This is a genomic window from Prevotella sp. tf2-5, assembly GCF_900115435.1.
Lineage (GTDB): Bacteria > Bacteroidota > Bacteroidia > Bacteroidales > Bacteroidaceae > Prevotella.
Genome location: NZ_FOWK01000001.1, coordinates 461371 through 519041, shown reverse-complemented (window position 1 = coordinate 519041; position 57671 = coordinate 461371). Strand labels below are relative to the sequence as shown.

The 57671-nt window shown below is 46.9% G+C and carries 33 protein-coding genes (2 of these 33 only partly in view); 27 read left to right on the top strand and 6 right to left on the bottom strand.

All coding sequences use genetic code 11. The features are described 5' to 3' along the window. The 4 genes in view from BM257_RS01930 to mraZ are tightly spaced (at most 18 nt apart) and all read right to left on the bottom strand, a layout consistent with a single transcriptional unit that may run on beyond the window. Nucleotides 1-25, bottom strand: the start of a protein-coding gene (locus tag BM257_RS01930; RefSeq protein WP_092067678.1) for a penicillin-binding protein. Its footprint begins 2123 nt before the window's first position; only the first 25 of its 2148 coding nucleotides appear in the window; it begins with the start codon at nt 23-25; the stop codon falls past the left edge of the window. Nucleotides 26-35: 10 nt separating this feature from the next. Continuing rightward, nucleotides 36-512 (bottom strand): FtsL-like putative cell division protein, encoded by a 477-nt coding sequence (locus BM257_RS01925; protein ID WP_092067676.1) that lies wholly within the window; start codon nt 510-512, stop codon nt 36-38. Nucleotides 513-519: 7 nt separating this feature from the next. Continuing rightward, nucleotides 520-1434 (bottom strand): 16S rRNA (cytosine(1402)-N(4))-methyltransferase RsmH, encoded by a 915-nt coding sequence (gene rsmH, locus BM257_RS01920; RefSeq protein ID WP_092067674.1) that lies wholly within the window; start codon nt 1432-1434, stop codon nt 520-522. 18 nt (nt 1435-1452) lie between these two features. After that, nucleotides 1453-1899 (bottom strand): division/cell wall cluster transcriptional repressor MraZ, encoded by a 447-nt coding sequence (gene mraZ, locus BM257_RS01915; protein ID WP_092067672.1) that lies wholly within the window; start codon nt 1897-1899, stop codon nt 1453-1455. A gap of 413 nt (nt 1900-2312) precedes the next feature. On the opposite strand from mraZ, the gene BM257_RS01910 reads away from it, so the two are divergent. Further along, nucleotides 2313-3140, top strand: a complete 828-nt coding sequence (locus BM257_RS01910; protein ID WP_092067670.1) for a glycerol acyltransferase — start codon at nt 2313-2315, stop codon at nt 3138-3140. Between the two features lie 14 nt (nt 3141-3154). Then, on the top strand, nt 3155-4147 hold the full coding sequence (locus BM257_RS01905) for a GNAT family N-acetyltransferase (RefSeq protein WP_092067668.1): 993 nt from the start codon (nt 3155-3157) through the stop codon (nt 4145-4147). 3 nt (nt 4148-4150) lie between these two features. Here the strand turns inward: BM257_RS01905 and dgt are convergent, their stop codons facing one another. Beyond that, a complete protein-coding gene (gene dgt / locus BM257_RS01900) occupies nt 4151-5491 on the bottom strand; it encodes a dGTP triphosphohydrolase (protein ID WP_092067751.1) in 1341 nt (446 codons plus the stop codon). 112 nt (nt 5492-5603) lie between these two features. On the opposite strand from dgt, the gene dut reads away from it, so the two are divergent. Genes dut through BM257_RS01880 form a run of 4 tightly spaced genes read left to right on the top strand, consistent with a single transcriptional unit; the run spans nt 5604 to nt 10236 of the window. Beyond that, the gene (dut, locus tag BM257_RS01895) at nt 5604-6041 is read left to right on the top strand and encodes a dUTP diphosphatase (protein WP_092067666.1); all 438 of its coding nucleotides are present in this window, start codon (nt 5604-5606) and stop codon (nt 6039-6041) included. A 14-nt stretch (nt 6042-6055) separates the two neighbouring features. Further along, nucleotides 6056-7786: a tetratricopeptide repeat protein gene (locus BM257_RS01890; protein WP_255405428.1), complete on the top strand. Its 1731-nt coding sequence runs from the start codon at nt 6056-6058 to the stop codon at nt 7784-7786. Beyond that, entirely contained in the window at nt 7783-8631 is an 849-nt protein-coding gene (locus tag BM257_RS01885; protein ID WP_092067662.1) for a lipoprotein insertase outer membrane protein LolB1, read from the top strand. Before BM257_RS01890 ends, BM257_RS01885 begins: the two co-directional genes overlap by 4 nt. Nucleotides 8632-8637: 6 nt before the next feature. Next, on the top strand, nt 8638-10236 hold the full coding sequence (locus BM257_RS01880) for a murein hydrolase activator EnvC family protein (protein WP_092067660.1): 1599 nt from the start codon (nt 8638-8640) through the stop codon (nt 10234-10236). Between the two features lie 30 nt (nt 10237-10266). On the opposite strand, the gene BM257_RS01875 is transcribed toward BM257_RS01880, so the two are convergent. Next, nucleotides 10267-11319 (bottom strand): M20 family metallo-hydrolase, encoded by a 1053-nt coding sequence (locus BM257_RS01875; RefSeq protein WP_092067658.1) that lies wholly within the window; start codon nt 11317-11319, stop codon nt 10267-10269. A gap of 90 nt (nt 11320-11409) precedes the next feature. Here BM257_RS01875 and BM257_RS01870 point away from each other — a divergent pair, with 90 nt between their 5' ends. From BM257_RS01870 to BM257_RS01775, 21 genes are all read left to right on the top strand, one after another. Continuing rightward, nucleotides 11410-13218, top strand: coding sequence for an AMP-dependent synthetase/ligase (locus BM257_RS01870; RefSeq protein WP_092067656.1), 1809 nt, complete (start codon nt 11410-11412; stop codon nt 13216-13218). A gap of 55 nt (nt 13219-13273) precedes the next feature. Further along, nucleotides 13274-14395 carry a peptide chain release factor 2 gene (gene prfB / locus BM257_RS01865; RefSeq protein ID WP_092067654.1) on the top strand — a complete coding sequence of 374 codons (1122 nt, stop codon included), beginning with the start codon at nt 13274-13276 and terminating at the stop codon, nt 14393-14395. A 19-nt stretch (nt 14396-14414) separates the two neighbouring features. Further along, on the top strand, nt 14415-14558 hold the full coding sequence (locus BM257_RS14680) for a hypothetical protein (RefSeq protein WP_177215982.1): 144 nt from the start codon (nt 14415-14417) through the stop codon (nt 14556-14558). Next, entirely contained in the window at nt 14558-15040 is a 483-nt protein-coding gene (locus tag BM257_RS01860; protein ID WP_092067652.1) for a CYTH domain-containing protein, read from the top strand. The genes BM257_RS14680 and BM257_RS01860 overlap by 1 nt, the downstream gene beginning before the upstream one ends. Before the next feature lie 419 nt (nt 15041-15459). Further along, nucleotides 15460-16998, top strand: coding sequence for a helix-turn-helix domain-containing protein (locus BM257_RS01855; RefSeq protein WP_092067650.1), 1539 nt, complete (start codon nt 15460-15462; stop codon nt 16996-16998). Between the two features lie 147 nt (nt 16999-17145). After that, the gene (locus BM257_RS01850) at nt 17146-18435 is read left to right on the top strand and encodes a DUF3575 domain-containing protein (protein WP_177215981.1); all 1290 of its coding nucleotides are present in this window, start codon (nt 17146-17148) and stop codon (nt 18433-18435) included. A 22-nt stretch (nt 18436-18457) separates the two neighbouring features. After that, nucleotides 18458-20740: a hypothetical protein gene (locus BM257_RS01845; RefSeq protein ID WP_143096712.1), complete on the top strand. Its 2283-nt coding sequence runs from the start codon at nt 18458-18460 to the stop codon at nt 20738-20740. Between the two features lie 15 nt (nt 20741-20755). Beyond that, on the top strand, nt 20756-21808 hold the full coding sequence (locus BM257_RS01840) for a hypothetical protein (RefSeq protein WP_092067644.1): 1053 nt from the start codon (nt 20756-20758) through the stop codon (nt 21806-21808). A 6-nt stretch (nt 21809-21814) separates the two neighbouring features. Further along, nucleotides 21815-23575, top strand: a complete 1761-nt coding sequence (locus tag BM257_RS01835) for a hypothetical protein (RefSeq protein ID WP_143096711.1) — start codon at nt 21815-21817, stop codon at nt 23573-23575. Nucleotides 23576-23581: 6 nt separating this feature from the next. Beyond that, nucleotides 23582-24736 carry a hypothetical protein gene (locus tag BM257_RS01830; RefSeq protein WP_143096710.1) on the top strand — a complete coding sequence of 385 codons (1155 nt, stop codon included), beginning with the start codon at nt 23582-23584 and terminating at the stop codon, nt 24734-24736. After that, nucleotides 24717-25772 (top strand): fimbrillin family protein, encoded by a 1056-nt coding sequence (locus BM257_RS01825; RefSeq protein WP_092067638.1) that lies wholly within the window; start codon nt 24717-24719, stop codon nt 25770-25772. The genes BM257_RS01830 and BM257_RS01825 overlap by 20 nt, the downstream gene beginning before the upstream one ends. 38 nt (nt 25773-25810) lie before the next feature. Next, complete coding sequence (locus tag BM257_RS01820) at nt 25811-37885, top strand: hypothetical protein (protein ID WP_143096709.1); 12075 nt, start codon at nt 25811-25813, stop codon at nt 37883-37885. A 776-nt stretch (nt 37886-38661) separates the two neighbouring features. After that, the gene (locus BM257_RS01815) at nt 38662-40938 is read left to right on the top strand and encodes an MBG domain-containing protein (RefSeq protein WP_255405435.1); all 2277 of its coding nucleotides are present in this window, start codon (nt 38662-38664) and stop codon (nt 40936-40938) included. 6 nt (nt 40939-40944) lie between these two features. Beyond that, entirely contained in the window at nt 40945-47532 is a 6588-nt protein-coding gene (locus tag BM257_RS01810; RefSeq protein WP_143096708.1) for a M26 family metallopeptidase, read from the top strand. Between the two features lie 250 nt (nt 47533-47782). Beyond that, nucleotides 47783-48349 carry a DUF3575 domain-containing protein gene (locus tag BM257_RS01805; RefSeq protein ID WP_092067631.1) on the top strand — a complete coding sequence of 189 codons (567 nt, stop codon included), beginning with the start codon at nt 47783-47785 and terminating at the stop codon, nt 48347-48349. A gap of 63 nt (nt 48350-48412) precedes the next feature. Further along, entirely contained in the window at nt 48413-49864 is a 1452-nt protein-coding gene (locus tag BM257_RS01800; RefSeq protein ID WP_092067628.1) for a DUF3868 domain-containing protein, read from the top strand. 43 nt (nt 49865-49907) lie between these two features. Further along, nucleotides 49908-51755, top strand: a complete 1848-nt coding sequence (locus BM257_RS01795; RefSeq protein ID WP_092067626.1) for a fimbria major subunit — start codon at nt 49908-49910, stop codon at nt 51753-51755. A gap of 110 nt (nt 51756-51865) precedes the next feature. Next, complete coding sequence (locus BM257_RS01790) at nt 51866-52951, top strand: FimB/Mfa2 family fimbrial subunit (RefSeq protein WP_177215979.1); 1086 nt, start codon at nt 51866-51868, stop codon at nt 52949-52951. Between the two features lie 60 nt (nt 52952-53011). Continuing rightward, complete coding sequence (locus BM257_RS01785) at nt 53012-54493, top strand: fimbria major subunit (protein WP_177215978.1); 1482 nt, start codon at nt 53012-53014, stop codon at nt 54491-54493. Between the two features lie 9 nt (nt 54494-54502). Beyond that, complete coding sequence (locus tag BM257_RS01780; protein WP_092067620.1) at nt 54503-56356, top strand: hypothetical protein; 1854 nt, start codon at nt 54503-54505, stop codon at nt 56354-56356. A gap of 61 nt (nt 56357-56417) precedes the next feature. Next, on the top strand, nt 56418-57671 hold the beginning of the coding sequence (locus tag BM257_RS01775) for a hypothetical protein (RefSeq protein WP_143096706.1). The gene runs 7473 nt beyond the window's last position; the window shows 1254 of its 8727 coding nt (coding positions 1-1254); it begins with the start codon at nt 56418-56420; the stop codon falls past the right edge of the window.

The window sequence follows — 57671 nt, the reverse complement described above, 5'->3', positions numbered from 1 at the left end:
CTTTATCATTGTCGAATTTACTCATGACGGTTTTCTTATTCTGGTAGTTGTATGATATAAGGAGGCTGGTCGGCGATATGCAACAGCGAGTCCTTGTTTTGTTTCAGTATATCGAGCACATGACTCTCACGACATTTCTCCGTGAGGGTGCTGGAGGCGGCAAGAGCCTTGTTCTTGGCGTCTTTCAGCTGTGTCTCCAACTTGTCAATGGTCTGCATATCCTGCTGGCACTGATAGCGGAAAGCCACGTAGACGATGGTAAAGGCGACGATCAAGACGAACAGCCATATCTGCGAGCGAACCATCTCCGCAGTAAGGATGTCTCCACCAAGTATCGTGCGGAGATTGACTTGCTGGGACGGTCTGGGGTCTTCCTCGCTGGCTGTCTCCTTGATTTTCTTGATGGTTTCCTGCAGCGCCTTCTTGTCGTCCTCCTCTTCTTGGAGGATGTCTTTGTCTATTTCGACAACATCTTCGACATTGTTGAGCTCTTGTTCTTCTTTTTTGTTCATTTGCCTGTTATATCTTTTCAGCGATACGGAGTTTAGCGCTCCTGCTTCGTGGGTTGTTCTGTAGTTCGCTTTCTATAGGGGTGATCACCTTGTTGTTGACGAGACGGAAAGGACTGTATATATGTCCGAAAAAGTCCTGTTCTATCTTCCCCTCCGCATTACCTGCCTTCATGACATTCTTCACGATACGGTCTTCCAGGGAGTGGTAAGTGATGACACTCAGCCGCCCTCCTTTTCTCAGGAGGAGACTTGCTGCGCTCAGCATGTCCCGTAGTGCGTCCATCTCATGGTTGACCTCTATGCGCAAAGCCTGAAACAGTCTGGCGAGGTCTTTCTTCTCTTTCTCTGTACGCATCAGTTTCTCTGTGGCTGCGATAAGGTCAGCGGTGGTCTCCATGCGCTTCTGCTGTCTGTATGTCGTGATGGCATTGGCTATGCGACGTGAGTTCTTCATCTCTCCATAGAGGTAGAAGACGTCAGCCAGCTTTCCTTCATCGTACTCGTTGACGATATCCGCGGCGGTCTTGCCAGCCCGCTTGTTCATACGCATGTCGAGGGGGGCGTCGAACCGGAAGGAGAATCCCCTGGTCTCATCGTCGAAATGATGGGAGGACACCCCGAGGTCTGCCAGCAAACCGTCGATCTGCTCTACCTGATAATACCGCATCCAGTTGCGCAGGTATCTGAAATTGCTGCGTACGAAGGTGAAACGGTTGTCGTTGATGATGTTCTTCTCCGCATCCGCATCTTGATCGAAACTGTAGAGATGTCCTTTGGCACCAAGTCGCGAGAGGATCTCACGACTATGACCGCCACCTCCGAAAGTGACATCCACATAAATACCGCCGGACTTGATGTCAAGTCCGTCGATACTCTCCTGAAGGAGTACTGGTACGTGATATGTCTCTGCTGTTCTGACCATTCTCTTCTCGTTTTTTTCTCATTCGACAGCCATCAGCTCCTCCAAGGCGTTGCTGAAGTCGTCGGCAGACATCTGCTGCTCTTCTGCTTTCTTGAGACCCCATATCTCAATGGTGTCCCCCATGCCTACGAACTTGATATCCTGCTCGATGGCGGCAAGACGCTGGTAACGCTTGGGTATCAGGAAACGACCGTTGCCGTCGAGGGTGATGAGCTCCACCTCACTGACGAACTGACGGAATACTTGCTGCTGTTGCTTGTTCCATCTGTTCAACCGCTGGCGCATGGCGTCCATCTGTTCGTTCCATACGGATTCGGGATAGAGCACCAGACACGATTGGAAGACATCTTTGCGAAGCACAAGTCCTTCTTCTCCACCAGCCTGCAGGATCTTACGGAAAGAGGCTGGTAGGAAGGCACGTCCCTTGGCGTCAATTTTGGCTTCAATATTACCTAAAAATCGCATGCGTACTTCTCTATTATTGATATATCGGTTGCAAAATTAATCATTTTCCTCCACAATCCCCCACAATTCCCCACATTATTTTAGTGAATAATTTTTAAAATTTAATTAAGAAATATTATCTAACTGATAATCAGTAATTTAGCAATTATTATATGTGGTGGGGAATTTTTCTCAAGTCTCCCTCGTTTTGTCCCGATACCTGGAACGACTTTTCCCGATAGCCGGTATGACTTGTCCCCATATCTGGTACAGGTGATTCCAGATACTGGAATACCCCCATGGGAGATATCGGAATGGGGGGATGGGAGCCCTTGGCATAAAATTCGGAAATTATTTGCACATTTTTTCTAAAAAGTGCATTTTTCTCAAACTAAATTGTTACTTTTGCAAACGGTTAGTAGACTTAGAGAGAAATGGAGCAGATCACAGAGAAGACAATCGATATTGATCAGATTCTCAAGAGTAAGATGGGGTCCAAGGCAAAATGGATTCCCGGCTTCCTCGTCTCTTGGCTTAAGCGTACGATCCACCAGGATGAGGTGAATGCCTTCCTTTGGAGAAGTCGTGACAAAAAAGGTACCGAGTGGTTGGAGGCCTGCGTGGAATATCTTCAGATGACCCTCAAGATTGAGGGGAAGGAGAATCTTCCTGACAAGAACGACGGCAGGCACTACACTTTTGTCTCTAACCATCCGTTAGGAGGGGAGGACGGAGTCGCCTTAGGAGCTATTATCGGACGTCATTATGACAGTCGTTTCCGTTACCTCGTCAACGACTTGTTGATGAACCTACCGGGTCTTGCACCGTTATGTATTCCCATCAACAAGACGGGGCACCAGAGTCGTAACTTCCCAGCGATGGTGAAGGCTGGTTTCGAGAGCGACAACCATATGTTGATGTATCCTGCGGGAATCTGTTCCCGTAAGCAGTCTGACGGAACGATACGTGACATCCCCTGGTCAAAGACATTTATCGTTAAAAGCGTTGAATATCAGCGTGATATAGTGCCTATCCACTTTAGTGGTCAGAACTCCAACTTCTTCTATCGTCTTGCTCGTTTCTCTGACAGGTTCCTGCCATTCAACCTGGCGATGCTTTATCTGGTCGACGAGATGTATAAGAATGTGGGAAAAACCTTTGAGGTGAAGATAGGAAAACCCATCCCCTGGCAGACTTTTGATAAAAGCAAGACTCCGTTGGAATGGGCGAAATATGTACAGGACAAAGTCTACGAACTATAAAACAACCAACAACAATGGAACAGGAAATCATCCAGCCGATCGACAAAGAGCTGCTTAAGAGTGAGTTGACACCAGACAAGCAGCTGCGTCTGACCAATAAGAGCAACAACCAGATTTATGTGGTTACAGCGCATAATGCCCCCAATGTCCTCAAGGAGATTGGGCGTCTTCGTGAGATCGTCTTCCGTGAGGCAGGGGGTGGTACTGGTAAGGATATGGATCTCGATGAATTCGATCTTTGTGAGAATTGCTATAAACAATTGATCGTATGGAATCCGGAGGCTGAGGAGATTATCGGAGGCTATCGCTACCTGTTGGGAACAGACTGGGAATATGACGACAAAGGTCAGCCCATTCTCGCCACCAGTCATATGTTCCATTTCTCGGAGAAGTTCATCAAGGAATATGCTCCCTATACGGCAGAGCTGGGTCGTTCCTTCGTGTCATTGCCCTATCAGTCATCCAGGATGGGTGCCAAGAGCCTGTTTGCCCTTGATAATTTATGGGATGGACTGGGTGCTATCACGGTCATCCGTCCTAATGTACGTTACTACTTTGGTAAGATGACGATGTACCCTTCCTATATCCGTAAGGGTCGTGATATGATTCTTTATTTCCTCAAGAAATATTTTGACGACAAGGAAAAGTTGATTATTCCGATGAAACCGTTGAAAATAGAGACTGACGAAGCGGTTTTGGAACAACTTTTCTGTATGAATTCTTTCAAGGAGGACTATCGTATCCTGAATCGTGAGATTCGTAAGCTAGGTTATAATATCCCCCCGTTGGTGAACGCCTATATGGGTCTCTCTCCTACCATGAAACTCTTCGGGACAGCGATTAATTATGGTTTCGGCGACGTCGAGGAGACGGGTATCCTGATAGCTATCGATGAGATCTTCGAGGAGAAGCGCAAACGTCATATTGACTCCTATATCCACGAGCATCGTGATGAGTTGGAGATCACTTCCGGAGCCAATAAGGTGATTTATAAGGAGAAAGACTGATCTTTATACGATAGGCAGCGAGATACCGTTCATCTTTTGGTAAACATCCAGCGCATAGACATCTGTCATACCTGCGATATAGTCTATCACAGCCATGATACGTGTCTCCAGGTCCTTGGCATGGATATCATACTGACCAGAGACTCGTCCGATCAGTTGCTGGGAGTAAAAACGTCCGGGATGGGTCACCGCTTCTATCATCTGTTCCAGCAGGGTGTCCATAATCTTATAACCAGACAATTCCACGTCTAACACAGGACGACTGCGATAGATGCGCTCTAGGGAGACCTCCGCACAATGCTGATAGGCACGAGCCTGAGTGTCGCTGACATGCTCGATAAGACTACCTTCGAAAGTCCCTGCCAAGATGTCCTCCTCATGTTCTATAAAGGCGTTGACACACTCGTTTTCTAGTTTTCCGATGACACATGCTCGCATATAGACCACCATTTCGTTGGGGTCAAGGACACCCTCCTCTTGGATGCGTCCTTTGATGCTGGCTTTTTCCTCATCACTGAAAAAACTGAGTAACAGTCTTTCCGTCTCTTCATATGACAGGATCTTCAGCTTGTGAGCATCCTCAATGTCCATGATCTCGTAACAGATATCATCCGCTGCCTCTACCAGATAGACTAATGGATGGCGCACATAACGTAGGGGCTCTCCTTCTTTGGAGATGCGAATAATTCCCATTTCATCGGCAATTCTCTGATAGTATTCCTGTTCGGAGCAGAAGAACCCGAACTTTCCTTTCTTGCTGGGAGCGGATGATGCGAAAGGATATTTTACAATGCTTGCCAAGGTACTGTAGGTCATCACAAAACCACCGGGCCGCCTGCCCTTGAACTGATGGGTGAGCAAGCGGAAAGCATTGGCGTTGCCCTCAAAATGAGTGATGTCGTCCCAGAAGGCAGGACTGACCTCCTCTTTCAAGAAACTGCCAGGTCCTTCTGTGAAGAAAGTCTGTATGGCTTTCTCACCACTGTGTCCGAAAGGAGGATTCCCTAAGTCATGGGCAAGACAAGCCGTACTCACGATCTGTCCGATCTGCTCAAACATCGTGTCCTTCAATGCCGGCCGTCTCTCCTTGATGATACGTTGCATCACGTCATTACCCAACGACATACCCACACTGGCAACCTCCAGGGAGTGCGTCAGTCTGTTGTGTACAAAGATACTGCCGGGCAGGGGGAACACCTGTGTCTTATTTTGCAGCCGGCGAAAGGGAGCCGAGAAAATCAACCGGTCATAGTCACGCTTGAACTCCGTACGGTCGTCATGTGGTTTCGAGTGCCGGAATTCTTGTCCTAGTCGTTTGTTTGATATGAGTTTATTCCAATCCATCATCGTGCAAAAGTAGTGTTTTTTTATTAAAAACCGATATTTTTTATATAAAAATATGGCTATTTGGAGAGAAATGACTAATTTTGCACCTTATAATAAGCAACATTTTGAAATGATTCAGGTAAAAGTTGTCAATAAAGGGCACCAGCAATTGCCCGCTTATGCCACTCCACAGAGTGCTGGCATGGACCTTCGTGCGAATATTGAGGCTCCCATTACCCTCCGTCCCATGGAGCGCCGTCTGATACCAACTGGTTTGCATATCGCTCTGCCAGAGGGGTATGAGGCACAGGTCCGCCCTCGTAGCGGTCTCGCCTTGAAGCATGGACTGACGGTATTGAACTCTCCTGGAACGATTGACGCGGATTATCGTGGTGAGGTGGGGGTGTTGCTGATCAACCTCTCGCAAGAGGACTTTGTCATCAACGATGGAGAAAGAATCGCACAAATGGTGATAGCCCGTCATGAGCAAGCTGATTTTGTCGTGGTCGAGGAACTGGACCAGACAGAGCGTGGTGAGGGTGGTTATGGACATACTGGTGTTAAATAAATACAGCATTTGAAGTGAAAAGAGCAGGTGTCATATTCCTCTTGGTATTGACGACAGGTCTGTCTGGGGTCGCACAGACCGTCAGTCAGAGCCGTCGCTATGACGCCTTCTTCCTGGAGGCGATCTGTGAGCGTGCCAAAGGAAATAATGATGCTGCCTTTGACTTGCTGCGCCGATGTGTGGAGATTGACTCCATGAAATCGGAAGCCTACTATTATTTAAGCCAGTACTATGGCGCCTTGAAACAGAAAGAGCGTGCTATGGCATGTATAGAGAAAGCTGCCGCTTTGGAGCCGATGAACTCCACTTATCAGGAGACGCTGGCGAACGCTTATATCAACCTTCGTCAATATGACCAGGCGGTACAGGTCCTGGAACGTCTCTATGACCAGCATCGTGACAGGGATGACGTGTTGGGCATTCTCGTCCAGCTTTATGAGGAGCAGCATGAATATGAGGCTGCCATCAAGACCCTTGCTAAATTAGAGACGATAGAAGGGAAGAGTGAGCGGCTCTCTTATGCGAAAAGTAATTTCTATACTCAACTTGGCAACAAGAAAGCTGCCATTGCGGAAATGAAAAATCTTGCCGACCAGTATCCTAACGACCAGAACTATCGCGGACTATATGCCAACACACTGTTCGTCAACGGTCAGAAGAAGAAAGCGCTGGAGATTTATGACGATATCCTTAGGATAGAACCGGAGAACCGTAATGCACTCATGGCATTACTTGCCTATGAGAAAGACGAGGGTGATCCCGACAAGGCTGATGCCTTGACAGAGAAGGTGCTGCTGAGTAAGAATATCACCTCGCAAGACCGGATCCTGCTCATGCGTCAGGAAATCGGACAGAGCGAGCAGGAGGGTGGTGACTCTACCAGAGTCCTCTATCTCTTCCGCAGGATGTTGGAGCAGCCGCAGATGGACGCGGATGTCGCTATCCTCTGTGCGACCTATATGAACCTCAAGAAGATGCCTAACGATTCTATCAGCAGGGTCTTGGAACAGGTGTTGCAAGTGGCTCCTGATAATGCCGCAGCCCGTCTGCAACTAGTCAGCTACGCTTGGCAGGCAGAGAATATGGACCGTATCATCTCCCTTTGTAAAGATGCCCGCCAGTATAACCCTGATGAAATGGCTTTTTATTACTATCAAGGTATCGCATATTACAAACAGGAGCAGTTGGATGATGCGCTGGACGCCTTCCAAAATGGTATCAGCGTCATCAACCAGCAGAGTGATACGGAGATTGTCAGCGATTTCTATGCGGTGATGGGTGATATCCTCCACCAGAAAGGACTTGACAAGGAGGCTTTCGCCGCCTATGACTCTTGTCTGACATGGAAAGACGACAATTATGGTTGTCTGAACAATTATGCGTATTACCTTAGTGAGAAAGAGCTTCATCTGGATAAAGCGGAGCAGATGTCATACCGTGCCATCAAGGCAGAACCGAAGAATGCCACCTATCTCGACACCTATGCCTGGATACTCTTCAAGGAAGGACGCTATGCGGAGGCGAAGATCTATATCGACCAGACCCTGCAGTGTGACTCTGACTCGTCAGCGGTCTTGCTGGAGCATGCGGGAGATATTTACTACCATACTGGTGACCATGAACGGGCACTCGCCTATTGGCAGCAGGCACTTGCCAAAGCTTCACCCAAACCGGAGCCGGGTAGTGAGGACAGACGACAGATATTAACACGAAAGATAAAACTCAAAAAATACTTAAAAGAATGAAACCATCTCGTATTTTGAAAATTGCCGCCTTGGCACTTCCACTGATGCTGGTAGCTTGCGGCACACAGAAAAAAGCTGTGAAAGAGACTAAGACTACGACGCCTACGACCATGAAGGCTCAGCAGTTCTTGCAGAAAGTTAATGACAATGCTCAGTATGCTAAATTCATCACTTCTAAGGTGAAGTTCTCCGTAGAGGTGGGTAATCAGCAGTTGACACTGACAGGTAACCTGAAGATGAAGCGTGATGACGTGATCCGTCTGCAGCTGATGGCTTTCGGCTTCGTAGAGGCTGGACGCCTGGAGTTCACAAAGGATTACGTCCTGATCATGGACCGTATCAACAAACAGTTCATCAAGGCAAACTATAACCAGCTGGACTTCATGCGTAATAGCGGCTTGAATTTCTATTCCCTCCAGTCCTTGTTCTGGAACGAGCTCTTCCAGCCAGGAAAGTCGAAGGTGACAGATGAGTTGCTGAATAACTATGAGACAGACCTCATCGGTGAGGACGCTATCATCTCCATGGAGAACGGTAAGCTCTCCTATCGTTGGCTGGCTGACAAAGACGGTGCGCTCATCAAGATGGCGAACATCATGTATGAGGATAAGATCCGTGGTGACTATCAGTTGAACTGGGACTATGAGGACTTCCGTGCCAATGGTAAAAAGCAGTTCCCCTTCACCCATAACATCCTGTTCAATACTCCAGGAAAGGCTGTCAAGATGGGTATGACCCTCAACTACCTGGGTAATGATGAGGAGTGGGAGCCCCGTACAGAGATTTCTGGCAAATATCGTGAAGTATCTGTAGACGAGATCCTTCGTCGCTTTATGGCACTGTAAATATAGATGAGGCGAATAGGTATCATTTTGCTGCTTTTAGGCTTTGCCTTGAGTCCGTATGCCCAGCAGAAGCGTACGACGGCAAAGAGTAAGGGCAAGACGACTGTTGTCAAGAAGACGACAAAGAAGACTACTACGAAAAAGACGACTGGGAAGAAGACGACAAAGAAATCGTCTTCCCAGCCTGTCTCCGTGCAGAGTCTTCAGGACCAGCGGCAGAAGCTACAGCAGCAGATCAAGGAGCAGGAGCAGAAGTTACGTTCCAATGAGCGTGACGTCAAGAAGCGTCTGGAGAACTTGCTGATGCTCAATACGGAGATCGCCAACAAGCGCCGCACGATAGATACCATTCGTAAAGACCTCTCTTCGTTAGATGTTGAGATAGAACTCCTCAATACCGAGCTGGATGTCCTGAGGAAAGAGCTGGAGGACTGTAAGCAGAGATATGTCAAGTCGATGCGTTATATGCATCGTAACCAGTCGCTACAGAGTAAACTGATGTTTGTCTTCAGTGCCAGCAGTTTCACCCAGATGTTCCGCCGTATACGCTTTATGAGAGAGTATGCCTCCTATCAGCGTTCCCAGGGTGAGGATGTGAAGGTGAAACAGGCTGAGGTCAATGCCAAGCAGGTGGAGCTTCTCGCTGCCCGTGATAACAAGAACCAGCTCTTGAGACGTGGTGAGAGTGAGCGTCGTTCGCTGGAAGGTAAGCAGACGGAACAGAAGAATGTGGTGTCTGGCTTGCAGAAACAACAGAAGGAGATTCAGAATGTCATTGCTCAGCAGAAGAAGAAAGATGCCGCTTTAAACGCACAAATCGACCGTTTGATCGCTGAGGAGGTGGCACGTCAGAAAGCCCGTGCTGCAGCAGAGGCGAAGCGGAAAGCGGAGGCAGAGGCTGCTAAGAAGCGTGCTGCTGAGCTTGCCCGTAAGAAAGCAGCGGCAGAAGCAGCGGCAAGGGAGAATGCCCGTCGTATCGCGGAAGCCAAGGCTCGTGAGGAGAAGGCGAAAGCTGAGGCACGTGCCGCCCGTAATAAGAAAGCCCGTGAGGAGGCAGAGCGTCAGGCGAAGGAGGCTGAGGCTGCCCGTCTTGCTGCAGAACGTCGTGCGGAGACAGAGGCTCGTGAGCATGCCAAGGAGGTTGCTGAGGCTAAGAAGAACACGGAGACACTTGATTATTCGATGAGTTCGGAGGATCGTCGTCTCAGTGGTAATTTTGAGAGCAACCGCGGTCGATTGCCGATGCCGATAACTGGTCCCTATCGTATCGTCAGTCATTTCGGTCAGTATAACGTGGAGGGATTGCATAATGTCACTCTTGACAACAAGGGTATTAACATCAAGGGACAGGCAGGTGCACAGGCTCGTTCCATCTTCGATGGTGAGGTGAGTGCGGTATTCAGTTTCGGAGGTACCATGGTGGTGATGGTTCGCCATGGCAGTTATATCTCCGTCTATTGTAACCTTGCCTCTGTCAATGTACATCGTGGACAGAAAGTCAGTACCCGTCAGGCATTAGGACGGGTAGGACAGGATGACATCCTCCAGTTCCAGTTACGCAGGGAGACGGCAAAACTCAATCCAGAGTCCTGGTTGGGAAGGTGATGCAAAGCATCTCGGCATTTCGGAATCCCGTTATCCCGAAATCAACTTCACATAACAATTGATTGCCTGATGAATCTCGTCAATACAGATGAATTCATCGGCAGAGTGACTGCGACTAGACTCCCCTGGTCCCAATTTGAAAGAGGGGAAAGGCATCAGAGCCTGGTCTGACAAAGTGGGTGAGCCGAACGGTTTCATCCTCATCCGTTTGCATTTCCTGATCAGAGGATGGTCCTCTGGAATGGATGATGAATGCAGTCGGAAAGAGCGTGCCTTCAACTCACTCTTCATGTGTTTCTGCAGGAAAGCAAACAGGTACTCGTTCTGATAATACTCATTGGTGCGGACATCAATGACAAACTCCACCTTGTCGGGGATGACATTATGCTGGGTACCGGCATGTATCACAGTGACGGTAGCCTTCGTCTCTCCCAACAGCGGACTGATCTTACGGAACTTGTAGTCACGTAGCCATTGCAGGTCGTCCAACACCTCATTGATGGCATTGACACCCTCGTTACGGGCGGCATGTCCGCTTATCCCGTGCGCTGTGCCGTCAATCACCATCAATCCTTTCTCGGCAATGGCAGGCTGCATACCAGTGGGTTCTCCCACAATGGCGACATCAATTGCCGGCAGGTGGGGTAGTACGGCGGAGAATCCGTCCTGTCCACTGACCTCCTCCTCGCAGGACGCCACATATATTATATTATAAGGTAGGTTGTCTTTGTTCATGAGGATGCGATAAGCCATCAGCAAACTGACGAGTCCACCCCCGCAGTCGTTGGCACCTAGTCCATACAGTTTACCGTCCTCTATGACGGGCTGGAAGGGATCACGGGTCCATGTAGCCACGGGCTTCACGGTGTCGATATGGGCGTTCAGCAGTAAGGTGGGTTTCTTCTTACTGATTCGCCGGGCGACGATTAAGTTGTTGCCGATACGCTTGCAGGGGAGCCCCCATGCTTTGATACGCTTTTGTAACAGGTCGGCTGCCGCCTTCTCATCCCTACTGACGGAAGGTGTGCTGATCAGTTCACTCAACAGTGCTGTTGCCTCGTTTGTATATTTCTTGTATGCCATTTCGTATGCAAAGATACAGAAAAAACTTCATCCTTCACCTTTTTTGATAAAAATATTGTATCTTTGCACCTAATTAATAATATATTGCTTATGCAGATAAACAGTCACATGTCGGTATTGATACACGACTTAGCCAAAAAGTATGGTGACCGTGAGATGCTGATTTATCAGGATTTCGGTGGTAAGGAGTGGAAGTCATTATCTTGGAATCAGGAGTCACAGACCGTTAAGCAGGTCAGCAACGCGTTGTTGAACCTCGGTGTGAGGGTACAGGAGAATATTGGTGTCTTCTCCCAGAACTCTGTGCAGTATCTGGAGTGTGACTTTGGCGCATGGGGTGTCCGTGCCGTCACGATACCATTCTATGCCACTAGTTCCGAGCAGCAGATCCAGTTCATGATCAACGATGCGAAGATCCGTTATCTGTTCGTGGGAGAACAGGAACAGTACGACCGTGCCCGCAGGGTGGTGTCGCTCTGTCCTACGCTGGAGCGTATCATCGTCTTCGACCCGTTGGTGCATATCTCCTCGCACGATCCCAATGCACTTTATTTCAGTGATTTCCTGAAATTAGGTGAGAACCTGCCCCGTCAGACGGAGGTGGAGGCACGTCAGCGGGAGGCTTCCTTCGATGATATCGCCAATATCCTTTATACCAGTGGTACAACCGGTGATTCAAAGGGTGTCATCCTGCCACACTCACAGTTCCATGCAGCCTTTGAAGCGAATAACAAGTGTGTGCCGGTGGACGAGAACGACCGTGTGATGAACTTCCTGCCCTTTACGCATATCTTTGAGAGAGGATGGACGATCCTCGCCTTGACGAAAGGTGCGACACTGATCGTGAACACCCATCCGCAGGAGGTGCAGCAGTCGATGCGTGAGACACACCCCACCTGTATGTCCAGTGTCCCCCGTTTCTGGGAGAAGGTGTACATGGGTGTGATGGACAAGATAGACCATGCCAGCACCATGCAGCGTAAACTCTTCAAGCATGCCCTTGCCGTTGGACGCAAGCATAACATCGAATATCTGAGCCTCGGTAAGAAACCGCCGATGGCACTCCATCTGGAGTATGAGATGCTGAACCGTACCGTCTTCTCCCTCGTTCGTAAGGAACTGGGTCTGGAGAATGCGCATTTCTTCCCCACGGCAGGTGCCGCGGTCAGTGCCCATGTGGAAGAATTCGTCCATTCCATCGGCATTAACATGATTGTGGGCTATGGTTTGACGGAGTCACTTGCCACCGTCTCCTGCGACCATTTAGGAGCTCCCTATACCGTAGGATCCGTGGGTCAGCCGATAGAGGGAATTGACATCAAAGTCAGTGAGGAGGGAGAGATTCTCCTGAAGGGTCCGACGATCACCCCGGGGTATTATAACCGTGAGGACTTGACGAAGGCTGCCTTCACAGAGGATGGTTATTTCAAGACAGGTGATGCTGGTTACCTGAAAGATGGTGAGTTGTTCTTGACGGAGCGTATCAAGGATCTCTTCAAGACCAGCAACGGCAAGTATATCGCACCGCAGATGATCGAGTCGAAACTGTTGGTCGACAAGTATATCGACCAGATCTGTATTGTCGCTGACCAGCGTAAGTTTGTCTCCGCACTCATCGTCCCTGTCTATACGCTTTTGGAGGAATATGCCCGCGAGCACAATATCTCGTTTGAGGACCGTGAGCAGCTTTGTGGCAATCCACAGATCATCGAGATGATGAAGGAGCGTATCGACACGCTCCAGCAGCAACTTGCCCATTATGAGCAGGTGAAGCGTTTCGTCCTTTTGCCACACCACCTCTCGATGGAGAAGGGTGAGTTGACCAACACCCTGAAGATCCGCCGTCGTGTGCTCTATGAAAACTATAAGGAACAAATCGACATGATGTACGAAGAATAATGAGTAATTAGTAATTAGTAATTCCTAATTTCTAATTCCTAATTTAAAATAAAGAATGATTACAGCAGACCAACTGAAGGATGTCTTGGATAGGACGGAGAAACTGTACCGCTATCTGAAGATTGACGAGAAGAAGATAGAGTTCGAGGAGGAAGAGCTTCGCACGCAGGCTCCTGACTTCTGGGAAGACCAGAAACGTGCCGAGGAGCAGATGAAGAAGGTGAAATCCATCAAGAAATGGATTGACGGCTATAACGAGGTGCGTAATGCCGCTGACGAGCTCCAGCTCGCCTTCGACTTCTACAAGGAGGAGATGGTGACGGAGGAGGAGGTCGACCATGATTATCAGGTGGCTATCGAACGTCTGGAAAACCTGGAACTCAAGAACATGCTGCGTCAGAAAGAGGACCCGATGGAGTGTGTCCTTAAGATCAACTCTGGTGCGGGTGGCACTGAGAGTCAGGACTGGGCTTCCATGCTCATGCGTATGTATCAGCGATGGGCAGAGGCTCATGGCTATAAGGTCAGCATCTCTAACTTACAGGATGGTGACGAGGCTGGTATCAAGAGTGTCACGATGCAGATAGAGGGTGGGGAGTTCGCCTATGGCTACCTGAAGAGTGAGAACGGTGTGCACCGTCTGGTGCGTGTCTCTCCTTTCAATGCACAGGGCAAGCGTATGACTTCCTTCGCCTCCGTCTTCGTCACCCCGTTGGTGGATGATACCATCGAGGTGTATGTCGACCCTGCCAAGCTCTCTTGGGACACGTTCCGCTCCAGTGGTGCCGGTGGTCAGAATGTCAATAAGGTGGAGTCGGGTGTCCGCCTGCGTTATTGGTACACAGACCCTGACACGGGGGAGGAAGAGGAAATCCTCATTGAGAATACGGAGACGCGTGACCAGCCGAAGAACAAGGAACGTGCCATGGCACTGCTCCGTTCTCAGCTCTACGACCGTGCCATGAAGAAACGGTTGGAGGCTCAGGCGAAGATAGAGGCTGGCAAGAAGAAGATAGAATGGGGCTCCCAGATCCGCTCGTATGTCTTCGACGACCGTCGGGTGAAAGACCATCGTACCAACTACCAGACTTCCGATGTCGACGGGGTGATGGATGGGAAAATCGACGATTTCATCAAGGCTTACCTGATGGAGTTCCCTACAACGGATGAAGAGTAACTTTAAAACTTAAGATATTATGAGCAAGAAAAATCAATCAAAGCGTGAGGCTTACGCCAAGAAACAGGAAGAGAAGGGTAAGAAAGTTGTAGGATGGATTTTCGGTGGACTCATCATCCTCGCCGTCATCTATCTGATCTGGACTTTCTCCATGATGGCGTAATGGCACTGGAGATAGAACGGAAATTCCTGGTACTGAACGATTCCTACAAACAGGAGTCGTTCAGTCATAGCCATATCCAACAGGGTTATATCTGTAGTGAACGAGGACGGACTGTTCGAGTGCGTATCCGTGATGACCGTGCTTTCCTCACCATCAAGGGTCCCAGCACCGATAATGGGCTCTCTCGTGACGAATTTGAGTATGAGATTCCCTTGGAAGATGGTAAAAAACTCCTGCTTTTGTGCGAACCTGGTATCATCGACAAGACCAGATGGCTCGTGAAAAGTGGTGAACATACCTTTGAAATTGATGAGTTTTTTGGTGAAAATGAGGGTCTTGTCATGGCTGAAGTGGAGCTCTCATCGGTTGATGAAAGTCCAAAAATGCCCGATTTCATCGGAAAAGAGGTGACAGGTGACCGTCGTTTTTACAATAGTCAGTTACGTCGCCATCCTTATAGAGAATGGATGGGTGAGAAATGAGACAATGTCCTTACAAAGGATGAAAGTTGTATTTATTTATTCTACAACGCATCCTAAAACCATCAAACATTTTTGCTTCTATCTCACTGATTATGAATAATTTACAACCCTGTTCTGATTCCAAAAGTGATTTAAGTGATTGTATTTTCTGTAAATCTATATATTACTAAATTAATTATCCCCATAATTATTTTTGCTATATATATAATTCGTGTATTATAGAATCACTTAAATCACTCGATGTGGCTGAAACGTCGATAAATAAAGGCTTTAAGCGAGGTGATTAAAGCCTCCAAACGAATTAATTAAAGCCTTTAAATGAATGAAATAAAGCCTCCAAACAAATTTTTTCAGGAATAAGCTTGGTGGAGGGAAAAATATTTTATATTTTTGCATGGTTAAATGAAAAACTGAATACCATGCGAATCGGTAAACTCATATTATGTACCATCTTTTTTCTGACGACCGTTCCAGGAAGGACAGCACCAACAGATAATGCCGCTATCCTGTTGATGGAGAAAGGTGACTCGTGCCGCGACCAACACTTATATAACAAAGCACTTGCATACTACCTGCAGGCACAAAAGGAGCCTTCCCTGGAAAACAATACTGAAACGCATTTACAAGTGTTGGAGCGTATCATGTGTACCTATGATGTGCTCTATCAGTGGAAAGAGCTGTCAGAAACCTCCTACCAGTTGTATATGCTGGCAAAGAAGAATAACGCAAAGGCATACCAGGCGCTGGCATTCTTTATGAGAGGCAAGCGTCTGTGTCTGGAAGGACATCTGGAGGAAGGCTACCGCACCTGTTTCGAAGCCGTCGAGCTGTTGAAGGACGCAGACTATCCGCAGAGGGATCACAAGTTGGGTATCTTTTATGCCTTCCTAACCAAACAGTACGGCAAAGAGGGAAACTATAAGGAAGCCTTGCGCATGTCAAAGGAACAGGAGCGATATCATCTTCTGGCTTCACAGTCTGACACCATTTATGCCCAGATGAATAAACAACGGTTGTATACCATCCGTGCCTGGCTGCTTGCTAAGATGGGACGGCTGGCGGAAGCCGACAAGCTCTACAAGCGCCATCATATCGTCCCCCATATCGACCCTATAAGCGGGGATGCCCTCCCGGAATATTATCAAATCCAAGGGATGGACGAGGAAGCGTTGCGTTTTCTCCAGTTGGTTAAAGATAATATGCGGAAAGATGAGGATACACTAAGTCGTAACATGCAGCGGGTATTGGGAGACGAGGGGGATGTCTATTACAGGATGGGTGATTACCAGAAGGCGGCAGAGTGCTACCGGGGTGTCGCCGTGCAAGCAGACACCCTTGGTGTGCGGACGCTCCGTACCATCTCCAGTGGTGTGCAGCAGGTGATAGACAGCGAGCGTGCCATGTCTCGTCATAACCTGATCCTCTCCATCGTCATCGTAGGTAGTCTGATGTTGCTCGTCGTCTTTTTCCTGTTGTTGCGTCACAACCGTGTCATCAACCGTAAAAACCGGACCATGACCCAGATGATTCGTGAGCTGATGCATTATCGTGATATCGTTGTCGCCAATGGAGATCCTGTTGAAATCGCCGAAAAAAGCGAAGAGGAAAAAGCTCTCGACGAGGAGGAGAAACGTTTCAAACAGATGGATAAACGTGTCATGAAGGAAGAACTGTTCCGTGCTCCCGACTTCGGACGTGACGAGCTGATGCGTCTGATGGGTGTCGATAAAAACGCCATTTCCGTCATTATCTCCCGTTATACCGGCATGAATGTGACAGGTTATGTCAATACGAAACGCATGGAGTATGCGGTCATTTTGATGAGACAACACCCTGAGTACACGATGGGTGCCATCGCGGAGGCTTGCGGTATTAAGAGCCCGGCGACATTCATCCGTAACTTCCGGAATGTCTATGGGATGACTCCCTCTGAATTCCGCCAGAATATAGACGAATAACCCCATAACGGACAATTTGAAAACTGTTTTTGACATTTTGAAATAAATTTTTTCATTATAAATTAGGTGTATGTCGCAAATTCTTGTTAAATTTGTGGCATGAAACTAAATTATAACGATAAAAAATCCCGTGTTGCAGCAAAAATTGTGATTTTGGCAATGCTGTTCTGTGGGATGTCTAGTGAAGTCTCTGCACAGCAAGTAACCATCAGTAACAACCTGTTGTATGATGCCTGGCTGACCCCTAACCTCCGGGTGGGTGTCCGTCTGGCTCCCCATTGGTCAGCTGGACTGACGGCAGGCTATAACCCTTGGCCCTCCGATGAAAACAAGTCGAGGAAATGGAAACACCTGCTGGTGTCTCCCTCTGTGCGTTATTGGACAGACTCCGTGAATGTGCGTCATTTCTTCGGGGTGAACCTTATCTACAGTCATTATAACGTCGCTGACGTGAAGTTCCCGTTCGGACTCTACAAGAGTGTCCGTGACGAGCGTCGTCAGGGTGACCTCGGTGCCCTGGGCGTCTTCTATGGCTACTCATGGCCCATCGCCCGCCATTGGAATATCGAGGCACTGATAGGTGCCGCTGTCGGCTATACCAAATACAACCGTTATGAGTGCGGGCACTGTGGAACGAAGATCGGTGAGGACAAGAAATGGTTTGTCATGCCGCAGGCTGCCATCAACATCGTCTTCAACCTCCCGGGTCGTCCGAAGAAAGTCGTGGAGCCTGTACAACCGATAGAGCCTGTACAGTCTGTTGTTGAGACAGAGCCTGTGAAAAAGGCAGAGCCGGTGGAGATCATTGTGGACACCGTACCAGCAGACCCCATCACCCTTCTGTGTGAGGAGTACCCTGTCCTGGCACCTATCCACGAGTACAAACCCTACGACCGCAGTCAGGTACTGCGTCGTGACCAGCGTGCCCTCTTCGTCTACTTCCCCATGGGGAAGACCAGCATCCAACCCGAGTGGCGTGACAATCAGCGGACCCTCGACCAGATTGTTGAGGCTACAAAGAAGTTGCTCGCCCTTGACGATACCCAACTCTGTAAGATACAGATCGTAGGTCTTGCTTCCTTCGATGGTGGTGTGAAACTCAACGAGAAGATCGCCCAGGGACGTGCCGATGCCCTGAAGAAGTATATCCAAGACCGTCTCGCTGTCAGTGACGACCAGTTTGATGTCTCCTATGGCGGTGAGGACTGGGCAGACTTCCGTGACCAAGTGGCAGAGGCGATTGCCAACGACTCTGACCATGCCGCAGCATTACAGAAGGTGATTGACATCATCGACCGTGAGCCGGACCTCGCCCGTCGTGAGCAACAGATTCGCAAGCTCAATGGCGGTCACACCTTCCAGTATATCAAGGAGCAGCTGCTTGCCGACCAGCGTAACTCCGGATACCTGAGAATCTATTTTGACTACAATAAATAAATCAATAACACAAGACTCGATTATGAGAAAATTAATGAATTTTGCTTATATCAGTGCGATAGCACTGTTAAGCGCTGGGCTTTTTGCCGCCTGCTCATCCAGTGATGATGCGGTGTTGGATCCCAAGCAAGACATCACCCCGCAGAAGGATGAAGTCAATGTGAACTTCGTGTTCAATGTCTCTACGGCTAATGAGGCTACCATGCGTATGACTGCGGAAAACACACAAGCTACGCTGACGCAGCCATTCCGTGGTATTACCAATGCCTATATTGGGGTCTTCAAGCAGAATGCTGATGGAAAGTATGTCTCTACAAGCATTTCGACGGAAAAACTCTACCCCTTCGGAACCATCATTGGTAAAAATGGGATAGACCCTAATGCTGGCGAAGAAAGCAACACACCCAAGTCACGCCGTGTCGTTGAGGTTTCACTTCCTACTGATGTCAACTCCTTGATGTTCTGGGGCAAGGCCATCAAGGACGGTTCTTCCATTGATCAAGGTAAGATTACCATGAACGTCAGCAGCGATCTGAGTGCAACCTCTTTTTCCCTCGACAAGATTGTGCCTGAAACAGCCGATCCGACAGAACCTCACGTCTATGTGCAGGCCTTGAAGGAACATGAGCAGCTGATGGCCGCAGCCCTCACGAATATAGTCAATAGCAATATTGCCAACACGGATGTTAAGTATGGTGGGGAAACGCATAAAATTTCACTCGCATGGAGCGACTATGTAGACATCTCTGGTGAATCAGGAAGTTATACGATCACTGCCAGAACCAACGAGCCAATAGCAATCAAAAATGCTCTTGGCGCATCTTCTGATATCTCTATGCGTGCATTGGGTGATAAGTTGGCTATTGCCTATGCCACTTGGAACACCATTCGTTCGGGTGAGTTGCGCGCCGGTTCTGGTACCGCTGTTTCCAAGGTGATTGAAGACTTGATGACGGTTGTCAATTCCGTCGCCAATGCTGAACCTGTATTTTGGGAGGAGGCGGCTGCCAAGACTTTGGCAAAACAGATTAAGACTAATGTAGAGAAGTTTTTCGATAGTGATCGTGAATACCAATGGAAGACCGCTGGTGAATTAATGACCGCATTGAATGTAAAGAATGAAACTTTGCCAACGGTCGACGAAGACTGCAACCTCAACAATTTCCCTGCCAATTTCAATCTGCCAAACGGTTCTGTCATCCTGCAATTTGATATTACACCAAAAGACCCTGGACCAGGTTTTGACTTTGCTTATAACTACAAAGGTGCAGTCGCTACATATGCAATGGGGGATGAAAATGGCTCGTTCAATCCGCTGAACTATGTCTATCCGGCTGAGTTGTGCTATTTCGGTAACAGTGCTATTCGCGTTTCTGACCAAACCAAGGCAGCCAACTACTATCCTGATGGTGTCACTGACTGGGATAATGATGACAAATGGACTAACGACTGGGTGAAAGATTCCCATGTGACGAATACTACGCGTAGTGTTGCCATGAAGGATAACATAAACTACGGCACTGCTCTGTTGGAGACGAAGGTGAAGTTTGGTGCTGCCACCCTTCAGGACAACTATGGAGCCCTTGACAAAAGGTGGAATAACAAACCGGAAATCACGGAGTCCAACAATACGATAGATGCAACGGCTGATAGAGATCACTTCGTGCTGACGGGTGTGCTCGTTGGTGGTCAAGAACAGGAGGTAGGCTGGAACTACATCGCCAAGTCAACGACCCCTGGTTTCGGCAACATGGTGTACGACAAAGTCGGTGAAATCCATATACCTCACTTCGACAGTAACAGTGCCACGCAGTCAACTTCTGCAGCCAACTATACACTGCTCTGGGACAACTGGGAAGTAAAAAATAAGGGTAGTAAGCAGCGTGATGTCTTTGTCGCCTTGGAGTTTGTCAATAAGGGTGTGGACTTCTATGGTCAGAACAACCTGATCCGTAGTGGTGCTACCTTCTACATCGTTGGTAAGCTGGATCCTGACAAGAGACCTTCATCGCTGACTGATGTGACAGACGCTGCATATGCAGCAAACAAATCACTGGGTATCACATGGCCTACGAACTATGCCTTGCCGCCCTATGATACTGACGGTACTACCATCAAGGAGCGTCGTGTATTCATGCAGGACTACCTGACAAGTGCTACCTTCGTCATTGGTGAGAACTCGTTGCAGCATGCACTGGTATCAGTTCCTGACCTGCGTTCCGGACAGATTTCACTGGGCCTCTCTGTTGACCTGAACTGGCGCACTGGTCTGGTCTTTAACGATGTCATTCTCGGAGAACAATAATCAGATACAACGAAGGTGAAGAGCATAAACCTATTCAAGATATGGCTCCTGCTGTCAGTCTTATGGCTGACGGCAGGCTGCTGCTCGTACATTGACGATGACCTGAGCGACTGTCCTCCTGAGGGACAGGAGTATGAGTTGACCTACGAGCTGCGGTTGGTGACGAATATCACCACCGAGCTCTCAACTCAGCTCAGTACTGCGACGGATGTCAATGTCGCTAACGCCCTGCGTGACCATCTGAAAAACATCTTCACCGACTTTGCCCATGACGTGGACCTCTCGTTCTACGATACGGAGAACGCACAGGAGCGGCTAAGTCACGACCAGCATGTGATGAACGCCAGCGAGCAGAGCTATACGCTCTACCTGCCAATGCGGGAGTACATGCACCTTGCCGCTGCCAATATCCAGGATAATACGGTGGTGGCATTGTCAAGCGACGACAAATGTCCGACGGCACAGCTTGTCACCATCCCGGAGGGGGAGGAGACCATCGACTCCCATACCACGGGTCTCTTCACAGCAAGATATCCGTTGAAGGTCCTGGAGGGTGTTAGCCAGACATTCCACGTACGACTCTATATGGCGAACTGTGCGGAGGCTCTAGTGGTAGACCCTCGTGGACACTCCTACAAGGATATGAAGGTCTTTGCCACCGGCTTTGCCTCGAAGTTCCATATCAATGACAGTACCTATACCTTCCCCGAGAAATATCCCTATGTCCGTGCGACAAAAGTCAATACGGGAGAGGATGAGAAACTGTGCTTCTGCGCAGTGAATTTCCCCACCACGGATGAGGAGGGAATGCGTACCGTCGTTGAGGTACCTTTCGACGAGAATGAGTCTGAGACGGTCTTCTGGCAGTTCTATGTCTATGTCACCAATGACGACGGCTCTGTCACGGAGTCTGTCCTGAGTGTCAGGTCTCCCAACAAAGCTGGTCAGCTAAGGATCATCGGAGGCTATATGGGTGATGACGGTGCGATCCATCCCAAGGATCATACGGTGGGTGTCAGTGTCACGCTGAACTGGAATGAAGGTGGACATCATGATATAGACTTATAAATGAGGATGAAGATATTTCGTTACACATTATTTATAATAATGCTGCTGGGCATGATCATGGTATCGTGCTCAGACAGCAGTGATGTGGCGGAAGATACATCATCACCTGCCCTGGAGTGTAAGATTCTCTTCAACGTAGAGAAGCCTGCCGGTATGCGTATGGCTGATGCTGTAGTGCAGACGGAGGGGCAGGCGTTCAGAGGACTGCAGAGCCTACTGGTTGTTCCCTTCAAGACCAGTGGCGATAATGTGCCAGTGACAGCCAGTGACGTTCCGTTGCTCTCGTCAGTCACCAATGCGCAGAAGGTCACCAACGCAAAGAATAACAATTTCTATTATGTCGTAAGTTGTTCCCTAATGAAAGGGGTCAACCGTGTGTTGGCCTATGGAAGGGCAGCTTATGAAGAGAATCTGGCGGCAGCGGAAGATAACGGTGCGCTGGAGATAAGATATAACGGTGCGCTGGCGACAAGTCTCAGGGATCGTATGAACCCCTCGGAACTGACTTTCAACCTGAAGTCGATTTGTAATACGACGGATGCTCATGATGATGCAAAGGCGTTAGCAGCCTACCTGACATCCATCGCCAAGACGGATGGATGGAGTACGACCACGGATGGACAATTGAAAGACTACTATCGTGATTTCATCAATATCGACGGTGAGGGTACGGGTATCATTGCTGGGTCGGCAACGAATGTCAAGGCGTATGTGGATGCATTAAAGACACAGATTACAGCCATCAAGGACCTCAGTACAACGCCAGAAACAAGTAAGACGCTGTGTGGTAAGATCCTTGCATCGATAAATGACAATACCGCGATATCTGGCAATACCTACCCGGTAGCACTTGGTCTGCCTGATGGTGTTGCCGCCCTGCGTTGGATGGAGGATGTAACGGAAACAGCTGAGGATAAGTATAAGTTTATGGTTCGCACACAGACGACCACGATGGATAACATCAACGGCATCAATCGTTATACCTATCCTGCAGAGTTGTGGTACTATACCAATAGCGGAATCCAGACTTCGACAAATGAGGTGAAGGAGGAGGATTATAAGAATGCTACTTCATGGGGTTCGTTGTTAAATGTATACCAGTCGGGTACTGTAGTAAACGATAGGACGAGGTCGGTAGCTGTAAAGGATGCGTTGCAGTATGGGGTTGCTCGACTGCAGTGTACGTTGAAATCTATTAATGTACAACTGAAGGACGCGAAGAATGAAGTTGTCAATAATGCCATCGACGACTATCTGCCGCTGACAAGTGTTATCGTCGGGGCGCAGCATATGGTGGGGTTTGACTTTAAGCCGCAAGGTGTTCAGAGTGATGTTGATGGTCGCTTTATCTATGATGCAGGTGTGGGTTCACGTGCGACGAATGGCAGTTGGACGGTAAATACTCTTGTACTGCAGACATATGACGGAGAGAAGGTGCCTGTAGTCCTGGAGTTTCAGAATAATATAGTGATTGAGAACAACGAAAGGGTTGCATTCACAGGTAAGGATGGTATCATCTACCCAGGGTGTAAGTTCTATCTTGTTGCCATGCTTGCCCCAGCAGATTATACGAATACTAATGCACCTGACGCTGCTAAGGGCCGCGTGTTCACACAGGACTATACTACGGCTGTGGAGATGAAGATTACCTCGCTGGCGAATGCCTACTCGTGTATGCCCGACCTGTTGTCACCACGTTTGGAGATCGGTGTGCAGGTACAGACGAAATGGATACAGTCGACGACAACGACGGTAAAACTGAATTAGTGAGAAATGAGAAGTGTTATACGACATATATGGTTATGGATGCTGGTCATCGGCTGTGGACTGATGACTGTGGGCTGTAGCTCTTCCGACGGTGAGGCGGGGGAGCCACAGGCTACCTATCTTACCATCTATGTGTATTCACCTGAGCGACCTATACTGATGCGTGGTGATGTGAGATATGTCGATCCCAGCACTGAGGAGGGTACGGTACATCGTCTGCAGATATGGGTATTTGAACATCAAAGCGGTGATCTGGTGGGTTATCACAGTACTGCCACGACCACTACTTTGAATACGTCACAGGGTGATACCTACCGTATTGCCGTGAGTGATGACTTTGCCCGTCAGCAGCCTGACGTGGATGTATATGTGTTGGCAAATGTCACGGCAGACAACTGCGGACTATCATTTGACCAACATACTACTCGTGATCAGTTGGATGCAGCGCAACTTGATGAGAACCATTTCGGACTGACATCATTGACAACCGAAGTCCCGCCCGACGGACTGCCCATGTCGGGTATTCTCCTCAATCAGGATGTTGTAGGTGATGCACCCGTATTGCGTGTCGGTTCGCTGAGTAATATCGCCACAGTACATTTGACGCGTGTCGTATCGAAGATACGTTTCGTATTTTCGAATATTAAGCTGACTGAAAGTCCAGAGAGCTACAAGAAACTGAGTATTACTGGTATCAGTCTTGATGCTAATACTATGCGAACTGCAGGCTATCTCTTCTCTCGCTCATCACTCAATGGGTTGGGGAAAAACAGTGAGGTGTCGCTATTATCATCACCGGATAAGATAGATGAAGTGAAGACAAATGAGAATCCTACAGAGTATATATACAATGACGAAGAGGCACAAGCGTATGAAAACAAGATCAATGCAGCAGTAAGTGCAGGTGAGTTGACCCAGGTAGGACCATTCTATCTGCATGAGTCTGACATGCAGGTGACAGGAAAGATTGCGTATCAGATAGATGAAACCGAAAAGACACCGATGTCGTTCCAGATGGAACGAGCCGGTGAGTTCCTGCGTAACCATACATGGATAGTCTATGCCTACTATCTGGGTGGCAGCTTCTTGGAGCTGAGTTCAATATATGTCAAAAACTGGAAGACAAATGATGACTTGAATTATGAAATATATAACTGGTGATGAATGGTTAAAGGTTATTGGTTATTGGTTTATGGTCATAGGCCTTATGCTGATAGCCGGTTGTTCGTCGGATAGTTCTGGCGAGCAGCAGACTAATAATAACCAAGTCCTTTATATAACAGCATATACCACATCATATCAAGATATAGCAGCATCCAGACGTGCGGCGCCAAGCGGTTTTACGATATATGCTCCTACCACGGATTTCTCCGTGGGACTGTTTATGATGTCGAGTGAAACTCCCACGCCATCAGTACAGTATATCCGTAGAAGTAATAACACCTGGCACTCCTCAATCCTGGTGAAGGGTGGAGCAAATTATGAGATATACGGTTTTATGCCGAGGTTTGACGGAATGACGCCCACCATCAGTAAGACCGATGGTACCATCACCATGACGCTGCCAAACATTGACGCTGTCAGTGCACAGGATGTATGCGTCATCACAGGCGTGAGCGATGCGACAGCGAATGTGACTCCAGTAGAGGGTTCCTTTGCATATACAGGAAGATCGGATGTTAATAATATCAACGTGTTGATGGATCATCTCTTTGCGGCGGTGAGCTTTAACTTCTCTGTAGATGCTAATTTTAATAACTTGCGTAAGATCAAACTGAAGAAGTTGGAACTGCAGGCAACAAATGAAAAGGCCACTGCTACTGTTACGCTGACATCCAATAATCCAGGGGCAAGTCCAGTGACGACAGTCAGTTATAGCACCTCAGGAACGAAAGCCACAGCCACCTTCTTTGAAAGCGAAGCGGGTGAGCAGTTGCCAACGTCTGATATCAAGAACTCCCTCTGCTATTTTGCTCCTACTCTGAGCAATGGTGGTAACCTCACGCTCCTCAGTACGTACGATGTGTATGACAGGACGGGGACAAAGTTAATACGTAAGGATTGTCAGGCCAAGAATAAAGTCCCCAACCTTTACACCTCGCGAGGAGAGTGCGTGACGGTCAATCTGACAGTCAATCCGACATATATATATCAGTTGTCGGATGCCGACTTGGATAATTTGTTTACGATTGAGTAGTAAGAAAATATATATTATATATAATAAGGTATAAGACATTGAGACTGAAAGATACGATAATAAGCTTGTTGGTGTTGCTGTTGACAGTGGTCAGCGGTCAATGGTCAACTGTCAATGCACAGATAAAGATTGGCGGTAACGTCTATGGTGGCGGTAATGCCGGCGACACAGGTGGTAGTACCACAGTTACCGTGCGTGAAGGTAATTTCACAGGTAACGTCTATGGTGGTGCTCGTATGGCGAATATTGCAGGTTCAGCCTTCGTTAATATCGATGGCGAGAATACGCCTTCTACTTCCTATATATTAATTAATAATGTATATGGTGGTAATGATATCGCTGGAACGATTGGTAATATCAGGACTGTTTCAGGAGAGTCAGCTCCATTGCCCACTACCTTGACAAAGGTTGGAACAACAGCGGGACAGAATAACATTGACAATACATGGAATGCCTTCGTACGCGTCAGTTCAGTAAAAAGCGAGACGACGGGTGAAGCTCCTAATCAAACCACAACTACAACCAACCATAAGGTGTATATAGGTAATCTCTATGGCGGTAGTAACGGTGACTATACGGTTAAGAATAAAACTGTCAGTGAATCTCATAAGTGGGAAATATGGACAAAAGATGCTACTCCTGTTAAGGTCTATGAGAATGATGACCAACCGCAATTGCCAGAGCTTGGCAAGACCTATCTTGAAATTGTCGGAGGCTCTATCGTCTATGTCTTCGGTGGCGGTAACAACGCTACCGTGACAAATAAGACGGTGATCTGTACGGATAACCCCAGTGAGGTGGTGAACCATATCAAGGTTGACAAAACCACAGGTACTCTTATGGCTGATGATGCAACAGGAGACAACGTAGAAGAGTTGTTGTCCGACGACCGTATCACAGAGATGGGCTTCAACCCCTATCTGAGTTATGCCACCAGCGCATCCTACCAGATGGGTAGTATGTTTGGCGGAAACAATAAGGTGGCGATGGCCATCCGTCCTACATGGAACCTGATCAAAGGCAAGATCCGTAACCTATATAGCGGTGGTAATGCAGGTAACATGACCCATGATAATGGTCTTCTGTTGGCTGTTACCAGCAATGATATGGAGATTGACAACGTCTATGGCGGATGCCGTAAGGCAGATGTCAATCCGGATAATAATCGTATTACTGCGGAAACAATCAAAGTTGACGGTGTGGATGTGTCCTTCCCAGCTGATTATGCTGCTCGTGTCTATATTACAGGTGGTAACATCAATAATGTCTATGGCGGTAACGATATCTCCGGTAATGTCTATGGCGGTAATGCCGTAGGTATCCACAGCAGTATCAACCAGAATGTGTATGGTGGTGGTAATGGCTCGTATGCCTATACCGACAATCCGAACTTGGCTGGTACAGTGGAATGGGGCGACTATTACTATGAAGTTGGTACAGGAGAATCTTCTGTTGAAAAGCTCAATGATGTCCGTCCCAATGCAGAGTCGGTGTCTATCCGTATCAGTGGTGGATCAGCAACAAAACCTGTTGTCATCGGTGGTGCCATCTATTGCGGCGGAAACAGTGCCACACTGGAGAGCGGAAGCAGTAATGCAGCGGCACAGTTGAAGGTTGGCTCCTATGTCTATGCCGACAACGTGTTCTTGGGTAATAACGGTGAGAACATGGTGAAAGAAAGCATTCTACAGACGTATGCTGGAAATGTGACCGTTGGAGGAACTGTATACGACTTCAGTCAGATTGATCTGACCGATGCCACTCAGATGGAAACCTATATGGATGGTGCTGCTATGGGTATCCGTCCTCAGCTGGTGTTCGATAAAAATGCTACAGAAGATGCAAAGCCTGAAGGCGAAAGGGACTACACGATAACCTATAAGCCATACTCTACCTATTTCGGTTCACTTTTCGTAGGAGGAAACGTGGGTAGTCTGAAGATTCCGAATGAAAGTGACAAGAAACTCATCGTCGACTTCGACGATAAGATTGTAATATATAATAAGGTAGTGGGCGGCTGTAACAATGCCTATATCAACAGCGGGACCTATAATGCTGCCTATCAGGGTGGTGTACTCTTGCCTGCGGACACCCATGGCGACAAGTTGGAGCTGAACTTCAGCGGTTTGAAGATTCAACCGAAGCGCTGGAAGATTGAGCGTAATACTGACTACACTCCGAAATTGACAGATGGTAAGCCTACCTATATTTTTGATACAAACAATAACCGCCAGTTGGAGTGGAACACTGTTGACAGCCGTTATTACGATGCTGATACAAAGTCGTTCAAGGAAGTAGACAATGTTGCTCCAGGCGTTATTGGAGGAGAAGGCGTGGACGCCAGCGAAAACGACCTCTACCGTCGTCTTGCCGGAGGTAACATCTACGGAGGCTGCTACAGCAGTGGTATCGTCAACGGTAACGTCATCATTAATATCAATGCATCTATTGTCGACCGCGACATCGTCTTCGATGATGTGGCTTTCGACGACAAGACGGGTGAGGAGAAACTCTATGGCAACACCTATAAGATTACAGAAAGGAAGACTGGTGTCATCCTTGGTCAACAGGGTATGGACGTACTGGGTCGTGCGCTGAATGTATTCGGCGGTGGTAAGGGTGTTGAGACAGAGATATGGGGTAGTACTACGATAAACCTTAACAGTGGCTATGTATTCCAGATCTTCGGTGGTAGTGAAGAAGGTGCCATTGGTAAGCGCAAGACTACAACGACGAACAATGTGACCACCGATGACAAGGATACTTATGGCAGATATGTCTATGAGTATAATGGCGACTACAGCACCTATGTCAATCTTGCAGGTGCCAGCAACAAACCCGGTGTGCCTAAGTCGGCTGATCCAAAGAACTCTGACGGTACTCCGAAGGTCGACGAGGCCTTGGCAGAGTGTGAGTTCATCTATGGCGGTGGCTTTGAAGGTCCTATCGCCGGCGACACACATGTCAATCTGGACAACGGACGTATCTTCAATAGCTTTGCAGGTTCTTGTAATGCCGACATCATGGGAAATACCGAGACATATATTGGTGCCAATGGTTTCCCATACGTCCGCGACTATGTCTATGGCGGTAATGACCTGGGTGGAAAGATCTTAGGTAGTAAAGACTTTAAGAGTCGTGTGCGTACTACCGCCAATGGTGGATATGACGCCATCGGCAAGGTGCATAATACGGAAATGTTGACGGCTTCGGCCTATATCGAGTATATAAAGGGACGCGCGGAGAAAATCTACGGAGGCTGCTATGGTGTGTACGACTATACCAGTGAGTTGTATGATGCCTATTTCCATACAAAGAAAACAGGCAGTGAGGGTACTACTGCAGCAAATATGGGTACGGCCCGTACTGACAAGGGCTACTCCAAACCATGGATGGATAATGCCTTCATCAACTTCCGTCCTTCGGCAAGTAACAGTATCTATACCTATATCGGTCAGATCTATGGCGCAGGACAGGGATACTTCACCGAGAAGGAAGAGAACCTGTTGCAGAACCGCAGCTACATCCTTATCGACATCCCCGATGAAATGGAGTATTATCAAACCACTCAGGTCTTTGGTGGTGGTGAGTGCGGTGGTGTCGGCATGGGTGTTGACAAGACAATAGCCAATGCTGCAGCTACGGCTCATAAGGCATCGGCCATCATCGATCTGGCGCGTGGACAACTCAATGCTGTCTATGGCGGCAGTTATAAGGAGGGTATCACCCGTCGTACAGTGATTAACGTACCTGCCGGTTCTACCTTCCACGGTAATAAGATCTTTGGTGGAGCCTATGGTTACATAGAAGAGGTAGAAACAAAGGACAATCAGAACAATACCGTCATCAATAAGGTTCCTCGTATCGACGTGGCATGCGACGTGTACGAGGCAATCGTCAACTTTAACAGTGACAAGGCAACTATCGACGGTGCCATCTATGGCGGTAATAACGCCTGTCGCCGTACGCTCTATGGTAAAGTAAATATCAATGCTCCAGTGAAGGGTGGTACGCACTGGACGGGACTGGTAAATGTCTATGGTGCCGGTTATGGTGAGAACACGTGGTCGCAATATACGGAAGTCAACCTGAATAATGGTGCACGGGTTCAGGAGGTTTATGGCGGTGGTGAGAACGGACTGGTCATCAATAAGGAGTCGGTTTCAGCATGGAAGACGTCGTTAGGACAAGATGCCAATGGAAAAGACAAACTATTTACTGGTTTGGAGAGCTATACCGACATTGGATTTGGCGATAATGAGACCCCAGCTCCGGTAAGCAGCAACCGTCTGTGGGAGGTTGACAACACTCGTCCGAAGTATTATAACACCAACGTTCATATCAACAGAGGAGCGACTGTGACCCGCTACAGCTATGGTGGTGGTTTAGGTCATGGCCATCTGGCACATAGTGGTAATGTGTATGGTACAACCTATATCGACCTGTTGGGTGGCATCGTCGACTTCGACCTCTATGCCGCAGGAACATCAGGATCTGTGAAAGACTCGTTGGCTGTTGGTACTGCTGAGAATAAATTTGTTGCCAGCTCAACTGCCTATATCGAGGGTGGCAAGGCACGTAACGTCTATGGCGGTGGTTGGGCCGGTTCTGTAGGTCATCACATGGGTGGTCTTGCGGATTCTTACACCAATGATATTCCTGGTGAGACACATGTCATCATCGGAAAAACTGCAGGAACGAGTTTCTTAGACGGTATTCCCGCTATTGAGCGTAACGCCTATGGTGGCGGTGAGGGTGGTGCTGTATGGGGTACGACCAATATAACGCTGCTTAACGGCTTCATAGGTTATCGTCATTTCGATACTGTTCCCACAGGTAATTTCAATACCATAAAGGTTGGAGACGACTACTATCAGGAGAAGATTGATGACGAGACTCGACAAGACGGTCGTCTGGGAACTCTCTATGATAGTGGATGTATCTTTGGTGGCGGATATATCGATAACAGTAGTGTGGATATCTCTAACGTCACGATGTATGGTGGTCATGTGCGTAACTCCCTCTTCGGCGGTGGTGAGATTGCTGCCATAGGTCGTGGGGTCATCCATGAGGAAACAGATGCCAACGGTAAGGCAAAGCGCACACTGCAGGGTCTTTATAAGGCAGGTAGCACCAATGTCACGTTGTTCGACGGTCATGTACACCGTAATGTATTTGGTGGTGGTCGTGGTTACAACAACCTAGGTGGTGGCGGTACGCTGTTCTCAGATGGTTATGTGTTTGGAAAGACACTGGTGAACATCCACGGAGGTATAGTAGGTACTTCTGAAGGTGTCTCTGAGATGAATGGTAGCAATGGTAACGTCTTTGGCGGTGGTGATATCGGCTATGTATATGGTGCCAGTGAAGAAGACGGAAACTTCTATGTTGGCATAAAAGACGGAGAACGTTATGACGATAATTATGAGGGCTATTATTACAAGTTTAAGCTAAACGCTGGGCAGTCGTATAATGGAGAGTCTGCTACTGCCGTAGAAAATAAAGGTCAGTGGGTAATGGACGGCACCGAGTACATCCTCACCGAGGACTGTAAGGTACTTGTTGAGCCTCGTTGTAAGGTATTGACTGCTTTTGGCGAATATAAAGTCGGTGACTATGTACCCATTTCTTACTTAAACACTCTCGGCAACAAGAACGATGCCGCTTGGAATAACTTAGACAAGAAGGGCATCATCATCTACAATGCCGTATTTGCCGGTGGTAATACTACCAAGGGTTCTGCCAATGAAGCCGCCTTCGCTAACAGTACCTCGGTATTCGGTAATGCCACGGCTTCTATCTATGATGTTTATAACCTCGACCTCATCACACTGGGTTCCGGTCGTATCGGTGGCTTGTACGGAGACGGTAACCTGACCTTCGTGGACGGCTATCGTGGTCTGAACATCACCAACTACGGAACAGACTATTATACTATCCAACAGAATCCACAAATTGATATAGCCGATTATAGGTCTGATAAATACACAGATCGAGAGCGTGCCTACTATCAGTTGACTTACATCTGTGTGCAGGATTGTGAAGACGATGAGGGTACGGCATACTTTGCGGAAAGCACTGACCATCCAAAAGCTTCGACGCTGACGGGTGATGATATTCTGACACTGTTCAAGAATAAACCAAATATCGTCTATGAAAATGGTAACATCAACGCAGACTATTGGAAGGAGAATGGTGTATGTACCATCTATGCCGGACGACCTATGAACACAATCCAGCGTGCAGACTTCTGTGGTGTGTTTGGAAGCCGTATGGTGATGCAGGGTGCACAGGACCGTGTGCCTGAGGTTATCGACTACACGAAATATACCATCAACCGTGTGCGGGAGGTGTCGTTGAACAAGAAGAAATGCAGACAGACAGATCCAGAAACTACAGAAGACTACCATGGCAACTACTTCGGTATCTATAGCGTTGTGAACTATCTCGGTGCGCTGACCAGCGATGTAGACTTTAAGACGGCAGTGCGTAAGACCGACAATAGTGACGATTCCTATAAGCAGACAGTGGATGATAAGGCATATGGAGTGGCTACTTATGAAGACTGGAAGAAGGCTAACATCGGTAACCGCAAGCGTAACAATGGTATCAGCCATAACAAGGTAGCGCTGGCATCAGGTGTCTATCTGGAATTGACCACAGAGCGTGGCACAGGAGACGAGTTAAACGAGAAAGACTGGGGTCTGATAACTGGTGTCGTAGAACTCGACTTGATCAATGTACAGACGGGTATCGGCGGTGGCTTCGTTTATGCGAAGAACGAGCATGGTGTACGAAAAGCTACTGGCAAGACTCATGTCACGCTGACAGAGCTGAACCGTGGTGCCGTGACCAGTGATGACTTTGAGTACAAAACGCTGACGACCTCAGAAGATAAAAAGACAGAATGGCAGTCGTCTGGTAACTTCGTACACGGTGAGCAGACCATTATCGACGATTGTTACAATATCAGTGGAAAGTACAAGGGGGCTGATGCCGTACCTGCCCACTACTGGTATATCCAGGGTCAGGTTTATGTTTACGACCAGCATATCTCCGTTTATACCGGTGTTCCTAATGCCTATAGTGAGACGGTGGACATCCCGTTGACCATTACGGCTGCCTCACACGGAACGATGAAACTTCTCGACGTACGCTCCAATAAGTATGCGTACTATAGTTCTAATGGTGTTGATAGACTGAAAGATGGTCAGAAACTCAACATCAACGACGTCACCTATCAGTTGAACGACTCTATCAGCTACTGGGATTGGTATAAACTGTCGAAGGCAGAGCAGCGACTGTTCGTTGACGAGACATACGTTGTTGTAGACGACTGTTGGATTGGCGAGAAGGAGTATAAAGAAGGATATGTACTGCTTCCCACAGAATACAATGAGTTAAAGAGTAAAACGGTCATCCAGAAACGTAAGAATGACAATGGTGTTGTAGAGGATGTAGAAGTACCTTTCACCAAGATGTTCCGTTCGTCCAATAATATGAGTCATGAGACGGGTTATATCCTAACTTATAAGGTAAATAACCCCACGGAGTGGAACACATGGTACACTCCGAAGAGTGGTGACTACACGTCTAAGAACCAGACGGGAGGTAACGACTATGAGAACGGACCGACCTATCGCCTTACCAGTGGTGCAGGCCAATTGCTTGGACAACGAGCATATAAGATAAGCGATGTCATCGCTCAGGAAGTCTATGATACCTACCAGACAGTGAAGAATAACCATAGCAGTGATATCCCCTCAGAAGGACAGGCTATATTTGAATCTGCCTATATAGTTACAGAACAGATAGATATAAGTGGTACAACTACTCACCTGTATCCTGGTGCTGTGCTGCCAAAGACAGAAGCTGATAAATATACAGGTAAGGTGAAAGACGCCTATGTCTGCGGAAAGACTATCCAACTGAGTAGTACGGAGTTTATCTATGTTAACAGTAAGATGACCCTCGACGAGAAGAACAACTACCTTAACAGGGTCAATACTGATATTACGGCTATTGCTGGAAAGGTTATCAGTAACATGAACGAGTTGACTGATGAGGAGATCAACGCCCTGACATACGACCAGAAGAAGGAACTGCGTACGTTGCTGCAGACAAAGCGGGATATCGCCAACCAGATTACACCGGCTTACTACTGTACCAAAGCCGGTCTTTATGGCGGCGACTACTATGTAGGTAACAAGAACTACCGTGGTTTAATTGCCTGGAGTTCGATGTCGCCCGAAGACCGCAAGAAGTTCACCTTCAACTACGATGCCCTCGACCTGCTTATAGACTCTAAGTACGGTAAGCGTGAAAACGGTACGCAGCAACCTGAGGGTGTAAAATATCAGTACGACAGTGAAGCCGCAAACTTGGCGGGAGCACAGGCTAACCCTGCCGGCTACTCCTTGGAGCAGCGTGTGGATTACGAGGCAACGTATAATGGTAGTGAAACGGCAACTTATAATGGCGTGACATTGAAGAACGGTGAGACTTATAGACGTGTTGAATACGAGTCTCTGCCTAACGAACAGCGTCATTATGCACCTATCAATGTGACAGACACAAAAAATGATATCTACGTCGTCAAGAAGTCTGTCACTATTGATAACAAACTCTATGCTGTCGGTGCTACCATTGATAAGACAACCTTTGACAAGTTGAGTACAGCCGATCAGAACGACAGAATAAGTACGCTTCGTTTCACTACGGCAGGTACTTATTATTACTGTCGTGAAGTATATACCATCGGTGAAAATGGAGCCCAAACGCCAGTAAGTAGTGCCTCTGGTGTATCGGGTGGAACAGGCGGTAATTATGCTAATACCGAGGTGCCTGTAGGTGTGGTCATCGATGATGAGATTTACGGTAAACTTGTTAACAAACAGGTAAACTTCACTATCCACGGTATCGCACCGACGGAGACATCTACGCTTTATGTCAGTCGTGACTCAGACATCGACGACTTATCGAAAGGTAAGGTTATCACAGTCATCTATGAGTATAACTACGAAGAAAGCGATGAGTCAGGACTGCATATCACTCCTGTCACAGAGCGCCATGTGGTAAACATCCATATTACGTTCAAGAGCGGTAGTCCTACTGTACCCGATATTGATGAGTTGCCGGTGGTTATCCCTGGTGATATGCTGGGTCTGCGTGAACCGGATGTCATCCCTGGTGCTACGGAGGTAACTGGTGGCGGCTGGGAGTTGTTTGAGAGTATGTCGGATGCAGAGAGTCATACCAACGGTATTCCTTACACACCAAACACCGATCCGCTCTATTGGTATCAGGACGGCTACCGTCTGGCCTACTACGCTTTGTCGTACATCGGTGGTAAGACGTACTCGAACCATGTACAGGTGAAGGTGGCTAACTACCACGACCTGAAGAAGGTGATAGAGGATAAGGAGCACCACTACTATGTGGATATTCCTGACTTGGAGCGTCTGAAGCGTAACCCGAAGATTTATATCAATGATGCTGCAAATGGTGCCAGTCAGTTGAAGAGCCTCTTCGACCTGAGTGTGCTGAATAATCCTACGCTGGATAGCAAGGGTCTTATTTCTGGTGGAACCTTCGCGGGTCATGCTCCGTTGGCTGAACAGGTGAAGAATTGCGATAACCTCGACTTCATTCTGCGTACGAACATCAACCATACAGTCGGGTGGACATCAATCGCCAATAACGAAGGTGAGTGCTTCGAAGGTACGCTGCATGGCGACGGTCACTACATCAGTGGACTCTCGCAGTCACTGTTTAACCATCTCTGTGGTAGCGTCTTTAACCTTGGAGTGACAGGAACATTCACAGGTGCAGGTATTGCTGAGACGGGTAGCGGTTATGTGGAGAATTGTTGGATAAAGAGTACTGCAACAGCTGACCGCACGTCGCAACCAGTGTTTGGTACACCAACCGGCCTGACAACGGACCGTCCTTACCGCATCGTGAACTGCTACTATCAGGAGAACAACGATGCTACTTATAAGTACACGAACCACCCAAGTACGAGTACCTATGGCATACCGACTCGCAAGGCCGAACACGCCTTCTACAATGGTGAGGTAACTTACGACCTGAACGGCTTCTATCTTTATAAGCGTTATACTGACAAGCATCAAGGGTCAAATGAACCGTATAAGTATTATACTGTCAACGAAGACAACACACTGTCTGCTCCGAAGGACATCAAGTATGGTGATAATCCAAACTATTGCTATGCAGGCTATGTGGAGAATCGTTATGCTGACGGTGACTTCCGCTATGAGGCAGGTATGATACCAGAGACCAAGGAGGATCGACAGCTCGTCGACGAAGACGGTGCGTCACACTTCTATCCTATCTGGCCCGATGACTATCTATACTTCGGACAGATGCTGACCTATCGTTGGAATGAGTCTCGTCCACATGAGGATGTACCGTCGCCTATCGTGAAGAACAGCGGACGACTGCTTGACAATGACTTGAATAACCGCGTATACCGCGCACCGGCTTACTTCGGTAATAGTACGATGTCGGTTGTCCACTTCAACCCGGTTGTCAATCTTGTGGCTTACTCAAAGCCGCTGAATGCTACAGACACCAACTTAAAGGAAGCTTATCCGGGTATGACAGCCATAGACTTCGCCGGACATACAGAGGGTCATAGTAGTGATGCTTATAAGTTGGGACTTAACGGTACATGGTTCTATCAACCGTTGCTCGACGATGACGGACTACTTGGCATTTCCAATCGTGACGAGACGCCAAACTTGCTGGCTTATGCTCCAGCGGCATACTTGGAGAGTGGTTATGCTAATAGTAAGACGTACGACGTACTGAACAGCTACTTTAAGGAGCCTGACTATAATAACTATTATCAGGATGGCAACTACCGCTGTGTAACCGATGCGACGAAACCTTCGTCACCAGATATCTTGGGCATGTCGGGTGTTCATGGACATCTGGTACAGAGCAACATGCAGGCAACCACTGACCATCTGCTCGTTGATAAGCAAGACTTCAACGCGCCATTCGGTTATCAGTTCGATACTATGCACCGTATGTGGTACCAGCGCACTCCAGAAAACTTCGTCGACACGTCGAAAGGCTGGGATGTGGTCAGTCTGCCATTCTCTGCAGAACTTGTTACCACGCAACAGAAGGGTGAAATCACACACTTCTACAGTGAGAGTCACTCAGAGGATGGAACAACGAAAGTTGGTCATGAATACTGGCTCCGTTATTATAAGAGCGGACAGCCTGAAGGTACTGTCTTCAAGGGAGTGTTCAACTATCCGGATGCCATAACTAATGGCGATGCGAAGACGGTGAATAATACGTTCCTTTGGGATTATTTCTATAAGGCTGAAGCCGGACATAACCAACAGGATAAGCATACGGATACATACCAGACGTATTATAGTGAACCGCGTACGTTGTCACATTATCCTTTGTTGGCAGCAGGTACTCCATACATTATCGGCTTCCCAGGTACGACCTATTATGAGTTTGACCTCAGTGGAGAATGGAGGGCTCAGAATACGTACGGTGCTGCACCTGCAAAACTGGATAAACAGGTGATTACCTTTGCTTCGGCAACTGGTGCTACCATCGCTATCAGTGATGATGAGCAGGGTGTAACGCAAAATGATTATACCTTCAAGACTAACTATCTGAATCAGACGCTGACTGCAGACTATCTGATGAACGACGACGGCAACGCCTTTAAGAAGGTACCTGATGGACAAACGGGTAATGCCATCGCCTTCCGTCCGTACTTTGTCGGTCCGACACAGTCTCCGTCACCCTCCCGCAGGGCAGTCCAGCAGATTATCTTCGACAGCGATAACTCGTCATTCGCTTTCGGTGGTGATAAGGATCCGTCTGAGGAGGAAATCGGAGAGGGTGACCTGCTCTTCACTATCCGTAAGCATGAGATTGCAGTCACCTCATCCCTCAACCATGAGGCTGATGTGCGTATCGTCAATGTCGGTGGTGTTGCCATTGCTAACTTCACCATCCAGCCAGGCGAGACCATCGAGCGTCATATTCCTGTCGCTGGTGTCTACATCGTCCGTGCCGATGGTGGACGAATCCAGAAGAAACTCGCACTCAAATAACCCTAATGAATCAAGATATGAGTAATAAGATAATAACATATTCAAATGCGTCTCAAAAAGTCTCCCAACGGGCGGGACGCATTGTTCCCTTGCTCCTTCTCTTCTTGATGCTAGTATTTGGGGATGTGAATGTGTGGGGACAGACTACGGATTATTCTGGGACATACTATATTGCAAGCAAAGGATATAATTCAAGCCAAACTTCTAGCAACTATTATCTATGTCCCACAGAAGGATGGGCATTCTTTGTATCAGATGAAACAAACCCTAGCACCGTCCAAGGAAACGACAATGGGAAGCCATTTCTTACCACATATCTATGCAGAAATGGTATTTATGATGCTACCAAGGCTGTATGGACGATAGAAAAGGACTCTAATTCAAATTACTATTATATCAGGCAAACAAAAACTGGTAAGTATATTGTGTCCAATAGGACAATTTGTAACAATCCTGATCGTGCACGTATTCATCTTGAGTCAATTAGTAATCCTAATGATTTAAACGACAAGGCTCTATTTGATATATATCTTTACAATGATCATTTGGTTTTTAAATCGATAAGTATTAATGAGTATAAATCTGATGTTCCATCTGGATCTACTCATTCTGGTACGCATGATGATCACAAATGGTTAACAGTCAATCAGGGAAATAAGCCTAATTTAGATGGCACTAATGCCAAGACAGATGGCCCTAGTGGTTTCAACAATACAGGAGGTATTATTGGTATTTTTACGGAAGGTGATGGCAATGGAGAATTTCATCTCGAAGAAATCATCCCTCGACCAGTAATCAGTTATAATTCTGCTAATAATCAAATAGAATTAACCCATTCAGGAGAGGATGTAACTATCTATTATACCCTTGATGGCACAAATCCAACAACAACAAATTATGCAGGAACAGGAAGTGGGATTACAAATGTGGCAAGTTCGGTCACTGTTAAGGCGGTAGCGGTAGTATCACTAGAAGGATTGTCTTATCCTATTATATCTCCTATCGCAGAGATACGAGTGATTCCTAATCCAACGTTATCTTTGACCTCTTCCCCTGTCGTTTATAACGGCTCTGAACAAACGCCTACGTTCAATGTTATAGATGGTGAAACCGTCATTCCAGAAAGTGAGTACACAATAACTGGCTATAGCAATAACACCAATGCTGGTGAGGCGACTGTTACCATAACGGATAGTGATGGTGGTAACTATATTGTATATGGTTCACCCACATTCACCATCAATCCCAAACCTTTGACCATCACTGCAAAGCCGCAATCAATTACTTATGGCGATGCGCCAGTGAATGATGGTGTGACTTACGGCGAATTTGCTGCAGGCGAAGATGAGAATGGTCTCACGGGGACACTTGCTTACACATACAACTACGAGCAATATGGCGATGCGGGTGAATATACTATTACACCTGGTGGTTTGAGTAATAGCAACTACGATATTACTTTTGTCCCAGGGACGTTGATAGTCAATAAAAAGGAAGTAGGGCTAACTTGGGGAGAGACGACATCTTTTACCTATAATGGTTTGGAGCAGGCTCCTGCCGCAACGGCTACAAGTCTGTTGAATGGTGATGTAATCGATGTGATGGTTACAGGTGCAACCAATGTAGGTGACCATACGGCAACGGCTTCAGGTCTTACTGGCACGAAGGCTGGTAACTATAAACTGCCAGAGGTAAAAACTCAGGAGTTTACCATCACCAAGGCTCCTTTAACCATCACCGCCAGTAACCATACCATTACCTATGGCGATGTTCCTGCTAACGATGGCGTAGGGTATAGTGGTTTTGTCAATGATGAATCTTCGAGTGTGCTTGGTGGCTCACTTAGTTATGCCTACAACTATACTCAATATGGTAATGTGGGAGAATATACCATTACGCCTAGTGGTTTGACCAGTGATAACTATTATATTACTTTTACCCCAGGTGTTTTGACAGTCACCCCCAAGACGATAGGTGTTGACTGGACAGAAACGGAATTATCATATAATGGTAGTGAACAGGCTCCTACGGCAACAGCTACTGGATTGGTGAATAATGATGAGGTTGGTGTAACAGTGACAGGTGCCCAGACGAATGTAGGTACAGATTACATTGCGACGGCTTCTGCTCTTACAGGAGAGAAGAAAGATAATTATCAGTTGCCAGAAGGACTCACAACCACCTTCACCATCACTCCAAAGAGTATTGGTGACGGTAACAAAGCTGCAGATGATATCATCATAGAATTATCACCTGAAGGAGAATTAAGTGTTGTAAAACAGGGTGAAAAGATACTGGTGGAGAATACTGACTATACTCAGGAAACGGAAGTGGATGGTGATGACAAGATTATAACGATAACAGGCATGGGTAATTATACAGGTTCTGTTAAGGCATTATTCGCTAATCCTGTTTTCACTGATCCTGATGGCACAGGCTCAGAAAAAGCTGCCGCAGTTTATACGGCATCACGTGACTTGTCTGCACCTGCAGGCATCGAACCGTATATTGTGCGAAAGGTCAATCCTTCTATTGGCACTCTGGTAATCAGTAAACTGGATTATATCCCAGAGGACGTTCCTGTCCTTTTGTTGTCAAATGCAGAATCTGAGGGGTTTGTCGCCTCTCCTAAGGATCCGTCAATCCCAGAAGTGACAGTTCAAACTAAAAACAGCAATCAGTTGAAAGTCTCTCATGGTGGTGAGACTGTAGAAGCCGCACAGATATATATGTTCTACAAAGGTGAGTTTGTACTGACAAAGGCTGGTACCTTGGGAGAAGGTAAATACTTCCTCTACAACCCTAACTTTAAAGTAACTTCATCAGAAGATGAGGAAAAGGATGAGCCAGGAGATAATCCAGCAAGCTCACGTGGCGTTCTACGAATAGTCTTCGAAGACGAGACCACGGGAATTGATGATTTGAAGAATGAAAAAACAGAAGAATGGAAGTTGACAGGCTGGTATTCTCTGGATGGTCGTCGTTTGAGTGGTAAACCAACTAAAGGTGGAATCTATATCCATAAAGGACAAAAGATATACATAAAAAGGTAATAAGATATGAAACATACGATAAGATTCATCATTCTACTCTTTTCACTCGTTATGACGGGTGTAAGCGATGTCTGGGCTGACATCACAGAGAACGATATTATCATCAATGTGTTGCCGAATAAAGCCGCAGGAACAGTGAGTGTAACCAATATTTCTGGTATGACAGTTACCATCACTGCTACTCCTGCTACGGGCTATACGATTGATGCAGCTCATATTTTGGTCGAGAAAATGGTGGATCCTATGGCTGCGTCTCGTCGTGCACCAGGTATGGCTCCGGGGCTTGAAGTGACTCCGGGAGAAGGAAACACATACTCTTTCACTATCCCAGAAGGCTTTTCGGGTGCTTATGTCACAGCAACCTTCTACCAGCAAAGAGCTTCTGAAGGCTATACTGCCATCACTTCCTTAAGCGATATTACTGATTTGAATGGGAAATATGAACTTACAGCAGATATAGTCGTGCCATCTAACTTTACCAGTAAAGGTGAGTTTACTGGAACACTGGATGGTAATTTCCATAAGATATACAATCTTGGTGAACCGATTTTCAAATCTACCAACGGCAGTGCTATCGTTCGTAATATCATCTTTGAGGATATCAGCATAGATGTGAATGGTGATCATGTTGGCGGTGGTGATGCAGGTGCTGTCACATGTCATGCTCAGGGAAGTTCACGTATCTATAATTGTGGCATCCTACCTACTTCAGTTGAGCGTGATGATAAAGGAAATATCACCGGCTTTTATGGAAGCAGTGTGGGAGGCTCTCGTAATGTTGGTGGTCTTGTAGGTCTTCTTGATGGCACAGCCCGCGTTATCAACTGCTATAGCTATGCTAACATCACTGGAGGTACTAATGTTGCAGGTATAGTGGGTAACAACAATTATGCCTCAAAAATGAGTGATGTTAGAACCATGGTTGTGAACTGTATGTTCTATGGTGAGATAACAGGAAACACTATTAAACCAGTTTATGGTGGAAAGACCCTCTCTAACAAGGGAGCAACAGGAATTAATAACTATAACTATTTCCGTGGCAGTGCTGCGTTCAATACCGAGACAACTTTTAGTTCTTCTGATGCCTACTACTGTTCTTGGCCTGCCTCTGAGGAATATTTGACTCGTTTTGAATACTATCGTAGCATACTGAATAGTAATCGCCAACTCTGCACTTGGTGGGTGAATGGTACCAATGGTACGACACCGACAGACGAAGACGTGAATAATGTTGGTATTGCCAAGTGGGTACTTGATCCAAATATTGCGCCTTATCCTATTCTGAAGAAATGGGGTAAGTATCCATCTGTTATTAATCAAGATAAGGAATACACCTATAATCCTGATACTAAGCAAAAAGTAAGTAGAGCATCTGCGCCTGCATATCAAGGAAAAAAACTCGGCACCCTGAGCGTTACAGTAAATGCAGGTAGTGGACATCAAGGTTCTGGTAGTACATCAAAAGGTATAGATTGTATCGTGCTGGACATGGACACCTTGAACTATGATTATGGATATGCCAAGATACAATTACCTTATTATAATGAGGTGTTTGGTAATCCAGAAGCAGCAGACCATGCTAACCGCTATGCAGGCAACTACACTGATAAGGCTGTGACAGGATGGAAGGTAACGAATGTTTTAGGCGGAACATCTGGAACATTTAATAAGGCATGGGAAGACGGTTATAACTTTGCTGACCGTAACTGTACAAGTAAAGACTTATATGAGACAAGTGGTCGTGTCTTTGCTCAGGGTGGTTACTATTATGTTCCAGAAGGAGTCACTGCCATCACAATTGAGGCTTATTGGGCTAATAAAGTAGTATATCTGCATAACAACGAACACAGTTTGGATCGTGTCAATGTGGCAAGTGGAGGAGATGGAGGAACAGCTCCAGTTACTGGAACTTCATTTAGTCCTGCAGGCACGTTACCCGAAACTTTCCAAGGGCAAACTGTTTATACAACTCTGCAAGATGCAATCGGTCAATTGACTGCCAGTGCATCACTGACAGTTTATGACCAGGCTATCGTTTTGGTGGGCAACGTTCAGGTAAAGAATCTTAATGCGAGTGTTGGACACACTGGTGGAGCTGGTAACAACAAACCCTTCACCATTATGAGTATAGATCAGGACATAGACAACGAGCCTGACTATTGTCTTGAGTTCCAATTCAGAAAAGACACCTCACGTCCTACCATTCATCCTGTACGTTTTGATTTCTTGCCTATACCCGAATTGGGCTTAGCGATAAAAACTGATTCAAAAGCTTATGCTATCGGTGTGATGGTGCCATTGGGTCATTTTGAGATTACCGAGACAGCATTTATGCACACTACTCAGTTTGAGTATGATGGTGCTAATAGAAATGCAGAAGGCCCCATGATTCTTAACGGAGGACAATTTGAGCAAATAGTAATTCGCTATGGTACAAAGAATCATACGAATTATTTTCTTATGGGAGGGCATTTCCGTATGGGGCGTTTTACTCCAGGCTATCACGCAACGCCAGATGATAAAGGTACGGTTCGTCATTGTGCTGTAAATGCCATAGGTGGTGACTTCCCAGAATTCTACCTCTCTGGTATTTATAATCCTGACAAACCAGTAAATGCAGATAATCCTCATTGTTATATCAATGGCGGCCGATTTGGGACTGTCGCAGGAGCGGGTTACGAACAGGTTAATGGTAATGTTACCTTCCAAATAGACCATGCTATAATAGACGAATTCTATGGAGGTGGCATGAATTCCGCAAAACCCGTTACTGGTAGTATTGATGTAACCATCAACAATAGTATTGTTTATGACAAATATTGTGGTGGTCCAATGGTGGGCGAGATGACCAAAACAGAAGGCGTCAGAAAGACTGTTACCACGAATGCAACAAATACTATCTTTGGTCAATACTTTGGTGGAGGAAATGGTGGTACCAGTTATTATCGTGAACAAGCGTATGATACTGATACTTCATGGCCTAGTGATTGGAAAAGTAGTAATTTTAAGTTTAACACATTCAATCCGCTTAACACAGCAAGCATTAGCAAGAAGTATGATGCAGCCAAGGGCTATCATGATATGTTTGAATATGAAGTGTTCAATCAGTCGAATGGCGTTAATGAAAATGTAGTGGCTCGATCATTTATAAGGCATGCACAATTTGGTACTACCATAACAGGTAGCGTGACTAATAATCTGACTAATTGCACAATAGACAAAAATTTCTATGGTGGAGGAAATTTGGGAACTGTTGATGGCAATGTGATCTCTACACTGAACAACACTGTCATAGGAGGAAGTGCTTTTGGTGCTGGCTACTCCGCTGCAATACCACAATTCCGCAGACATGACAGAGATAAAGTTCATGTTCCTGCACGAAATAAGTCTGGTCAGATCGTTGAGCAGGGCTATTTGGAATATTACCAAGATGGAGGAAAAGATGTATATTATCGTTGGACTAATGACACCAATAATGGTACGGCTACTACAGATGCTCCTACGTATTACAGTGAAGCCGACGGAGAATGGAAGTGTTATACTCCTATATCATTGGAAGGACTCGGTGCGGTATCAGGTAATGTAACTCTCACGATTGACGGTGAAACTACTACTGTAGGCGAGAGTGTCTATGGCGGTGGTGAGGAATCTGGTGTAGCTGGCAATACCGAAGTGAACATCACCAGCGGAACTATCGGTACCGAAGGCCAGGGTGGTGTTGAGTATGGCAACGTCTATGGCGGTGGCAAAGGTAAGGTTGGTGACAAGGTGGCAGGCTACGTTAAGGGTAATACGACGGTTAACATCAGTCAGGCATCAGCAGAAAAACCTACAATCATCTACCATAATGTCTATGGCGGCGGTGCATACGGATCGGTAGGTGACTTCACCTATGATTCAACAACAGGTATGCCTACGGCTTGTGCTGAAAACACTGGTAGTTGCATCGTCAATATTCAAAGTGGCACCTTCGGTTGGAATGGTAAGGAGAATGGTATGGTGTTCGGTTCATCACGAGGTGACGTAGCCACTCCAGAGGGCGACCCTGCTGTTGACCCTAACGACCGCATGGCATGGGTATATAGCACAAATGTTGCGATTGGTACTCAAAGTGAAACACCATCCTTGACGACTCCGAAGATTGCAGGTTCTGTATATGGAAGTGGTGAGAACGGACATACTTTCCAAAATACAGAGGTGACAATCCATAGTGGTACTATCGGTATTGCAGAAGGTGAGACTATTACCGATAATAATGGTACTCCGGATGATATATCTGATGATAAAACCTATTCAGGTGCCGCTTATCCGTATCGTGGCAACGTCTATGGTGGTGGATGTGGTACGGATATGTATTGGATTGATGCCAACGGTAATGGTGAGAAAGACGATGGCGAAAAGCACTATAATCCTATCGCAGGTATTGTACGAGGTAATGCAACGGTAACCATCGATGGCGGCCATGTGGTGCGTAATGTCTATGGTGCCGGTGCTATGGGCTCGGTAGGTAACGAAGCTGAAGCGGAAAGTGCATCCACCTCTGGTAAGACCATTGTGACCATCAAGGGTAAAGCCCAGATTGGTGTTGACGGCGATGACAATGGTAATGTTTATGGTGCAGCCCGTGGTGACCTGAATGTTCAAGCAGAAAATTATGCTAACGTTAGAGAAACAGAGCTGGAAATCAATGACAATGCCGATATCAAGGGCAGTGCCTTTGGCGGTGGTGAGGCAGGTATCGTATGGGAGAGTGTCGCTGTCAATATGAAAGGCGGATCTGTGGCAAATGATGTCTATGGCGGTGGCGCCTTGGCGAATACACAGATTGCTTATACTATTCCTGCCAATGCAGAAAAGAACTTCACCACCAATGTCAACCTGACGGGGGGCACCATCGGTCATAATGTCTATGGCGGCGGCTTGGGAAGAATGGCTGACGAAACAAAAGGCGTGACTGCCGTAGAGGCAAAGGTTTATGGTAAAGTAGTGGTGGCATTGAATGGTACCAAGACTGTTGAGACCGTCGAAGAACAAGAAGTCACTTCCTATAAAGATAACTGTGTCGTCAAGGGTAGCATTTTCGGTTGTAACAACCAGAATGGTAGTCCACAGGATGCGGTAACGGTACATATCTATAAGACTACAGGCTGGGAAGGTCATGCAGGAACAGCCTCGGACAAGAAGACAAGCACGACAGCCGCAGACCACTCCTACCATCTTGCCGCTGTCTATGGAGGTGGTAACCTGGCTGCTTATGAGCCTGAAGGTGGCAAGAACACCACTAAGTCAACCAAGGTCATCATCGATGGTTGTGATTTGACTAGTATCCGACAGGTTTATGGCGGTGGTAACGCCGCTTCAGTACCTGCTACAGATGTTCTTGTCAACGGCACCTATGAGATAGAAGAGGTGTTCGGTGGTGGTAATGGTAAGGATGCGATTACCATCAACGGTGTGACTAAAGCGAACCCTGGTGCCAACGTGGGTTATAAGAACTATACTCTTTATGATGAATCAGGAAATACTTATGATGACCCTGCTTATGACACGAAAGAAGAACGAACAGCATCAACCAGTGATATCACCTATGGCACCGGCCAGGCTTCCATCAATGTCTTTGGCGGTACGATACACCGTGTCTTCGGTGGTTCTAACACCAAGGGTAATGTGCGTCAGACTGCTGTCACCCTGCTGGACGACAACAGTGGTTGTGAGTTCTGCGTGGATGAGGCCTACGGAGGTGGTAAGAGTGCTCCGATGGATGCTGAGGCGAAACTGCTGATGGCATGTATCCCAGGACTACAGGCTGCCTACGGTGGTGCTGAGGCTGCCGCTATCAAGGGTAACGTCACTTTGAATATCACCAATGGCACCTTCGACCGTGTGTTTGGCGGCAATAACCTCAGTGGTACAATCGACGGTTCCATCACCGTGAACATCCAGGAGGTGGGTTGTCGTCCTATCATCATCGGTGAGCTCTATGGCGGTGGCAACCAGGCTGGCTATTCTGTATATGGCTATAATGCTGACGGCACACCAAGTGAATCTGGCACTAAGCTCTATGACGATCCTCAGGTCAACGTCACGTCGTTTACCAGCATCGGTAAAGTCTTTGGTGGCGGTTATGGTAGCGGTGCTACGATGGTAGGCTGTCCTACTGTGAATGTCAATGAGGTCTATGGCAAATACTATAACGACGACAAGTCTATTGTCGGAGAGGGTGCAAAAACTCCTGGCGACTATCCTATCCCATCTCATGAAAAGGGTAAGATAGGATCTATCCACAGTGTGTTTGGTGGTGGTAACGCTGCCAAGGTTATGGGCGATACACATGTCAATATTGGTACTGCCGTAGGTGATGATATCTACATGGCTGTATCTGTTGCAACAGGTACCGACTTGACAGGCGGAGGCTACTACACCAAGAGCGAAGAAACCTACACTGAGGTAACATCTGGCACAGCCAAAGCGGACACGACCTACTACAAGAAATACACAGTCCTCGGTGTTGATATCCGTGATAATGTCTATGGTGGTGGTAATGCCGCCGAAGTGACGGGAAATACGAACGTAACGATAGGAAAGAAGAAGTAAGAGGGTTTGATGGATGATGTAAGAAGTAAGAAGGGCACTCTCCCATTTTGGGAGGGTGCTTTTTGATATCATTCATAAGTTTAAATAATGTTAAAGGAAAGAGGCTTTGTGTTAAATTATTTGTATAGATGTTGAGTTTTATCTACATTTGCACCTGGTTTGGCGATAGTTTGTCGACAAAAGCAACTACTAATTAAAGAAATTAAGTATCTAACCTAAATAGAAAATGGACTTTAGAGTGAAAGCGTTGATGCTTGTTGTATTACTTTGTACAGCAGGCGGCATTGAGAGGGCATCCGCCCAGCAGGTGGCGTTGAAGAACAATCTTCTGTATGATGCGACGACAACCCCAAACTTAGGTGTGGAATTGGGAGTAGGTAAGAAACACTCCATGCAGTTGTTCTATGGACTGAACCCCTGGAAGTTTAACACTGACAATGGGAAGAAGTATTTCAAGCATTGGCTGCTGATGCCAGAGTATCGTTATTGGTTCTGCCATCGCTTCCAAGGTTCTTTTGTCGGTGTTCACGCTTTGGGTGGTGAGTTTGATGCGGCAAATATCAAACTACCGTTTGGTATGTACAAGAAATTGCGTGACCATCGTTACGAAGGCTGGTATGTAGGCGGTGGTGCTACCTATGGTTATCAGTGGGTGCTTTCTCGTCACTGGAACTTTGAGGCTTCTATTGGTGTAGGCGTGGTCTATATCAAGTATAAGGGCTATGAGTGTGGTGATTGTGGCAGGCAGATGGACGACGGACATAAATGGTATGTCGGTCCCACGAAAGCTGCGCTTTCATTTATGTATATGTTCTAACTATAGAGACTATAGTCCCTATAGTACCTATAGATAAATAATAATCAATAAAACTCAATCAAGATGAAACGCAATATATTTCTCATCATAGCTCTGTTCGCTTTTATCGCTGTGATGGCACAGAGCCAGATCAAGCTGACTGGTGTGAAGAAAAAGCAAAACACACAGATGTCTGTTGCCAATTATCAGGTAACACAGACCGACCAAAAGACGGTAGTTAATATGGATTTCGTGCTCGACTCTCTCAAAGTGAAGTCAGCACGCTATCGTGCCTTTACTCCTATCCTCCGTTCAAAGGATGGTGGTCAGAACCAACGCCTGAAGTCTTTGTTAGTGACAGGTCGGGTACAGAACATTCTCTTCGAGCGTGACGGTATCGATCCTCTCTATATTGATAATTGTCAGACAGTACGACGTGAGAAGGACGAGCCCCAGCGAGTCAGCTATACGGATGCAGTCGACCGCCTTCCTTGGCATAAAGGAGCATATGTATGGTTGGAGTGTGATCTCTGTGGATGTGGTGATACCCTAAAGTCGGAACAGGTATACTTGGGTCATATCAAGAGCGACCCAGTATTCAACTATGTGGATGCTGTTCCAGCCCCGACCAAGAAGGTTCGTAACCTGCATGGTACCGCTTTCATTACCTTTGTAGTGGACCGTTGGGAGATGAAGCCCGACTATATGAATAACCATCGTGAGCTACGTAAGATTACTGATACTCTTGACGTGATGACTGCTGACAGGAATATTTCTGTGAAGCAGATTAAAATTCACGGATGGGCATCACCAGAGAGCCCCTACGAGCATAATCGTATGCTTGCCACTAATCGTGCACAGTCTCTCACTGATTATGTGCGTCAGACCTATAAGCTGCCAGCCAGTGTTTTTGCTCCCGCAGAGGCTACTCCAGAGAACTGGATAGGACTTCGAGAGGCTGTTGAGCAGATGTCAACGGCAACACTCCCTCATCGTGCTGAGATTCTCCGTATGATCGACGACAATAGTATTGCTCCTGATCCTAAAGAAAAGAAGATCAAGCAGACTTATCCAGCAGAATACCAGTACTTGTTGAAGAATGTATATCCCCATCTGCGTCGTTCCGATTATGAGATTACCTTCGAGTTCAAAGAGTTCACGTTAGAGGAGGCAAAGGAAGTCTATAAGACCAAGCCCTATCAGCTCTCCGCTCGTGAGTTGTGGGATGTGGCAAACACCTTCGAGAAGGGTAGTGAAAATTATAATAAGGCAATGCAGACCGCTGTCAACCTCTATCCAGAGAACAAGGAGGCAGCCATCAACCTTGCCAATATCGCCCTTCGTCAGAATGACACCCTGAAGGCAGAGACGTTGCTGGAGCATGCCGGTGACAGTGCAGAGGCAGAGAACGCCCGTGCCATCCTCTATATGCAGCAGAAGCGTTATGCAGATGCGGAACAAGCATTGAAGCGTGCCCAGGCAAAGGGTATGGATGTCAAGGTAAACTTGCAGACCCTGCAAGAGATGAATAAATAAAAGATAATAACATAAATTCATTTATTAACAAACGTAACAAATTATGAAAAAACTTAGTTTTTTAGTGCTTGCAGTAGCTGGAATGCTATTCGCAGCGTGCTCGTCCGACAAAGACGCGGCTGAGGGACCTCAGGTTCCTGGTGAGGTTATCCCCGATGGCTACATGGCTTTGAACATTAAATTGCCAACCCAGCCTCTGATGCGTGCAGTTAATGACAATTTTGATGATGGTCTTGCTGATGAGTACAAGGTTAGCGACTGTGCTTTGTTGCTCTTCCAAGGAGCAGATGAGGCTGCTGCAAAATTGATTAATGCTCAAGCTATTCTGTTACCTTTCGATGCTCAGGTGGATGATCCAGATATGGATAACATCACAACGTCTTATCTTGCTACCGCTAAGGTGAAGGGATATGAGAAAACGACAGGTAATAAGTTGTTTGCACTTGCTGTTCTGAACTATAAGAACCTGATAAGTATTGAGGCTTCTGGTATGCCAAAGATTGCTGGAACAACCTTGACAACTTCTTCAACACTAGCAGATGTTCGTGCATTGACAACAAATGCTGACCTTACTTCTCGCAGTGGTGCGAAAAACTATTTCTTTATGACTAATGCCGTGCTGTCTACAGCACAGGGTGGTGCAGTCGGTACAGCTCCAGCCGTTGCCGATATTTTCCAGCTTGCAGAAATGGATCCTACCAAGATTAAGGAAACAGAGGCCGCTGCCAAGGCAGACCCTGCAGGTGATATCATGGTAGAGCGTGCTGTTGCCAAAGCTACTCTGGCAGTGACTGCAACAAAAGTAAACGGACTGGACATCAAGACCACAGAATGGGCTATTGACAATATGGAGCCTACCTCTTATGTTGCTCATAACCCTGGTAATCTTTCTTATATCGGTTATAAGTCAGATGGTAGCACCAATTATCGTTTCGTAGGTAATGTGACTACAAAGGGAACTACTTCTTTAGGTTCAGATAAAGATGCTTATCGTACATATTGGGGAATCGACCCACAGTATGATGCTGATGCTACAGGTATGGTTGCTGCTACTTCTTTCGTACCAACAGGTGCTGCTAATCCTCTCTATTGCTATGAGAATACCTTTGATGTACAGCGCCAGAGCTTTAAGAATACTACTCGCGCCATCATCAAGGTTACTTTGAATGACGGTGCGGAGTTCTGGACAGTGAATGGTGGAAATACCCGTTATACAACTGTAACTGACGCAACTTCTTATGTTGTAGACAATATTGTAAATAAGACAGAGGTTCTGGACGCTTTCAAGGCTGGTCTGAACGCAGGTAAGTCTTGGACTGTAGATGCTTCTTCTTTCGATATTACTTATGAGCGTGACGCAGTCACAGGTCAGTATAAGGTGAAGAATCTTAATCTTTCTTCAACTGTTATTGCAGAGATAGATCCTGCAAAGACCTTCAAGTCAACTTTTGCAACTGATATTGCTACTGTTCTTGCTGATGCTATTACTTCAGCTAACCAAGAGGTTGTTGTTCGTGACTATCAGGGTGGTGTTATGTACTTCGAGGCTCGCTTCAAGCACTTTGCTGGTGAGGGCGCTACCGATTTGGCTCCTTGGAATACCAAGGCTGCATGGGAGACTCCTGCTCCTGCCGGAGGTTCTACTTCTGCTGCTTATCCTGGCTATAACGCACCATTCTACCTCGGTCGTTATGGTATGGTACGTAACAACTGGTACGATGTTGATGTAACAGCATTCAATAACTTCGGTTATCCTGCAGATCCTTCTGGTCAGGTCAATAATCCTGACTTTGATGATCCTGACACACCAGATGATGATATCCAAGAGTACATCTCTGCTAAGATTCACGTGCTCTCTTGGGCTAAGCGTATCCAGAGCTGGAGCTTCTAATATATATTAAATAAACTACTAAGTAAATATTTGCGACAATGAACGTTCGACACATCATAGAGAAGAGTTTACAAATGATTGTAGTTGCAGCACTGTTTACAAGCTGCGACATGATGAAAGAAGACAGAGACGATTGTCCGACAGGTCTCTACGTCAACTTCGTTTACGACTACAACATACAGCGTGCTGACATGTTTAAGGATCATGTGGGCTCTGTAACGCTTTATGTCTTTGATGAGTCGGACAAACTAGTCGCTCAACGGACGGTGAACGGGAGCGAACTCTCCGTGTATGGATATAACATCCATTTCACGGAACAGGAGTTGGCTCCCGGGCACCAGTACCGTCTTTCTGCCATCGCTTTGCAGAAAGACTGGGATGCCGCTCTTAGTACGGATGGTGCCAAATATCGTCATACCACGATGAAGATTGGCGACAACCGTCAGAACATTGGGGTGAGCCTCGACCGTACACCGTCAGCTAACCCGAAGTATTTCGATGTATCGACGGATGCTCCGCTCGATACACTCTGGCACACACAGCAGGTGATGACAGCCTATGCTGCCAATCAGCCTACTGCTACGAAATATCATGAACTCGCTAACGGCACTGCGAATACCAATGCTATCCAGACCGTCAAACTCGAGAAGGATGTTCCAACCTATGCTACTGTCAGCCTGATTCGTGATACCAAACATCTGAATATCTCTCTTCGTGAACTTGACAACCCGGAGAATGTCAATGCTGACGACTATGAGGTGTTCATCCTTGACGCCAATGGTGATGTGGACTACCAGAACACGGTGGTTACTCCCACTGACTCACTCGTTTATCGTCCATACGCTTCTTGGACTGCAACCTTTGACGCAGGAGGTACAACAGGGGTGCAGCGTTCTGCTCATTATGACCTGATGTTCAACCGCTTGATGTACAACACCACGCCCGACAAGAACGCCGTGTTGTGCATCCGCAAGAAGTCCACAGGCAAGGAAGTTGCTGTCATCAACCTTCCTTATATCCTCTGTGAGGGACGTATGGCTTTCGAGATCAACAATTACATGCCACAGGAGTACCTCGACCGAGAGTACGACTACCGCTTGGAGTTCTTCCTCCGTGGCGACCGCTGGGAGTATGTCAGCCTATGGGTCGACGTGCTCTCATGGACAAAACGTATACAGTACGTAGAGTTTAACTAATCATATAAAGAAGAAGCGACGCTCATGTCTATATTCTCTAAGTTATATCACATTCGCTATATGGTAGTAGCCAGCCTCCTGCTACCTTTGGCTTATGCCTGTTCGTCAGATGATCAAGCTGGTGACGACATGGCGAAGTCTCAATTACCTACTTCCAATCAATATATCAACCTCAATATTGTAGTCAGCTCAGGCAGTGAGGGTACTATGCGTGGACCCGCTGGAGGTGAGGAGGGCGACGGACGTGAGGCTGGTTCTGAGCGTGAGAACCTCGTGACAGGTGTTACTATCATGCTCTATGAGGATGGTGCAGGTATTAATACTGCTGCGGAAACGAAACTTGCCTTCTGCAAGTATTATCCCGTTTCACTGGTATCTCGTGAGACAGCAGGAACACCTTATGCCACAAAGGAAGATGAAGCCGTCTATACTACAGGCGATCAGCCTTTGGTCGGTTCAGGTCTTGACATGAGCAAGGAATATCACGCTATTGTGGTGGCAAACCAGAACATGGCATCTACCTTTACTACTGCTTCTAAGGTGAAGGATGTGCGTGACTATGTGACGACACATGTCTATAGTGGAAGTGGATTAGGTGCTGATGCCAGTCATTTCGTGATGTCTCTGGAGACTGACTATATCGTAAACTTCGCTTCTCCATCGAGTAAGACGACAGTTGGAAACAAAACGACCTATCATTTCGATAATATCCGCATTGAGCGTCTTGCCGCTCGTGTGGACTTCTGGACAAAGACTGCGACGTATGGGGAGAAAGATGCGTTGTCCAATAATTATCGTGCTCCTGGTTATGTCTATCCTGTATGGAAGACTTCAGACACAACAACCCCAACGAGTACAGACAAATTTGTACTGACTGCCGTTACTCCGTTCAACCTTTACAATAGTAACGAGTATCTCTTCAAGCGTACCGATGATGCCGCTCCGTATCTTGCTGTTGAGACGACAGATAATTATGTCATTGATCCTAATACGGCAACTAAGACAGCTGCATCTCCTACCTATTATAATAATATGCTGTCTTATTTGGTGGGTATCGATGAGACATATTTAACTTTAAGTGCGGCAACGGATTATTTCCAAGCTACCAGTGATTTGTATGTCAGCACTACGCAAAAGGCTGGATTTACAGGTGATGACAGTAAGGACAATTTTATCCTCTGTTATCCAAGGGAGAATACCTTGTCAACATCCTCGCCATTGTATTACTATGCTACGGGTGTTGCTATTGAGGGTGACTATTATCCCGCAGGCTCTGCAGCAGATTTAACGAAGGCAAAGCATTTTATCTATTATGGTTATCTGCGCCACCAAGGAGAGGGGACAGGACCTTATACTATCAAGATGAGAACAGACCTGAGTACTACAGAGACCTATCCTACCACTACGCCAATGAACTTCGGTGTGGTACGTAATAACATCTATCGTCTTTCTATCGATAAGATTACGGAGAAGGGAGAACTGGAACTGAAAATCATGGTGAAAAAGTGGGATACCTTTACCCACTCCTGGATATATATGTAAAGCAATACAATGATGATGAAACGATTCAAATTGACATACGCCCTTGCCTTCGTCGCAGCACTGTCGCTCTTGACAGCTTGCTCCAGCGACGATGCAGCTAATGTGGGGGAGACTCCAATTGTAGATCCACAGGAAGGACTCTCTGAAGTCCGCATCCATCTTTCAGTGGCAGGCAGTTCTAATCCTTCCATGCAGATGCGTGCCTATAGTGACGATGCTGCAGCGACGGAGGAAATGATGAATATCTGGACGGTGGTTGCTGTCAATAAAACGACCAATAAGGTGGCTTTTATCCATGTAGCTAAACCTGCTACTGCCGACCGTGAGATAGATGATTTGGTAAAGTTGGAGAATGGAGAGTATGATTTCTATTCGTTTGCCAATATTGCCCCCTCAAAGGTATGTGAGTTGATGGGCATCACGGGTTTTGGGAAAGGTGATCAGGTGATGCGAGGTGATAATGATAACGACCCTACTACTGGTAATGAAAGTGGGGATGGTGACAACAATAGACCTAGCCCAGAGGAAATCCCTTCTTATGATTCTTCTAATGATCCGTTCATGAGTGAGGCAGGTACGACAGTAGACGATAATGTCTATAACGTTACCTTTAATGAGACTACGATAGACGCTGCCACCATAGAGGCTAAAGAATTGGGCATTAATGGTAATGACTTTAATATTAGTGCTACCAACGTTTTAGGTGCCACAGGTATTCCTATGAGTAACAAACAGACAATAAACATTACTGGTGATACTGATGTCGACTTGGTGGTTGTACGTATGTTCGCCAAAGTGGAGATCCGTCTGTTTAATGCCACAGATGCTCCTATCACTGTGAAGTCGGCAACACTGTCTGATGTGACTCTGAATTATAATAATAATATCAAGATGTTACCCAGCACTTCATATGAGAATGATATGGCTGCGCATCACAAGGATATCCAACCAAGACTGGGTACAAATTATTGGACAGGCGACTGTACCAAGACACCAGCTTCAGCTGTGGTAGTGCCAGCCAATACAGGTGACCCGTCATCTACGACATACCAGACAATCAGCTTCTATGTGAACGAGAGTACAGTGCCTACAAACTCGTATGGGCATTTCTTCCTGACCTTGGAGATTGACAAGGGCGGAAGTCCCAGTGAGTATCGCTATGCGTTAATCGAGGATGACGGGGTAGCTAATGAATGGAACTATATCGCCCGCAATGACTATCGTATCATCCCTATCGTGTTGGATGACTACGTACTAGATATGATACCTTACGACTTCCCTGCCATTGGTGTTTATCCAGCCAGCGTGAAGGAGGAGGACGGACTCTATACCATCAACTTCCACGACTATGGGCATTTCCACTTACAGCCTGTCGTGAAGAAGATGAGCACAGGTACTGCCATTGCTTATTGGGACTGTACAGGTACAGCTCCATCTACAGACTATTGGACACTGGATACCGATTGGGCTACCTCATGGAAAACCTATACTCAATATGGAGGTTCTGAAGCTACAGACGATGGCTCGTTCTATCGCTCTGGTTATACTGTCTATCCTCCTGTAGATGGTGACGAAGTGGGTGGTTTCCCTGTATGGTATCCGAACGATGGTGCAGCAGGTCCTCGGTGGGATCCAGCAGCCTTGGCTAACTATCAGCCGTTTATCTTCGGCTATATTGCAGATCCAGGTGCTGCCATGGCAGCAGACAAGTCGGTCTATCATGAGTTTACCATCCAACTGCATAAGGCTGGCGGTACCACTCGTCAGATGAAAGCACGTGTCCTCATGATTCTCGATAAAGACCAGATGATGTACAGCCGTATGTTCGGCACTCGTCGTGTGTGTCATACACATGGTTATTAATAACCATCCATGAGCTCTTGCTATACTTAGAGTATGAATATAAAATGATATAAAGACCATTATGAAGTCAATGAAACAGATGAATTCAAGACATAGTAACATGGGTTTTAGACATAGTAACATAATAACATTTAACACGACGAGCCTCGCCCGTCGTGTCCTCCTCCTTTTGTCCCTGTTTGTGATGAGTGTGGGGAGTGCGTGGGGAGCAGAAACAACTATATGGGAAGGTAGTAGCCGTGCAGAGGTAAGTGCCAGTGATATAACAGCCGCTTTTGGTTCCTCTACAGAAATAATATTACGAGTATATGGTGATTTGTCCTCAGGTGATATTTATATAGCGTCATTATCGTATCAGAAATTTTTAGATAAGGATGATTATACTTCTTCTGATGATGCTTATGATATTGCGGGTTATCTTCAGTTTGAATTGAATTCTGCAATGATAACTCAACTTGAGAATCAAGGACTAGTTGTTCAAGCACAGAATGGTGCGACTTTAACTAAAATAACATGGGATGTTCCTGCACCTGATGTGTTCGAAGGTTCTGCTAAGTCAGAAAGTGTCTCCGGCACAGACATCACCAAATACCTAACGACAGAGACTCAGCTTACATTGGATATTACAAAGGCAACAGCCAAACTTGGTGGCACAGCTGCTAAGTACGCTCGTTTCTATGTACTGCATAATGGAGTGGCAGAGAACCTGAAAACGAATACCACTTTGTTGGAGATCTCTGGTGTGACTCCTGCTGCTCAGGTTCCACAAAAAGGTATTTATGGTAATTATCTCTATAATAGCGGTAATGACTTAGACCTCTCTGGTCTCACTGTAAAACTGAATGCTTCAGCAGGCGAGTTCCCAGACTATCAGGTCGTCTGCCTGCTTTCTACAGATGCTGCTAAAGCAGCCACAGGTAATGTGGTTTCAGAGGAACCAGACTGGGATGTCGTATTTACTTATTCCTTCCGCAACCAGACAGTGACGAAGAATCAGGTAGGTACGGTGGCATGGGATGCGATAGCTATGAGTTCATCTATTCCTACTACAGACATCGCCACCAACTGGGGCACCTCATGGGCTAATCTGGCGCAGGAGCAAAAGATAGAATGGTATGTTGTAGACGGCTCTGACAATGTGCAGCCACTTGCCATTGGCTCGGACCGACAGGACGATACATGGACTATCAACCTGCCCTCACCATTCGCGGTGACCAGTAATGTCGCAATCCTGACAGGACAGAACACTTATACCGCCGCTACCTTTGAGGAGCAGTGGGCACAATGGGGTAATCCTGCAGTTTATGCGCCTGCC

Coding starts and splice junctions, on each gene's coding strand:
- dut (WP_092067666.1), top strand. CDS start 5,604: ATGATTCAGGTAAAAGTTGTCAATAAAGGGCACCAGCAATTGCCCGCT.
- BM257_RS01790 (WP_177215979.1), top strand. CDS start 51,866: ATGATGAAAGAAGACAGAGACGATTGTCCGACAGGTCTCTACGTCAAC.
- BM257_RS01785 (WP_177215978.1), top strand. CDS start 53,012: ATGGTAGTAGCCAGCCTCCTGCTACCTTTGGCTTATGCCTGTTCGTCA.
- BM257_RS01845 (WP_143096712.1), top strand. CDS start 18,458: ATGAGAAAATTAATGAATTTTGCTTATATCAGTGCGATAGCACTGTTA.
- BM257_RS01805 (WP_092067631.1), top strand. CDS start 47,783: ATGCTTGTTGTATTACTTTGTACAGCAGGCGGCATTGAGAGGGCATCC.
- BM257_RS01925 (WP_092067676.1), bottom strand. CDS start 512: ATGAACAAAAAAGAAGAACAAGAGCTCAACAATGTCGAAGATGTTGTC.
- mraZ (WP_092067672.1), bottom strand. CDS start 1,899: ATGCGATTTTTAGGTAATATTGAAGCCAAAATTGACGCCAAGGGACGT.
- BM257_RS01905 (WP_092067668.1), top strand. CDS start 3,155: ATGGAACAGGAAATCATCCAGCCGATCGACAAAGAGCTGCTTAAGAGT.
- BM257_RS01860 (WP_092067652.1), top strand. CDS start 14,558: ATGGCACTGGAGATAGAACGGAAATTCCTGGTACTGAACGATTCCTAC.
- BM257_RS01855 (WP_092067650.1), top strand. CDS start 15,460: ATGCGAATCGGTAAACTCATATTATGTACCATCTTTTTTCTGACGACC.
- BM257_RS01800 (WP_092067628.1), top strand. CDS start 48,413: ATGAAACGCAATATATTTCTCATCATAGCTCTGTTCGCTTTTATCGCT.
- dgt (WP_092067751.1), bottom strand. CDS start 5,491: ATGGATTGGAATAAACTCATATCAAACAAACGACTAGGACAAGAATTC.
- BM257_RS01780 (WP_092067620.1), top strand. CDS start 54,503: ATGATGATGAAACGATTCAAATTGACATACGCCCTTGCCTTCGTCGCA.
- BM257_RS01825 (WP_092067638.1), top strand. CDS start 24,717: ATGAAATATATAACTGGTGATGAATGGTTAAAGGTTATTGGTTATTGG.
- prfB (WP_092067654.1), top strand. CDS start 13,274: ATGATTACAGCAGACCAACTGAAGGATGTCTTGGATAGGACGGAGAAA.
- BM257_RS01810 (WP_143096708.1), top strand. CDS start 40,945: ATGAAACATACGATAAGATTCATCATTCTACTCTTTTCACTCGTTATG.
- BM257_RS01795 (WP_092067626.1), top strand. CDS start 49,908: ATGAAAAAACTTAGTTTTTTAGTGCTTGCAGTAGCTGGAATGCTATTC.
- rsmH (WP_092067674.1), bottom strand. CDS start 1,434: ATGGTCAGAACAGCAGAGACATATCACGTACCAGTACTCCTTCAGGAG.
- BM257_RS01885 (WP_092067662.1), top strand. CDS start 7,783: ATGAAACCATCTCGTATTTTGAAAATTGCCGCCTTGGCACTTCCACTG.
- BM257_RS01835 (WP_143096711.1), top strand. CDS start 21,815: ATGAAGATATTTCGTTACACATTATTTATAATAATGCTGCTGGGCATG.
- BM257_RS01910 (WP_092067670.1), top strand. CDS start 2,313: ATGGAGCAGATCACAGAGAAGACAATCGATATTGATCAGATTCTCAAG.
- BM257_RS01880 (WP_092067660.1), top strand. CDS start 8,638: ATGAGGCGAATAGGTATCATTTTGCTGCTTTTAGGCTTTGCCTTGAGT.
- BM257_RS01870 (WP_092067656.1), top strand. CDS start 11,410: ATGCAGATAAACAGTCACATGTCGGTATTGATACACGACTTAGCCAAA.
- BM257_RS01875 (WP_092067658.1), bottom strand. CDS start 11,319: ATGGCATACAAGAAATATACAAACGAGGCAACAGCACTGTTGAGTGAA.
- BM257_RS14680 (WP_177215982.1), top strand. CDS start 14,415: ATGAGCAAGAAAAATCAATCAAAGCGTGAGGCTTACGCCAAGAAACAG.
- BM257_RS01830 (WP_143096710.1), top strand. CDS start 23,582: ATGAGAAGTGTTATACGACATATATGGTTATGGATGCTGGTCATCGGC.